This window comes from Novosphingobium sp. BL-A-41-Hi4B-X5A (assembly GCF_055521705.1).
Genome location: NZ_CM145500.1, coordinates 57,672 through 113,088 on the forward strand (window position 1 = coordinate 57,672; position 55,417 = coordinate 113,088).

At 64.6% G+C, this 55,417-nt stretch carries 52 protein-coding genes and 2 tRNA genes (2 of these 54 only partly in view); 39 read left to right on the plus strand and 15 right to left on the minus strand.

What is annotated here, in order from left to right; all coding sequences use genetic code 11:
• The 5 genes from ACZ1JY_RS00275 to ACZ1JY_RS00295 form a co-directional block, all read left to right on the plus strand.
• On the plus strand, nucleotides 1-1,407 hold the 3' portion of the coding sequence (locus ACZ1JY_RS00275) for a tryptophan halogenase family protein (protein WP_465129970.1). The gene continues 96 nt to the left of window position 1, outside the view; 1,407 of the gene's 1,503 nt are visible here — the last part of the coding sequence; its start codon lies beyond the left edge, outside the window; its stop codon occupies nucleotides 1,405-1,407.
• Nucleotides 1,404-2,309, plus strand: coding sequence for a glycoside hydrolase family 16 protein (locus ACZ1JY_RS00280; RefSeq protein WP_465129971.1), 906 nt, complete (start codon nucleotides 1,404-1,406; stop codon nucleotides 2,307-2,309). Before ACZ1JY_RS00275 ends, ACZ1JY_RS00280 begins: the two co-directional genes overlap by 4 nt.
• Nucleotides 2,310-2,315: 6 nt before the next feature.
• On the plus strand, nucleotides 2,316-3,386 hold the full coding sequence (locus ACZ1JY_RS00285; protein WP_118072094.1) for a LacI family DNA-binding transcriptional regulator: 1,071 nt from the start codon (nucleotides 2,316-2,318) through the stop codon (nucleotides 3,384-3,386).
• Entirely contained in the window at nucleotides 3,383-4,564 is a 1,182-nt protein-coding gene (locus ACZ1JY_RS00290) for an MFS transporter (RefSeq protein ID WP_465129972.1), read from the plus strand. The genes ACZ1JY_RS00285 and ACZ1JY_RS00290 overlap by 4 nt, the downstream gene beginning before the upstream one ends.
• 83 nt (nucleotides 4,565-4,647) lie before the next feature.
• A complete protein-coding gene (locus ACZ1JY_RS00295; protein ID WP_465129973.1) occupies nucleotides 4,648-7,062 on the plus strand; it encodes a glycoside hydrolase family 3 protein in 2,415 nt (804 codons plus the stop codon).
• Nucleotides 7,063-7,078: 16 nt separating this feature from the next.
• Here the strand turns inward: ACZ1JY_RS00295 and ACZ1JY_RS00300 are convergent, their stop codons facing one another.
• Complete coding sequence (locus tag ACZ1JY_RS00300; protein WP_240344738.1) at nucleotides 7,079-7,681, minus strand: LysE family translocator; 603 nt, start codon at nucleotides 7,679-7,681, stop codon at nucleotides 7,079-7,081.
• Between the two features lie 46 nt (nucleotides 7,682-7,727).
• On the opposite strand from ACZ1JY_RS00300, the gene ACZ1JY_RS00305 reads away from it, so the two are divergent.
• From ACZ1JY_RS00305 to glpK, 7 genes are all read left to right on the plus strand, one after another.
• Entirely contained in the window at nucleotides 7,728-7,901 is a 174-nt protein-coding gene (locus ACZ1JY_RS00305; RefSeq protein ID WP_162895844.1) for a hypothetical protein, read from the plus strand.
• 657 nt (nucleotides 7,902-8,558) lie between these two features.
• Nucleotides 8,559-10,742 carry a TonB-dependent receptor gene (locus tag ACZ1JY_RS00310; protein WP_118072092.1) on the plus strand — a complete coding sequence of 728 codons (2,184 nt, stop codon included), beginning with the start codon at nucleotides 8,559-8,561 and terminating at the stop codon, nucleotides 10,740-10,742.
• A gap of 2 nt (nucleotides 10,743-10,744) precedes the next feature.
• Entirely contained in the window at nucleotides 10,745-12,451 is a 1,707-nt protein-coding gene (locus ACZ1JY_RS00315) for an alpha/beta hydrolase family protein (RefSeq protein ID WP_465129974.1), read from the plus strand.
• A 2-nt stretch (nucleotides 12,452-12,453) separates the two neighbouring features.
• Nucleotides 12,454-12,963, plus strand: coding sequence for a DUF3237 domain-containing protein (locus tag ACZ1JY_RS00320; protein ID WP_240946510.1), 510 nt, complete (start codon nucleotides 12,454-12,456; stop codon nucleotides 12,961-12,963).
• Nucleotides 12,964-13,055: 92 nt separating this feature from the next.
• Nucleotides 13,056-13,829 carry a DeoR/GlpR family DNA-binding transcription regulator gene (locus ACZ1JY_RS00325; protein WP_465129975.1) on the plus strand — a complete coding sequence of 258 codons (774 nt, stop codon included), beginning with the start codon at nucleotides 13,056-13,058 and terminating at the stop codon, nucleotides 13,827-13,829.
• A 93-nt stretch (nucleotides 13,830-13,922) separates the two neighbouring features.
• Nucleotides 13,923-15,479, plus strand: a complete 1,557-nt coding sequence (locus ACZ1JY_RS00330) for a glycerol-3-phosphate dehydrogenase (RefSeq protein ID WP_465129976.1) — start codon at nucleotides 13,923-13,925, stop codon at nucleotides 15,477-15,479.
• A complete protein-coding gene (glpK, locus tag ACZ1JY_RS00335; protein WP_465129977.1) occupies nucleotides 15,476-16,963 on the plus strand; it encodes a glycerol kinase GlpK in 1,488 nt (495 codons plus the stop codon). The genes ACZ1JY_RS00330 and glpK overlap by 4 nt, the downstream gene beginning before the upstream one ends.
• On the opposite strand, the gene ACZ1JY_RS00340 is transcribed toward glpK, so the two are convergent.
• Nucleotides 16,954-18,123 (minus strand): FadR/GntR family transcriptional regulator, encoded by a 1,170-nt coding sequence (locus ACZ1JY_RS00340; protein WP_465129978.1) that lies wholly within the window; start codon nucleotides 18,121-18,123, stop codon nucleotides 16,954-16,956. The genes glpK and ACZ1JY_RS00340 overlap by 10 nt on opposite strands.
• Before the next feature lie 220 nt (nucleotides 18,124-18,343).
• Nucleotides 18,344-18,796 (minus strand): hypothetical protein, encoded by a 453-nt coding sequence (locus ACZ1JY_RS00345; protein ID WP_465129979.1) that lies wholly within the window; start codon nucleotides 18,794-18,796, stop codon nucleotides 18,344-18,346.
• A 486-nt stretch (nucleotides 18,797-19,282) separates the two neighbouring features.
• Between ACZ1JY_RS00345 and ACZ1JY_RS00350 the strand changes: the two genes are divergently transcribed.
• Together ACZ1JY_RS00350 and ACZ1JY_RS00355 are read left to right on the plus strand one after the other, a co-directional pair.
• A complete protein-coding gene (locus ACZ1JY_RS00350) occupies nucleotides 19,283-21,499 on the plus strand; it encodes a hypothetical protein (protein WP_465129980.1) in 2,217 nt (738 codons plus the stop codon).
• A gap of 103 nt (nucleotides 21,500-21,602) precedes the next feature.
• A complete protein-coding gene (locus tag ACZ1JY_RS00355) occupies nucleotides 21,603-22,214 on the plus strand; it encodes a Crp/Fnr family transcriptional regulator (RefSeq protein WP_465129981.1) in 612 nt (203 codons plus the stop codon).
• A gap of 26 nt (nucleotides 22,215-22,240) precedes the next feature.
• Here the strand turns inward: ACZ1JY_RS00355 and ACZ1JY_RS00360 are convergent, their stop codons facing one another.
• Together ACZ1JY_RS00360 and ACZ1JY_RS00365 are read right to left on the minus strand one after the other, a co-directional pair.
• On the minus strand, nucleotides 22,241-22,858 hold the full coding sequence (locus ACZ1JY_RS00360) for a DUF4142 domain-containing protein (RefSeq protein ID WP_465129982.1): 618 nt from the start codon (nucleotides 22,856-22,858) through the stop codon (nucleotides 22,241-22,243).
• 124 nt (nucleotides 22,859-22,982) lie between these two features.
• A complete protein-coding gene (locus ACZ1JY_RS00365; RefSeq protein WP_465129983.1) occupies nucleotides 22,983-24,659 on the minus strand; it encodes a hemerythrin domain-containing protein in 1,677 nt (558 codons plus the stop codon).
• Between the two features lie 257 nt (nucleotides 24,660-24,916).
• Here ACZ1JY_RS00365 and ACZ1JY_RS00370 point away from each other — a divergent pair, with 257 nt between their 5' ends.
• The 3 genes from ACZ1JY_RS00370 to ACZ1JY_RS00380 are packed head-to-tail and all read left to right on the plus strand — an operon-like array spanning nucleotide 24,917 to nucleotide 27,410.
• Nucleotides 24,917-25,546: a Crp/Fnr family transcriptional regulator gene (locus ACZ1JY_RS00370; protein WP_465129984.1), complete on the plus strand. Its 630-nt coding sequence runs from the start codon at nucleotides 24,917-24,919 to the stop codon at nucleotides 25,544-25,546.
• Nucleotides 25,543-26,241 (plus strand): SRPBCC family protein, encoded by a 699-nt coding sequence (locus tag ACZ1JY_RS00375; protein ID WP_465129985.1) that lies wholly within the window; start codon nucleotides 25,543-25,545, stop codon nucleotides 26,239-26,241. Before ACZ1JY_RS00370 ends, ACZ1JY_RS00375 begins: the two co-directional genes overlap by 4 nt.
• A complete protein-coding gene (locus tag ACZ1JY_RS00380; protein WP_465129986.1) occupies nucleotides 26,241-27,410 on the plus strand; it encodes a zinc-dependent alcohol dehydrogenase in 1,170 nt (389 codons plus the stop codon). Before ACZ1JY_RS00375 ends, ACZ1JY_RS00380 begins: the two co-directional genes overlap by 1 nt.
• A gap of 3 nt (nucleotides 27,411-27,413) precedes the next feature.
• Here the strand turns inward: ACZ1JY_RS00380 and ACZ1JY_RS00385 are convergent, their stop codons facing one another.
• Nucleotides 27,414-27,869 (minus strand): DUF6766 family protein, encoded by a 456-nt coding sequence (locus ACZ1JY_RS00385; protein WP_465129987.1) that lies wholly within the window; start codon nucleotides 27,867-27,869, stop codon nucleotides 27,414-27,416.
• Between the two features lie 329 nt (nucleotides 27,870-28,198).
• Nucleotides 28,199-28,275, minus strand: a tRNA-Arg gene (locus ACZ1JY_RS00390).
• Nucleotides 28,276-28,335: 60 nt separating this feature from the next.
• Between ACZ1JY_RS00390 and ACZ1JY_RS00395 the strand changes: the two genes are divergently transcribed.
• Nucleotides 28,336-29,061 (plus strand): queuosine precursor transporter, encoded by a 726-nt coding sequence (locus ACZ1JY_RS00395; RefSeq protein WP_465129988.1) that lies wholly within the window; start codon nucleotides 28,336-28,338, stop codon nucleotides 29,059-29,061.
• A gap of 97 nt (nucleotides 29,062-29,158) precedes the next feature.
• Here the strand turns inward: ACZ1JY_RS00395 and ACZ1JY_RS00400 are convergent, their stop codons facing one another.
• Together ACZ1JY_RS00400 and ACZ1JY_RS00405 are read right to left on the minus strand one after the other, a co-directional pair.
• Nucleotides 29,159-29,383 carry a PspC domain-containing protein gene (locus ACZ1JY_RS00400; RefSeq protein ID WP_465129989.1) on the minus strand — a complete coding sequence of 75 codons (225 nt, stop codon included), beginning with the start codon at nucleotides 29,381-29,383 and terminating at the stop codon, nucleotides 29,159-29,161.
• On the minus strand, nucleotides 29,383-29,514 hold the full coding sequence (locus ACZ1JY_RS00405) for a hypothetical protein (RefSeq protein WP_255418790.1): 132 nt from the start codon (nucleotides 29,512-29,514) through the stop codon (nucleotides 29,383-29,385). The genes ACZ1JY_RS00400 and ACZ1JY_RS00405 overlap by 1 nt, the downstream gene beginning before the upstream one ends.
• A 341-nt stretch (nucleotides 29,515-29,855) precedes the next feature.
• Here ACZ1JY_RS00405 and rimP point away from each other — a divergent pair, with 341 nt between their 5' ends.
• The 6 genes from rimP to rbfA all read left to right on the plus strand — a co-directional run bounded on the left by rimP (nucleotide 29,856) and on the right by rbfA (nucleotide 36,749).
• A complete protein-coding gene (rimP, locus tag ACZ1JY_RS00410) occupies nucleotides 29,856-30,416 on the plus strand; it encodes a ribosome maturation protein RimP (protein ID WP_168902649.1) in 561 nt (186 codons plus the stop codon).
• 3 nt (nucleotides 30,417-30,419) lie between these two features.
• Nucleotides 30,420-32,072 (plus strand): transcription termination factor NusA, encoded by a 1,653-nt coding sequence (nusA, locus tag ACZ1JY_RS00415; protein WP_465129990.1) that lies wholly within the window; start codon nucleotides 30,420-30,422, stop codon nucleotides 32,070-32,072.
• Entirely contained in the window at nucleotides 32,053-32,787 is a 735-nt protein-coding gene (locus tag ACZ1JY_RS00420; RefSeq protein WP_465129991.1) for a DUF448 domain-containing protein, read from the plus strand. Before nusA ends, ACZ1JY_RS00420 begins: the two co-directional genes overlap by 20 nt.
• A 5-nt stretch (nucleotides 32,788-32,792) precedes the next feature.
• Nucleotides 32,793-35,387, plus strand: coding sequence for a translation initiation factor IF-2 (gene infB / locus ACZ1JY_RS00425; RefSeq protein ID WP_465129992.1), 2,595 nt, complete (start codon nucleotides 32,793-32,795; stop codon nucleotides 35,385-35,387).
• Between the two features lie 430 nt (nucleotides 35,388-35,817).
• Complete coding sequence (locus ACZ1JY_RS00430) at nucleotides 35,818-36,354, plus strand: DUF1697 domain-containing protein (RefSeq protein WP_465129993.1); 537 nt, start codon at nucleotides 35,818-35,820, stop codon at nucleotides 36,352-36,354.
• Between the two features lie 2 nt (nucleotides 36,355-36,356).
• Entirely contained in the window at nucleotides 36,357-36,749 is a 393-nt protein-coding gene (gene rbfA, locus ACZ1JY_RS00435) for a 30S ribosome-binding factor RbfA (RefSeq protein WP_465129994.1), read from the plus strand.
• Nucleotides 36,750-36,759: 10 nt separating this feature from the next.
• On the opposite strand, the gene ACZ1JY_RS00440 is transcribed toward rbfA, so the two are convergent.
• Entirely contained in the window at nucleotides 36,760-37,350 is a 591-nt protein-coding gene (locus tag ACZ1JY_RS00440) for a YceI family protein (protein WP_465129995.1), read from the minus strand.
• Nucleotides 37,351-37,402: 52 nt separating this feature from the next.
• Here ACZ1JY_RS00440 and ACZ1JY_RS00445 point away from each other — a divergent pair, with 52 nt between their 5' ends.
• The 7 genes from ACZ1JY_RS00445 (at nucleotide 37,403) to ACZ1JY_RS00475 (ending at nucleotide 43,554) form a co-directional block, all read left to right on the plus strand.
• Entirely contained in the window at nucleotides 37,403-37,981 is a 579-nt protein-coding gene (locus tag ACZ1JY_RS00445; protein ID WP_465129996.1) for a thymidine kinase, read from the plus strand.
• On the plus strand, nucleotides 37,978-38,529 hold the full coding sequence (locus ACZ1JY_RS00450) for a GNAT family N-acetyltransferase (protein WP_465129997.1): 552 nt from the start codon (nucleotides 37,978-37,980) through the stop codon (nucleotides 38,527-38,529). Before ACZ1JY_RS00445 ends, ACZ1JY_RS00450 begins: the two co-directional genes overlap by 4 nt.
• Entirely contained in the window at nucleotides 38,526-39,233 is a 708-nt protein-coding gene (locus tag ACZ1JY_RS00455) for a site-2 protease family protein (protein ID WP_465129998.1), read from the plus strand. Before ACZ1JY_RS00450 ends, ACZ1JY_RS00455 begins: the two co-directional genes overlap by 4 nt.
• A gap of 2 nt (nucleotides 39,234-39,235) precedes the next feature.
• Entirely contained in the window at nucleotides 39,236-40,147 is a 912-nt protein-coding gene (gene truB / locus ACZ1JY_RS00460) for a tRNA pseudouridine(55) synthase TruB (protein WP_465129999.1), read from the plus strand.
• 5 nt (nucleotides 40,148-40,152) lie between these two features.
• Nucleotides 40,153-40,422, plus strand: coding sequence for a 30S ribosomal protein S15 (gene rpsO / locus ACZ1JY_RS00465; protein WP_039337765.1), 270 nt, complete (start codon nucleotides 40,153-40,155; stop codon nucleotides 40,420-40,422).
• Nucleotides 40,423-40,643: 221 nt separating this feature from the next.
• The gene (pnp, locus tag ACZ1JY_RS00470; RefSeq protein WP_465130000.1) at nucleotides 40,644-42,947 is read left to right on the plus strand and encodes a polyribonucleotide nucleotidyltransferase; all 2,304 of its coding nucleotides are present in this window, start codon (nucleotides 40,644-40,646) and stop codon (nucleotides 42,945-42,947) included.
• A 376-nt stretch (nucleotides 42,948-43,323) separates the two neighbouring features.
• Complete coding sequence (locus tag ACZ1JY_RS00475; RefSeq protein ID WP_118072071.1) at nucleotides 43,324-43,554, plus strand: hypothetical protein; 231 nt, start codon at nucleotides 43,324-43,326, stop codon at nucleotides 43,552-43,554.
• Between the two features lie 37 nt (nucleotides 43,555-43,591).
• On the opposite strand, the gene ACZ1JY_RS00480 is transcribed toward ACZ1JY_RS00475, so the two are convergent.
• Both ACZ1JY_RS00480 and ACZ1JY_RS00485 read right to left on the minus strand, forming a co-directional pair.
• Nucleotides 43,592-44,755, minus strand: a complete 1,164-nt coding sequence (locus ACZ1JY_RS00480; protein WP_465130001.1) for a GGDEF domain-containing protein — start codon at nucleotides 44,753-44,755, stop codon at nucleotides 43,592-43,594.
• 84 nt (nucleotides 44,756-44,839) lie between these two features.
• Nucleotides 44,840-45,538, minus strand: coding sequence for a GcrA family cell cycle regulator (locus ACZ1JY_RS00485; protein ID WP_118072070.1), 699 nt, complete (start codon nucleotides 45,536-45,538; stop codon nucleotides 44,840-44,842).
• A gap of 110 nt (nucleotides 45,539-45,648) precedes the next feature.
• On the opposite strand from ACZ1JY_RS00485, the gene ACZ1JY_RS00490 reads away from it, so the two are divergent.
• On the plus strand, nucleotides 45,649-46,527 hold the full coding sequence (locus ACZ1JY_RS00490) for an ABC transporter permease (RefSeq protein ID WP_465130002.1): 879 nt from the start codon (nucleotides 45,649-45,651) through the stop codon (nucleotides 46,525-46,527).
• Between the two features lie 58 nt (nucleotides 46,528-46,585).
• On the opposite strand, the gene hspQ is transcribed toward ACZ1JY_RS00490, so the two are convergent.
• Nucleotides 46,586-46,966, minus strand: coding sequence for a heat shock protein HspQ (gene hspQ / locus ACZ1JY_RS00495; protein WP_168902636.1), 381 nt, complete (start codon nucleotides 46,964-46,966; stop codon nucleotides 46,586-46,588).
• A 177-nt stretch (nucleotides 46,967-47,143) separates the two neighbouring features.
• On the opposite strand from hspQ, the gene ACZ1JY_RS00500 reads away from it, so the two are divergent.
• The 6 genes from ACZ1JY_RS00500 to ACZ1JY_RS00525 all read left to right on the plus strand — a co-directional run bounded on the left by ACZ1JY_RS00500 (nucleotide 47,144) and on the right by ACZ1JY_RS00525 (nucleotide 52,614).
• Nucleotides 47,144-47,233, plus strand: a tRNA-Ser gene (locus ACZ1JY_RS00500).
• A gap of 194 nt (nucleotides 47,234-47,427) precedes the next feature.
• Nucleotides 47,428-48,441 carry a hypothetical protein gene (locus ACZ1JY_RS00505; RefSeq protein WP_465130003.1) on the plus strand — a complete coding sequence of 338 codons (1,014 nt, stop codon included), beginning with the start codon at nucleotides 47,428-47,430 and terminating at the stop codon, nucleotides 48,439-48,441.
• A 110-nt stretch (nucleotides 48,442-48,551) separates the two neighbouring features.
• Complete coding sequence (locus tag ACZ1JY_RS00510; RefSeq protein ID WP_465130004.1) at nucleotides 48,552-49,676, plus strand: P-loop NTPase family protein; 1,125 nt, start codon at nucleotides 48,552-48,554, stop codon at nucleotides 49,674-49,676.
• Nucleotides 49,664-50,635 carry an ABC transporter transmembrane domain-containing protein gene (locus tag ACZ1JY_RS00515; protein ID WP_465130005.1) on the plus strand — a complete coding sequence of 324 codons (972 nt, stop codon included), beginning with the start codon at nucleotides 49,664-49,666 and terminating at the stop codon, nucleotides 50,633-50,635. The genes ACZ1JY_RS00510 and ACZ1JY_RS00515 overlap by 13 nt, the downstream gene beginning before the upstream one ends.
• Entirely contained in the window at nucleotides 50,632-51,438 is an 807-nt protein-coding gene (locus ACZ1JY_RS00520; protein WP_118074268.1) for an alpha/beta hydrolase family protein, read from the plus strand. The genes ACZ1JY_RS00515 and ACZ1JY_RS00520 overlap by 4 nt, the downstream gene beginning before the upstream one ends.
• A gap of 18 nt (nucleotides 51,439-51,456) precedes the next feature.
• Entirely contained in the window at nucleotides 51,457-52,614 is a 1,158-nt protein-coding gene (locus tag ACZ1JY_RS00525; protein WP_465130006.1) for an OprO/OprP family phosphate-selective porin, read from the plus strand.
• 35 nt (nucleotides 52,615-52,649) lie between these two features.
• On the opposite strand, the gene ACZ1JY_RS00530 is transcribed toward ACZ1JY_RS00525, so the two are convergent.
• Together ACZ1JY_RS00530 and ACZ1JY_RS00535 are read right to left on the minus strand one after the other, a co-directional pair.
• Nucleotides 52,650-53,381, minus strand: a complete 732-nt coding sequence (locus ACZ1JY_RS00530; RefSeq protein ID WP_465130007.1) for an anti-sigma factor family protein — start codon at nucleotides 53,379-53,381, stop codon at nucleotides 52,650-52,652.
• Nucleotides 53,378-53,884, minus strand: coding sequence for an RNA polymerase sigma factor (locus tag ACZ1JY_RS00535; RefSeq protein ID WP_205525311.1), 507 nt, complete (start codon nucleotides 53,882-53,884; stop codon nucleotides 53,378-53,380). Before ACZ1JY_RS00535 ends, ACZ1JY_RS00530 begins: the two co-directional genes overlap by 4 nt.
• Nucleotides 53,885-54,046: 162 nt before the next feature.
• Between ACZ1JY_RS00535 and ACZ1JY_RS00540 the strand changes: the two genes are divergently transcribed.
• Nucleotides 54,047-55,417, plus strand: partial view of a S8 family serine peptidase gene (locus ACZ1JY_RS00540; RefSeq protein WP_465130008.1) — the 5' portion only. 87 nt of this gene lie beyond the right edge of the window; 1,371 of the gene's 1,458 nt are visible here — the first part of the coding sequence; the start codon lies at nucleotides 54,047-54,049; its stop codon lies off the right edge, out of view.

The following is a 55,417-nucleotide window of genomic DNA, read 5'->3' on the forward strand; positions in this document are numbered from 1 at the left end:
GTCGCGCAGGTCACGCTGGTCGAGAGCGAGCAGATCGGCACGATCGGCGTCGGCGAAAGCACGATCCCGCCGCTCGTCACCTACAACCGCCTGCTCGGCATCAACGAGGCCGAGTTCATGCGCGCCACGCAGGCGACGTTCAAGCTGGGCATCAATTTCGAGAACTGGCGGGTCGAGGGCGAGAACTACTTCCACTCTTTCGGCGGCACCGGCAAGGATCACTGGTCGGCAGGCTTCCAGCACTTCTGGCTCCACGGTCTGGAGCGCGGCCACACCGAGCCCTACGGCGAATACTGCCTTGAACTGAAGGCAGCGGAAGCAGGCAAGTTCGCGCACTTGCCGGACGACCGGATGAACTACGCCTACCAGCTCGATTCCGGCCTCTATGCCAAGTTCCTGCGCACCATGGCCGAGGCCGATGGCACCATGCGGATCGAGGGCAAGATTGCCCGCGTCGAACTCGATGGCGAGAGCGGCGATATAGCGGCGCTGGTCCTGGAGGGCGACCGCCGCATCGAGGGTGACCTGTTCATCGACTGCACCGGCTTTCGCGCGCTGCTGATCGAAGGCGCCTTGCGCGCAGGCTACGACGACTGGACCCACTGGCTGCCCTGCGACAGCGCCATCGCCATCCAGACATCGAGCGTGCGCCCGCCCGTGCCTTATACCCGCGCCATCGCGCACGAGGCGGGCTGGCAGTGGCGCATTCCGCTGCAGCACCGCCAGGGCAATGGCGTGGTCTATTGCAGCGACTACCTTTCCCACGAAGCCGCACTCGAAAAGCTGCTCTCTACGGTCGAGGGCGAGAAGCTGGTCAAGCCCAACCACATCCGCTTCCGTACCGGGGCGCGGCGCAAGCAATGGCACCGCAACTGCGTGGCGGTGGGGCTTTCGGGCGGGTTCATGGAGCCGCTCGAGTCGACCTCGATCCACCTGATCCAGCGGGCCATCCTGCGCATCGTGCGGATGTTGCCGGCAGGCGTCATCAGCCAGCGCGACATCGACGAGTTCAACGACCAGCAGTTCACCGACATGGAGCAGATCCGCGACTTCCTGGTCCTGCACTACAAGGCGACCGACCGCCGCGACACGCCGTTCTGGCGGCATTGCGCCAGCATGGAAGTGCCCGCCAGCCTCGAGCACAAGATGGAACTGTTCGGCGAAACCGGCCGCGTGTTCCGCAAGAACGAGGAGCTTTTCGCGGAGAACTCGTGGGTGCAGGTGATGATGGGGCAGGGGATCAACCCGCAAAGCCACCACCCCGTCGCCGCCAAGCTGCGCGACGAGGAACTGAAGCATCTGCTTGGCAGTTTGCGCGAACAGGTCAGCCGCACGGTTGCCGCGCTGCCATCACATGGCGATTACGTGGCGCGCTATTGCGGCGCGCAGGTTCCGGCCGCAGCATGAACCTTCTGCTTCTGGCCGCAGCGGCGGTCCAACCCGATTGGCAACTCGTGTGGGCCGACGAGTTTGACGGCACCACGCTTGATCGCAATCATTGGGTCCTTGCCGAGGATTGTTGGGGCGGCGGCAACGAGGAGCGCCAGTGCTACACTGCGCGCAAGGCCAACCATCGCGTGAGCGGCGGAGTGCTGGAGATCATCGCCCAGCGCGAGGACTTCACCGGCCCGGCATACCCTCGCGACCAGCGCGACAGCATGGAGAAGTCCGAGGCGAAGCGGTCGAAGCCGTTCACTTCCGCCCGTCTTTCAACCGCCGGAAAGGCGGCGTGGCTCTATGGCAAGGTACAGGTGCGCGCGCGACTGCCGCAGGGGCAAGGCACCTGGCCGGCAATCTGGATGCTGCCGGAGGACTGGGCCTATGGCGGGTGGGCACGTTCTGGCGAAATCGACATCATGGAGGCGGTCAACCTCGGCGAGCCTTGCGAGACTTGCGAGGGCGGCCGCGAGAACCATGTGCTTGGCACGATCCACTTCGGCGGGCAGCCGCCGCGCAACCGCTATATCTCGGAGCAAACGCAACTCCCCGATCCGACCGCCTTTCACACTTACGAGGTGGAGTGGGACAAGGACGGCATGGTCTGGCGCGTCGACGGCAAGGACTATGCCCGCCGCATGCCCCATGAATGGCACACGCTGGGGTCTGACAAGCCGGGCGCGCCGTTCGACAAGCCCTTCCACCTGATCCTCAACCTCGCCATCGGCGGGCACTTGCCAGAGGGGCGCAACACCAAGGGCGTGGACGCTTCCGGCTTTCCCAAGGCAATGGCGGTTGACTGGGTCCGCGTATGGCAAAAGCCCGGCGAAGCCGCTAACGCGGGCGTGGGAACGAAGAGCGGGGGTAACTGAGCTACCATGGCGCGAAGGCGGCAGGCGGTAACCATCAAGCACGTGGCGGCCGATGCGGGCGTCTCGCTGCAGACGGTCAGCCGCGTGATCAACAACGAGGCCAATGTCCGGCCCGAGATGCGCGAGAAGGTCCAGGCCTCGATCGACAAGCTGGGCTACGTGCCCTCGATCGCGGCGCAGCGGATGAGCGGATCGCGCTCCTACCTGATCCTCGCCCTCAATGACCGCGAGCGCACGATTGCCGACTGGCGGGCGCGGCAGGGCACCGACTGGGTCGACCAGATGCTGCTGGGCGGCATGCTCGAATGCGCCGAACATGGCTATCGCCTGATCTTCGAACTGGTCGACACGCACAACGACCACGTCGAGCGTGAGCTTGGCGCGGCCATCGCGGCGCTACAGCCCGATGGCGCGATCCTCACCCCGCCGCACTCTGACAATCCGCAGATCCTCGAGACGCTGACCCGCCACCACGTGCCGTTCGCGCGGATCGGTGCGCAAGTGCACGAGGAAGGGCTGCCCGATGGCATCATGGTTTCAATGGACGACGAAGGCGGCGCACGCACGGCGACGCGGCATCTGATCGAGCTTGGCCACAAGCGCATCGGCTTCATTTCGGGGCCATCGGAGTATCGCCTCTCGGCCAAGCGCATCGATGGCTGGAAGGCCGAGATGGAGGCAGCGGGGCTCGCCACCGCGGGCCTGCTCGAGGCTGGGGACTTCACCTATGCCTCTGGCGTGCGGGCCGCTCGCGCCTTGCTCGCCAGCCTCGATCGGCCGAGCGCGATCATTGCCAGCAACGACCAGATGGCGCTGGCCACGGTCGAGATTGCCGACGAACTGGGCCTTGCCATTCCGGCGGACCTGTCGCTGGTCAGCTTCGACAACACCCCACTGGTGCGCTTCACCCGGCCCGCGCTGACCGCCGTCGATCAGCCGATTGCCGAGACGACGGCCACGGCGGTGCGCAGCCTGATTGCGGTACAGAAGGGCGAAGAGGTTGCAGGCGCGGTGATCCTCCCGATGGGCTTCGAGGTCCGTGGCTCCACCGGCCCGGCAGCGGCCTGCGGGGCGTGATCGCCGGACAGGCCCGAGAACACCGCTTTCTTGCGCTCTATGCATTGGCGTGGGCTGGATCGACGATTGCCTACGTCCCGTTCCTGACCCTGCTGCTGCCGATGCACGTGGGCGATCTGGCGGGAAGCGAGGCCGTGCGCTGGCTGGCTGCGACGACGTTTCTGGGCGCGATTGCCGCCAGCTTGTGCAACATCGCCTTTGGCTGGGCGAGCGACCTTGTCGGCAGGCGCCGCCCCTTCGTGCTGGCGGGTCTGCTGCTCTCCAGCGTCATGCTCCAGATTGCGCCGCGCACCGGGACCTTGCTTTCGCTGACCGCGGTGATCGCGCTGTGGCAGGTCGGGCTGAACATGATGCTCGGGCCGCTGTCTGCCTGGGCCGGGGATCAGGTGCCGGACGGGCGCAAGGGGCTGCTTGGTGGTCTGCTCGCTTTCGCCCCGGCTTCGGGCGCGCTTGCCGGGGCCTTGGCGACCTTGGGCGACGCCTTCTCGCTGGAAACGCGCTTTGCCGTCGTGGGCGTGATCGTGGGGCTCTGTGTCCTCCCGCTCGTGCTGCTGGGTGAGGACGGTTTTGCGCAAGGCGTGGCAAAGCCGGCCGAGGGAAGCGCTGTTGCGCGCAAGGTTCTCAAGGGCATGGCGACGCGCATGTGGCTGGCCCGCCTGCTGGTGCAGATCTCCGAAGCCTCGCTGTTTGCCTTCTTCTACCTGTGGCTGCGCTCGGTCGATCCGGGCCTTGCCGACGGCGCGATTGCCCGCGTCCTGCTGACGGCGATGGTCATCGGCGCGCTGGTCGCGCTTGTGGCCGGCGGCCGGGCGGATCGCACCGGGCAGCCGGTTTCACCGCTGGTGCTCTCGTCAATCGGGGCTGCGCTGGGACTGATCATCATGGCGTTTGCCGCAGGGCGCGACGGAGCAATTGCGGGGTACATCCTGTTCGGTCTTTCGACTTCGGCGTTCCTGGCGCTGCATAGCGCCCACACCCTGCGGGTCCTGCCCGACAGCGCGCGGCGCGGGCGCGATCTCGGGCTGTTCAACCTGACCAACACGATCCCGTCGCTGGCGATGCCGGCGCTGACCTTGGCGCTTGTGCCAAGCCTCGGCTTCAGCGCGCTTTTCGTGGTTCTGGCGTTGCTCGCGCTTTGCGCAGCCGTGCTTCTCATCGGATTGCGACGGGCTGCCTGACAGCCGTTTCGTCAAGGGTTGATTTCCGCTCGCAAACATGTGAGACGTTCGATTGAGAACGTTCACAGAATTTGGGGAAGTCGATGTCGAAGGGAAGCCTGCGTCCTGCCATGGCAAGTGTGGTGGCGCTATCATTCCTGCTGGCCGCTGCGCCGGTAACAGCGCAGGAAAGCGCGGTGGCCAATCCGGCGAACTGGCCGGTTGCTCACAGTCCGTCGACCATCACCGACGCCAGGACCGAGCGGGCCATCACCAGGCTGCTGCGCAAGCTGACGGTCGAACAGAAGGTCGGCCAAGTGATCCAGGGCGATATCAGCTCGATCAAGCCTGAAGACCTTGCCCGCTATCCGCTCGGGTCGATCCTCGCCGGTGGCAACAGCGGCCCCTATGGCGACGAGCGTGCCGATGCCGCCAAGTGGCTCAAGCTGGTAAACGAGTTCCGCGCCGCTTCGCGCAAGGCGGGGGCGGGCGTGCCGATCCTGTTCGGGGTCGACGCGGTCCACGGTCATTCGAACCTGCCGGGAGCCACGATCTTTCCGCACAACGTCGGGCTTGGTGCGGCGCATGACGCCGATCTGATCAAGCGCATCGGTGTGGCGACGGCGGCCGAGGTCGCGGGCTCTGGCATCGAATGGACTTTCGCCCCGACGCTCGCCGCTCCGCAGGACCTGCGCTGGGGCCGCGCCTATGAGGGTTATTCGAGCGATCCGGCGGTGATCGCCAGCTATTCGAAGGCGATGGTCGAGGGGCTGCAGGGCCCGTTGCTCGCCGGAAAGCCGCTGACGGCCGAGAAGGTAGCCGCCAGCGCCAAGCACTTCCTTGCCGATGGCGGAACCCAACATGGCAAGGACCAGGGTGATGCCAAACTGGCCGAACCCGAACTCGTCCGCCTGCACGCACAGGGCTATCCCGTTGCCATCGACGCCGGGGCACTGACTGTCATGGCCAGCTTCTCGAGCTGGAACGGCGCAAAGAACCACGGCAACCGCTCGCTCCTGACCGACGTGCTCAAGAAGCGGATGGGCTTCGAGGGGCTGGTCGTCGGCGACTGGAACGGGCATGGTCAGGTTGAGGGCTGCACGCCGACCGACTGCGCCGCCTCGATCAACGCCGGGCTCGATCTCTACATGGCGCCCGACAGCTGGAAGGGCTTGTACGACAACACCTTGCGCCAGGTGCGCGAGGGCACGATCTCGATGGCGCGGCTGGATGACGCAGTGCGGCGCATCCTGCGGGTGAAGTACAAGCTTGGGCTGATGGGGCCTAAGCTGGTCGAGCGTGGCGATCCCGCAGCGGTGGGGGCGCAGGCGCATCTCGACGTGGCACGCGAGGCCGTCGCCAAGTCGCTCGTTCTGCTCAAGAACGAAGGGTCGGTCCTGCCGATCAAGCCGGGTGCCAAGGTGCTGGTGACGGGGCCGGGCGCCGACAGCATGGCGATGCAGGCCGGTGGCTGGACGATCACCTGGCAGGGCACCGACACGACGGGCGCCGATTTCCCCAAGGGCCGCACCATCGGTCGCGCGATCGTCGAGGCCGTCGCCGAAGCGGGCGGTTCCGCCGAGATTGCCAAGGGGCAGGGCGCGGTCAAGCCTGATGTCGCCATCGTGGTGTTCGGCGAACAGCCCTATGCCGAGTTTCAGGGCGATGTGCCGAACCTGCTGTTCCAGTCGCGCGAGGGCGAACTGGAGCTGATGAAGCAGCTCAAGGCCCAAGGCGTGCCGGTGGTGGCGCTGTTTTTGTCGGGCCGTCCGATGTTCGTGGGACCTGAGATGAACGTGGCCGATGCCTTCGTCGCGGCGTGGCAACCGGGCTCGCAGGGGCAGGGCGTGGCCGATGTGCTGGTCGCGCGCAAGGACGGCAAGCCGCCGCGCGATTTTACCGGGACGCTCCCGTTTGATTGGCCGCGCGATGCCCGTTCGCCGATGGTGGAGCCGCTGTGGCGCGTCGGCCATGGTCTCAGTTACGCAAAGCCCGCGAGCGTCGGCAAGGTCAACGAGGACCCTCGCGTCGAGGTGGGCAGCCTGCTGAGTGAAACGACCTTCATCCGTGCCGGCAAGGTGATCGAACCGTGGCGGCTGGGGCTGGACAGCGTGGTCACCATGCGCGCGGTCGATGTGGCGGCGCAGGAAGACGCGCGGCAGTTTACCTGGGGCGGCAAGGGCGACATCGCGCTCGACGGGCCGGTGGTGGATATGCAGCGCCACCTCAATGGCGGCTTTGCGTTGCGGCTCGACTGGCGGCTCGATGCGCGCGGGTCGGGGCCGGTGATGGTTGCCTTTGCGGGCGTGAAGCTGGACGTCAGCCAGAGCCTTGGGACTGCGGGCAAGCCAGCGACCCTGCGCATCCCGCTGACCTGCTTTGCCGAGCATGGCGCGAAACTGAATGCAGTCGGTTCGCCCCTGCGCCTGAGCGCGGACAAGGGCTTCACGGTGAGTGTGCGCAACGCCCGCATCGAGGGCGTGGGCGAGACGATTCCGTGCCCGCCCTTCGTCCAATAAGGCCTTAGGGAGTGCCCTAGCGGATCGGCGTGAGCAGGAAGGACGCTGCCACGCCGAGAATGATCAGCGCGAAAATCCGGCGGACCGTGCGCGTCCGCCGGGGATCCGACAGCCAGCCTTGGGCACGGGCTCCGGCAAGCACGATCGCGCAGTGGATCAGCGTGGCGATGGCCGTGCTGACGAAGCTGAGCAGGAGGGCGTTGCCAAGGCCAAGGGTTTCCCCACCAAGGAATTGCGGGGCGACGACCACGAAGAACAGGTAGGCCTTCGGATTGAGCAGGTTGATCAGCGCGCCGGTGGCAAAGGCGCGCCCGGTGGTGCCGTTGGCAGCAGGCGTTTCCTTGCCGGCGCCGCGCCAGGCTTCGACCGCGAGCCAGACCATCATCAGCGCGCCCGCGATGCGCAGGCCGTTCCACAAGGCGGGGAAGCTCTCGAGCAGGGCGGCGAGGCCGAGGGCCGCAAGCGCGCCGTTGGCGAGGAGACCGAGCGCGACGCCGGCCACCGCAGCCATGCCGTTTCGCCTGCCTTCAGTCGCAGCGAGGCCTGCCAGCCATGCCATGTTCGGGCCGGGCGTCAATTCGATCAGCAATACGGCAAGGGCGAAACCGACGATGTCCAAGCCTTGGGTCCTTGTGGGTGAAGGACTTGCAGTGGACGCGGCCACAATGGAACGCAAGCATATGAAGGATCATCCGCTGGCGAGTGCGGACGGTAACGCCGGTGGGAAGCTGACAGATCGCGCGACCGGTGCGGTGCCGTTGTGGCACGCAAGGGATGGGGCGCGGGACCGGGTGCGAGTGGCCGGGGGCGGTTCCGGGCCCCTGATCGGCTCAGCCTGATGGTCGGACATAGGTGAGAGGACGAAGCTTTGGCAGCGGCTCGCGGGCTGCCTTGGCTTCTGGCAAGCGGCTGCGTGAAAAGAACCTGTCGTTTGTGCTGACAAGTCGCACAATCATGGCGGGTTCCGCATCCGCAGCGTCGCTCAGGGTTCGGCGCCGTGCTATCAGCCCTGGGGTGTCCTGTCTGTCCTTGGGTAACGGCAGGTCTTGCCCGGTGGGTCTTGGGCTTTACGCCCCTTGTTGAACCCGCGCGCACCTGCCGCACCGATCGCGCCGGAAGCATCGGCACACAGCGTCAGCTTCCGAAGGAGAGGAGCGGGTTGGCCTTGTGCCCTCTCCTGACCTGTGGGCGGGGCGTATAACCTATATGGTTCGTTTTGTCAAGGTCTATCAGCGTGACCCCCGTCGTCATCCCGGGCTTGACCCGGGATCCCGCTTCTTTGTTGCGAGACCGTGCAGGAAGAAAAGCGGGGCCCCGGGTCAAGCCCGGGGCGACGGTTGTGTTTGGGGTGTGTGGGGTGTGAGGCGGCGTGGGGCACTGCGACCGGATTCAAATAGGCCGCTATTTTCGGAAACGAAAAGCAGCGAAAAATCCCGAAGACAAACCCGGCCATCGCCAAGCCAATTGGACGAGGCCGCCTTCGGGAGGATAACACCATGCGCACCAGCCGCCTTTGCCTGCTCGTTTCGGCCAGTATCATTGCAACGTTTGCGGCGCGATCTGCGGCTGCACAGGAACAGTCGGCCGCCGATACGGCCGCGAGCGATCCCAACGAAATCATCGTGACCGCACAGAAGCGCGCGCAGAGCGTGCAGGACGTGCCGATCGCGATTACGGCGGTGGCTGGATCATCGCTCGGCACCTTGCAGATGCGCAGCGGGACCGAACTGGCGCGCCAGACGCCGAACCTTTCGGTGAGCGTGCTGGGCAACGAGGATCAGCCAAAGTTTTCTGTGCGCGGCATCGCGCAATCGGCCTTCGATCTCAACGCCTCGTCGCCCACCGGCATCTTCTACGATGAAGTTTTCGTGCGGGCCTCGTTCCTCGGCGGTGCGCAGCTGTTCGACATGGACCGCGTCGAAGTGCTGCGCGGCCCACAAGGCACGCTGTTCGGCAAGGAAACGGTGGGCGGTGCCGTCAGCTATGTCACGCGGGCGCCGCAGTTCGACAACTCGGGCTTCATTTCGGGCGAGCTTGGCAACTACAGCTATGTCGGCCTGCAAGGCGCGGCGAACACGCAGCTGGTCGAGGACCGGCTGGCCCTGCGCGTTTCGTTCAATACCAGCGACAGCGACGGCTTCGTCAAGAACCTGCTGCCCGGCGGGCGGGACAAGTCGAACTTCAACAAGGTCGCGATCCGCACCGCGCTGAAGTACAAGGACGACGCCGGCTTCGATGCCACGCTGCGCTACAGCTACACGCGCAGCTCGCCCGAGGCGGTTGGTACCAATGTGACCGGCTATTTGCCCGGCAACACCAACGCTTTCGGTTTCGACCCCCGCCGCGATCCGGTGACCGGCAAGCTGCTGGATGCGCGCGAGGGGTATTATGACCGCGATGGCCGCATTCGCGTGCGTGGGGACGGCGTCAGCCTTACGCTGAACAAGGATCTCGGCAATGTCACGCTGACCTCGATCTCGTCATACCTCAAGGGCTACTTCCTCAACGAGGTGGATGGCGATGGCAGCGCGGCAAACCTCCTGGCGCTCGATTTCGAGGCGCGGACCAAGGAGTACATGCAGGACCTGCGCCTGACGACGAAGTTCGATGGACCGTTCAATGTCATCGCCGGCCTGTTCTACTTCCGCGATACGCTCGACAACCTGTTCCACGTCTCGCAGTTCAACGGTGCGTTCGATGGGCGTCAGACCTATCGCCAGACGCGCACCTCCTATGCCGCCTACATGGACGGCACTTACGACTTCTCGCCTTCCTTCAGCCTGTACGGCGGGATCCGCGTGACGCATGACAAGGCGACGATGCGCAACTTCCGTTCGGTGGTGAACATCCCGGGCCTTGGCATTCCCAACACCAATGTCGACTACACCGAGACCCAGCCGAGCGGTCGCCTTGGCCTGCGTTACAAGCCGTCGTCCGATTTCATGGCCTTTGCGCAATATGCCAGAGGCTACCGCAGCGGCGGCTTCAACGGTGGCGCGCTGGTGTTTCCGGGCGACCTGAACACGGCCAAGCCCGAATTCCTCGATGCCTACGAAGTGGGGATCAAGAGCCGGCTGCTCGACCGCAAGGTCACGCTGAACCTTTCGGCCTTCCATTACCAGTTCAAGGACCAGCAGTTCATCAATTCGATCTCGGTGATCAACCAGGCGCTGGTCAACGCGGGCCGTTCGCGCATCAACGGCGTGGAAGCCGAAATCAATGCCAGCATAACGCCACAGTTCCGCCTTTCGGCAGGGATGGGTTATCTCGACGCCAAGTATACGCGGCTGGTGCTGAACGGTGCCAACCTTGCGGGCAATCGCATGATCGAAGCGCCAAAGTTCTCGTTCAGCGGTGCGGCCGATTATACTGTCCCGCTTGACGGCTCGACCGAACTGACGCTCCATGGCGACATGGTGCACAAGAGTTCGCAGTTCTTCACCGCCTATAACGCCGATGTCTTCCCGTTCAGCCTTGGCCGCACGCCGGGGTTCGAGGAATACAACGCGCGCATTGGCCTGTCGCTGAACGAGGGCAAGTACGAGCTTGGCCTTTGGGGCAAGAACCTGAGCGACAACAAGACGCTGGTTGGCGTCGGCATCGAAACGAACACCAACTTGCGCTTTGGCACGGTGCCCTATCCGCGCCGCTATGGCGTCGACTTCCAGGCAAAGTTCTGATCGTGGGCGTTCGCAGCACCAGACAGGCAAGGGCAGGAGCGCTCGTCGCTCTTGCCGCCATGCTCCTGGCCATCGCTGGACTGCTTCTGGCAAGCAGGGTGCAATCGGCCCACGGCGTCAGTGTCAGTGAAGTGCATTTCCGGGGGAGCAGTGGTGCGCAGATGCGCGCGCTGCTGTTTCGCCCCGCAGGCGCGACCGAGGCCAGCAAGGCTCCGGCGATCCTGGCGGTGCATGGCTATCTCAACAGCGCGGAAATGCAGGGCAACTTTGCGACGGAATATGCGCGGCGCGGCTATGTCGTGCTGGCGCCCGACCAGCGCGGGCACGGAGCCAGCGATCCAGTGGCCTTTGCCGATGGCTTCGGTGGCCCCGATGCGCTTGCCTACTTGCGCAGACTGCCGTTCGTGGACCGCGACAACATCGGCCTTGAAGGCCACAGCATGGGCGGCTGGACGGTGCTGCGCGCTGCCGAGGCCCAACCTGATGGCTATCGTTCGCTGATACTGGAAGGTTCGAGCGTGGGTGCGCCGTTTGCGCCCGAAGGCACCACGGCATTCCCGCGCAACCTGCTGGTGGTCTATGGCACGCGCGACGAGTTCGGCGGGTTCATGTGGGGGCCTCAGGCACCGCTTGCCACCGGCTCTGTCCAGAAGCTGCGGGATCTGTTCGGCAGCCGCGATCCTGTCGAGCCTGGCCGGCTCTATGGCCGTGTGGAGGACGGGTCGGCGCGGATGTTGCTGACGCCGGACGTGACCCATGCCTGGCTGCACCAGTCGCGGACAGGTATCTCGCCGGCGATCGAGTGGTTCGGCCGCACGCTCCAAGGCGCGCGCCCGCTTCCGGCCAGCGACCAGATCTGGCCATGGCGCGAGGCAGGGGACTTTCTGGCGCTGCTGGCCATCCCGGCGCTGATCGCGGGCGCGTTGGCTGCATTCGGCGGCCGGGCCTTTGCCATTGCGGCGCAGGCGGATGCGCCCACACCGCACGCGGCAGCGACACGGAGCCCTCTGGCGTTGGCGGCTGTTGCCATCGTGCCGGCGCTGCTGTTCATCCCGGCTTGCATGCTGACCGAGGTCGCGCTCGGGCAGAACGGGCTGTTCCGGCAGACCTTCACCAACCAGTTCGCAGGCTGGGCACTGCTCAGCACGATCCTTGCGGTCATTGCGTTGCGGCGGCAGGGTAGTGCCTTGCCACTGGCGCAGGTTCCCCGCGCTCTGCCCCTTGCGCTGCTGGCGCTCATCCCCGCCTATGTCCTGGTTCTGGCGGCGGACCGACTGTTGCACGTCAATCCTTCATGGTGGTTCATCACGGTCCGTCCGGTCACGCTCGAACGCACGCGCGACTTCCTGCTTTACGCACCGTTCTTCACCGTGAACTGCCTTGCCTCGCTGTGCCTGATCCAGGCAGTGTCACCATTGGAGAATGGCGGGCCGTGGGGAGCGACGATGCGGGCGGTGGCGGCAACGTCGGGAGGTTTCGTGCTGTTCCTGCTGGTGCAGTACGGCGTGCTGGCGGTGACGGGACATCTGCTGTTGCCGGGTGAAGGCCTGCGGGTAATCTCCGCGATCGGTTTTGCGGTGTTTCTTGCCTTCGTGGGCATCTTCGGGACAGTTTCCCGGCGTGCGCTCGGCTCGGTCGTACCGGGGGCGGTCGTGTCGGGTCTGTTCGTGACCTGGGTGCTTGTTGCCACGCAACCGATTGGAGCCTGAGAATGACGACGATTGCCAGAATGCTGATTGCGGCCATGCTCGCGGGCGCGTCGCCGGTCAGTGCTGCCGAGCCGGGAGCCCCGACGCTGCGTTTCGTGTTCGAGGAGCGCGTGGATCTGGAACCGGCCGAGGCTGCAGGTGCCAACCCGCGCGGGGCAGGGAACCGCATCGGCATAACCGGAGGCACGATCAGCGGCCCCATGCTGCAGGGCACGGTCCTGCCCGGAGGCGCCGATTGGCAGTTGATCCGCAGCGATGGCTGTTCCGAAATCGTGGCGGACTACTTCATCCGTGCGGAGGACAAGTCGCTGATCCATGTGCGCAACGTCGGCCTTGCCTGCGGGGCGGGTGCGGAGCGGGGCGCCTATGCCAGGGCGACGCCGGTGTTCACGGCGCCTGTCGGCAAGCACGACTGGCTGAACAAGTCGGTGTTCACCTCGACGATCGAGCCTGTGATTGACGGGGAGGGCAGGCTGCGGCAGGTGGTCCTGCGCTTCTATGAAGTGCGATGACGCCGGCTCCACAGCTTGCCAGGCGGGCGTCGGGACAGGCCAACGCTTTGCAGGGTTCCTGCACCCTGCGGGAAGATGGGCGGATACAGAACGTGCGCGATCTGGCTGCGGTACGCCAACTGAGGCTTGTCGAACATCTCGATGCGGTGGGGCACGGCAAGGTCGAAGATCTTGCCAGATCGCTGGGCGTGACGCCGCAAACCATTCGCGGAGATTTGCGCCAGTTGGACGAACAGGGCGTCGTGTCGCGGGTTCGGGGCGGCGCCATGTTGCGATCCCGGCTGGACAATCTGGGCTACCATTCGCGTCAGGCGCTTGCGGCGAATGCCAAGTCGCGCATTGGCGAGGCCGCGGCGGCGCTGATCCCCGACGGGGTGTCGTTGTTCATCAATATCGGCACGACCGTGGAGGCGGCCGCGTCGCGCCTTCGGCAACGTCAGCGACTGATGGTGGTGACCAACAACCTCAACGTCGCCGAAATCCTGGCAGACGCCCGCGGGATCGAGGTGATCGTGGCGGGTGGCCGCCTGCGGGCGGAGGATCGCGCGGTCGTCGGTCCCCTTGCAGTGGATTTTCTGAGCGCATTCAAGGTCGATTATGCCGTGATCGGTGCGAGCGCGCTGGACGCCGACGGGAGCCTGCTCGATTTCGACATCGACGAGATCAAGGTTTCGCAGTCGATCGTGGCGCATGCGCGGCATGTGATCCTGGTGGCCGATGCGTCCAAGGCCTCACGCCACGCCCCGGTGCGCTTTGCCACCATGCGCGATGTCGACACTTTCGTGACGGACAGAGTCACCGATCCCGGCCTTGCCCGCAGCTGCGCAGAAGCCGGTGTACGGGTGATTGAAACCGACCCCAGCTGATCGAGCTGCCTTTCGAGATTCCGGTTGAGCCGCGCAGGCCAGACTGCCGCGGAGCGACCTTTCCTGCCTGCAACGCTTCAGACCGAGCCAACCATGACCAAAGCTGTGAGACCTGTGTCGACAAACGCGGAGCCGACCTACGACGTGGCTGTCATAGGCGCCGGCATCAATGGTGCCGGGATCGCGCGGGATGCTGCCGGACGAGGCGCCAGCGTCGTGGTGCTCGAAGCGGGAGACATCGCCCGCGGCACGTCCTCGGCTTCAACCAAGCTGATCCACGGCGGCCTGCGCTATCTCGAGCACCGCGAGTTCGCCCTTGTGCGCGAGTCCCTGGCCGAGCGTGAACGGCTATGGAAGATTGCGCCCCATGTCGTCTGGCCCTTGCGCTTTGTCCTGCCCCACCGGCCGGGCCTGCGCCCCCGCTGGCTGCTGCGGCTGGGCCTGTTCCTTTATGACCACATCGGCGGACGGCGCGCCCTGCCGCCGACGCGCACGATCGACCTGCGCACGCATCCGGCGGGGGCGCCGCTAAAGCCAGGGTTCGCGACAGGCTTTGCCTATTCCGACTGCTGGGTCGACGATGCGCGCATGGTCGTGCTCAACCTTCGCGATGCGGCCGACCGAGGGGCGACGGTGCTGACCCGGACGCAGGTTACGAGCCTGACGCGTGACGGCGATCTCTGGCGGATCGGGACGCATGGAGGCGGGCAGTTCACCGCGCGTGCGGTGGTCAATGCCGCCGGGCCGGCAGTGCTTGATGTTCTTGGCCTTGATGTTCGTGGCCTTGATTTCCTGGGCCTTTCGGCAGATCGGGCCGGCCGGAAGATGCGGCTGGTGCGCGGATCGCACATCGTGGTGCAGCGATTGTTCGAACACGATCATGCCTATTTCTTCCAGCTGCCCGATGGCCGCATCTTCTTTGCCATCCCTTATGAGCAGGACTTCACGCTGGTCGGCACGACGGATGTCGATCACACGGGCCCACTCGATGACCTGAAGCCGGATGACGCCGAGATTGCCTACTTGTGCGAGGGGGCAAGCGCCTATTTCCGCAAGAGTATCACTCCGGCCGACGTGGTATGGAGCTTTGCTGGCGTCCGCCCGCTTGTCGACGACGGATCGGGCCGCCCCGAAGCCGCAACGCGCGGCTACCGGCTTGATCTCTCCGACGCGGCGATGGGACCGCCGCTGCTCAGCGTTTTCGGTGGCAAATTGACCACGTATCGCCATCTGGCGCAGTCAGCCACCGATCTGCTCGCCACGCGTCTGACCGGTTTGCGGGGGAAGGGCTGGACTGCGACCGCGCCACTGCCTGGAGGCGATTTCGCCATGACCGGTGCCGCGGCGCTGACCCGGGACCTGATGGCACAATATCCGTTCCTGCAGCGCGACTGGGCGCATCGCCTGATCACTTCGTATGGCACGCTGGCACGGCAGATACTGGGCAGTGCGCAATCGCTGGCAGATTGCGGCGCTCACTTCGGTCACGGTTTGACGGCTTGCGAAGTGGATTACCTGATTGACCGGGAATGGGCGCGGGAGACCGACGACATCCTGTGGCGGCGCAGCAAGCTGGGCCTTCGCCTGTCGCCCGACGAGGTGGCGGCGCTTGACGGCTATCTCCGGACCGGAACCGGAGGGGCGCGATGAAATCTATCCTGGCGATCGATCAGGGCACCACATCGACCCGGTCCCTCGTGATCGACGTGCAGGGCCGGGTTGCGGCCCGCGCGCAAGTTGAACTGCCACAGTCCTATCCCCGGCCTGGCTGGGTGGAACATGATCCGGAGGCGATCTGGCGCGATGTCGTGGCGACGGCGCGCCAGGCACTGGCCGAGGCAGAAGCTGGCGGCCATGAAATTGCGGCGATCGGCATTGCCAACCAGCGGGAAACCTTCGTGGTATGGGACCGGTTTACTGGCAAGGCCGTGCATCCGGCAATCGTCTGGCAGGACCGCCGCGGGGCGGAACTGTGCGACAGGCTTGCGAAGGAGGGCGCTGAAGAAGGTGTTTCGGAAATCAGCGGCCTCGTGCTCGATTCCTACTTTTCGGCAAGCAAGCTCGCCTGGTTGCTCGATGCGGTGCCGGGTCTCCGGCAAAGGGCGGAAGAGGGTTCGGTAGCCTTCGGGACGATCGACTGCTTCCTGTTGTGGAAGCTGACGGAAGGGCAGGTTCATGCCACCGATCCCACCAATGCCGCCCGCACGCTGCTGTTCGACATCGCGCGCATGGACTGGTCCGAAGACCTGTGCCGCCTGTTCGGCGTGCCCCGGGCCATGCTGCCGGAGGTGCGCGATAACGATGCGCTGTTCGGCGTGGCATCGGCAGCGGTTCTGGGCAGGGCGATCCCTGTACGAGGCATGGCGGGCGATCAGCAGGCTGCGCTGATCGGTCAGCATTGCCTGTCACCGGGCTGCATCAAGATCACCTACGGCACCGGCGCCTTTGGCCTGATGCATACCGGGGAGACGATCAGTCGATCACGGCACCGCTTGCTCAGCACCGTGGCCTATCGCGCTGCGGCACGCACCTGCTACGCCCTTGAAGGTTCGATCTTCGTGGCAGGCGCGGGCGTGCAGTGGCTGCGCGACCGGCTTGGCATCATCGGCACGGCTCAGGAGACCGAAGCCCTCGCGCGCAGCCTTCCCGACAACGGCGGCGTCTATCTGGTACCGGCCTTTTCCGGGCTTGGCACGCCGCACTGGGACTCCAACGCCCGCGCCTTGCTCTGCGGCATGACCCTGGGCACGAGTGCCGCACATGTCGCGCGTGCGCTGCTCGAGGCGGTCGCCTACCAGAGCGACGAACTGGTTGGCACGATGCACGCGGACAGCGGCATCGGCGCCGCTCTGCTCAGGGTCGACGGCGGGATGGCGCAGAACGATTGGCTTTGCCAGTTTCTGGCCGACATTCTGGCAACCCCGGTTTCGCGACCGGCGAATGTTGAAGCGACGGCCTTGGGCGCGGCTTTCCTTGCCGGTACATCCGCGGGCATCTGGCAGTCGTTGGCGCATACGCCCACGTCCGCGCATGGTGCCGATTTCGAGCCGGTGCTGGAGCCTTGCGAACGGGAACGTTTGCTCGGCGGGTGGCGGGATGCGGTATCCCGCGCGCGACAGGGGGCCTACCAGTAGTTCTCGAGCGCCTTCTGGCAGCGCGATTGCGCCGCCACCACGGGGGCCGCTTTTGTATCATCGAGATGCTTGAGGATCTGCGAGCTTGCCGCAAGCAATTCGCGTGCGGCCGCGTCGGGCAATTCGGCACTGCGGGTGCGGCGCATGAGAATGGAAGACGCCATCGAGCGCGCCAGAAAATGCATGACGGGGTTTGACGCCATATCGGCAATGTCGCGAATGAAGCCGTACCAGGCTTGGCCAAGATTGGTGCCGTCGGGTGCATTCTGCATCAGGCTGAACGAATGCCTGATCCGGTCGAGCCCCTCGGCGGTACGTCGCTGCCGCGCGATCTCGATCATTCCGGTGTTGATCCGGTCGAGCACTTCGCGACAGTCGTCGGTGGAGACGCTGCTGGCCGAAAGATAGGCATTGGTAATGTGCAATCCCCGGCCGGGTCCCGTGTTCGAAGCATAGACGCCGCCCGCTCTGCCGCGGCGAACCTCGACCTTCTGGGCATCCGACAGGATTCGCGTCGCTTCGACAGCCACTTCCAGGCTGACCCCGTAATCGCTGGCGATGTCGGCCAGGGGGCCGAGCGCACCATTGCCGTCGTGCGAGAGCGCAAGTTCGTCCAGCAACCGGCCTGCCAGCCAATCTGCGAGGTTCTGCGGCCGGTGGCCCTGCCCATGTTGGAGGCGTGGCGTGTCCGGTGCGGTCAGGAGCAGCCGGATGAATTCCGCCAGTGGATCATGTCGATCATCGAGGCTTGGCAGCAGCCATTGTGCTGCCTCATCGAAGGCCTGCCGGCCCGCGCCTGATCCCAGATCAAGTTCGGCATGGATGCATGACACGGTCCCGGAGATATCCGGCGGCAGCGTCCACAGTCCGCCCAGGCCGTTGCCGCCACGGCGTGGCATCAATATGCCGCGCTGGCGCAGTATGCGGCTGGTCTGGCGCACGATCCTTCGCCCGACGCCAAACTGCGAAGCGATCATGGCTTCCGTGATGGGACGCGCGAGGGGGCCGGAATTGCATATCCGCTGCTCAACCCTGTCCGCGATCATCGACGATGTCGACGACAGATCGCCGTGCTCGTTGATCACGCGCCTGAACAGCTCGCGCGCCCGGGCGAGCTGCGGGTTGTCCAATGCCAATGCTGGAAGAATTGCCACTTCCATGAACGTACAGCATCCCTCCTGGCCTCCGTCTTTGCGGAGGCTGCCAAGGCGTGCAGTTATTCATGAACCCGAGGCGCTTTTCCAGTCGCATCAAAGGGCAATCCCTTGCGGCGGGGTTCCGGCGTGTTCGGGCGTCTCAGCAATGGACTGCGTTCAATTGCAGGTCGGGGGGGATGTTGCAGAAAGGAATGGCCGATGGCTGACAGGTCAGGCTAGGATGTCAAACGGGCCGCGATGCGAAAAGGCGCTTGAGCGTCAGGTGGGTAACGGCAAAGCCCAGCAGTCCGCCGAACGCGAGCTTGATGGCCAAGGCGGCCGTCCAGCTCAGGCTGGCGACCGGGCCCAGCAGGCACAGTGCAGCCAACAGCCCTGCGATCACCAGCCCGCCTAGCAGCATTTGCCCGGCTTGCCCGATAATCGCGGCGGTCGTCGGCAGGCTCTGCGCGCCGCCTTTGCGCAAGACCTTGCGCAGCAGCAGTGCTGGCACAAGCGCGGCCATGACAGAGATGGCCGCAGCCTGCGCCAGGAAATCAAGCGCGAAGTTGTCGGGCGCGGCCATGCTAAATTCGCGGCTGCGGGTGCCGAAGACCAGCAGGAAGAATGCGGCGCTCAGCACGACATTGATCGCAGTGCTGACCCGTCTCTCGCGCTTGAGAATGGGGAGAAAGTCCATGGCCTGCACCTCTGGCGCGCTGCTCAAGCTTCGTCAATCACGGGGTTGGTGAGTTTGCCGACTTTGACACGCGCGGCAAGCGGACGGTTCGTGCGCGTCTGCTGGACCAATGCTGGTCGCGCAGACGCAACGAATTCGGGGAATTTCCCGCGAAAAGTCTGGCCCGTTGCCGGATTTGCTGAACAGTTGAAAGCGAGCCGCCTCATCGCGCGGCCGCATCCGGTCGAGGGCGCCTCGCGCTGACGCCGGAATAGCAACGAATTTTGTCTCTACTCCGTCGTGCCAGTCTTTTTGCGCCATCTTGTGCAATGGTTGCGCTCGCAGAGCGGCGTCACGCCCCGCCCTTGTCCGCGCCTTCACGCGAGATCAACTTGATTTTCGGTTCATCGCTTTTGCAAATCGTTCCAATGGGTTGACCTGCCCAAAAGGGAAACCTTGCCTTGTTCGGGGCGTTCATCCGGCTGAACCAGCAACGGAACGATCACGATGGCACGAGATGACGGCGCCTCCCTTTTGACCACGGAGCTGGCGGCGGCGCAGAGCGTGCTGGCCCCAGGCGAGGGACGCTTGCTGGCGCACGCCGAGCACGGAGGCCTTTCGGTCGAAGTCAAGTTCACGCCCGAAGCGCTATGGGTAATGCTGCGGCGCGAAGGCAGTGGTGGCCTGGCACTGCGCTTTCCCGTGTTCGCCAGTGATGCAGTGGCGCGGGTTCTTCCAGCCGATGGCGCGATAGCGTCGGTCGAATGGCGCGGTCCTGCCGGGCAAGCCACCTTGCGCGTGACAGCGAATTCCTTCGGTCTCGAACAGTTTCGCGCACAGTATTGCTACACGCCGGCGGTTCCGTTCCGCGTCGGCAAATTGCCGCGCGACATCGTGCCGTTTGATGCGGCGGGCCTTCCTGACCCCGCAGGTGTCACGGTCGAGGCGCAGCAGCGCAAGCTCAACACTGCCCTGCTCTATTTCACGCTTGGCAATGCAGACTTCGGCAAGGTCCTGTATGTGCAGAACCTCACCGCGCTCAATCCCTACTTCAACGCGACCGGATCGAAGCCGGAAAATGCCGTGCAGGCCGATCTGCCCGAACTCGGGTATTCCCCGCCGCTCAATCCGGAAACGGGGCACGCCGACCTCCCTGCGGGCAAGCCGATCATGCTTTACGACACGGTCCTTGCCGTTCGCGCCTATCCGCAGGCGGAGGAGGGGGATTCTGCCTGGCAGTTTCTCGACATGATCGGCGGCATCTACCCTTTGCTTTCACCGCCCGAGGCCGATTTCCGGCACTGGCCACTGCGCGCCGAAGCCACCGTGCAGGACCTCATGCACGCCCCGGAAGCGCGGATCGAGCACTTCGGCCATGTCTACTTCCACCCCTACACCGCCAGCGAATACCCGGACGTGATGGTCCAGCTGGCGATTGCCTCGTCGCTGGACGACTGGGGGCGGTGGAAAGGCGTGAAGCACCCGCTGGTGCGCGAGATCATGGCCGGGATCGAGGGCTTCCACGACAAGGACCTCAAGACCCTGCGGCGCTACCTGCCCAACGTCGGCAAGGACAAGGACGCCAACGCGGTCGACAGCTGGTATCTCTATCACCCCATGCTCAACCTCGCCAACCTTGCCATCGCCGGCAACGAGCAGGCGCGCGAGCTTTTCCTCGCCACGATCGACTACGGCATCAAGGCTGCGCACCACTTCAAGTACAAGTGGCCGATCCTTTACGACATGCGCGATTTCTCGGTGATCCAGGACGTGGCCGAGGCTGACCAGCGCGGCCAGACCGACGTGGGCGGCATCTATGCCTGGGTCATGCTGCAGGCTTTCGAGCTGACGCTCGAGCGTCGGTTTCTTGACGAGGCCATCGCTGCGATCGAAGCGGCCAAGGGCATGCGCTTCGATCTAAACTACCAGGCCAATCTCACGGCGTGGGGTGCAGCGGCTTGCGTGCGGCTGTGGCGCATTACAGACCGAAAGGACTTCCTCAAGCAGAGCTACGTCTATCTCGCCAGCTTCTTCCACAATGCGCAGATCTGGAACAGCGACATCGGCATGGCGCGGCACTGGCGCAATTTCCTGGGCGTGACGTGCCTGCAGGATGCGCCCTACATGGCCGCCTACGAATGCTTCGACAGCTACTCCGCCTTCGAGCGCTATCTCGATTACGGCGGGCCGGACCTGATTCCATCTGTGCGTCTGTTGCTGTCGGAATATTGCCGCCACGCGCTCGACCGGGCGTGGTTCTACTATCCCGATGCCTTGCCGGAACAGGGCGTGGCCAAGGAAGACATCCGCAACGGCTATATCCTGTGCCGGCTGAACTTCCCGCTGGAGGACCTCTATCCCGACGGCCAGCCGGCCGGGCAGGTCGGCCAGGAGATTTACGGCAGTGGTGCGGCGCTGATCTACACCACGCGCAGCTTTCGCCGGATCGACGGCGTTCCCTTCCTGATCTGGTGCGACGTGTTCGTCCGTGCCGTTCACAAGATCGACGCGACCACCATCAGCATGCGCATCGATGGCCCGGCCGGGACCGAAGCGCGGCTGGCGCTGGTGATGGAGGATGGAAGGCCGCTCAATAGCATCGAACCGCGCCTGACCACGTCCGATTGCCAGACCCTGCCGTTCGAACTGCAGGACGGTCGCCTTGAAGCGCGCTTGCCCGCCGATGCCTCACTCCTCCTGGCATGGAACGAGAATGGACGATGACGAAGGCTGCGCGCAACGCCGGAGCAGGTGCCTTCCCGCCGATTCCGCAGCCCCGGGGAACTTGACAGGCATGGCACAGACAAGGCAGCCCGCGGGGCCTCGCATGTTCAACAGGGGCTCTCATCTTGCCAGAGTGGGAGATCAGCGCGCGGAGATCTATCGCATCAAGGACGGTTGGGCCTGTCGCTATGACGTTCTTGCAGATGGACGGCGGCAGATCACCGACCTGTATCTGCCGGGAGACTATTGTGAGCCGCAATGGCTGATCACGAGAGAGGCCAGCGCGCCGATCATGGCCCTGACGCGCCTGGCGGCTGAACCGATCTCGATCGACCTGCTCTACCGGCAGGACCAGGAAGGGGTGAAGCAGGTTCTCTCGGGGATCGTTCGCAACCTGGAAAGACAGACCCAATGGCTTGTCCGCCTCGGGCGGAAGAATGCGACCGAACGCATGCTCGAGCTGCTGGCCGATCTCCATGAGCGGCTTGGTTCGAGGGGCGTGCCGACGCTCATCTCTCTAAACCAGATCGAGATTGCCGACGTGGTTGGCCTGACGCCGGTCCACGTCAACCGGATCCTTCACCGCCTGGCCGATAAAGGCTTTGTCGTTCAGCAAGGCAGAAGCCTGTTCGTCACGCCGCTCATTGCAAGTGCGGCGGACGCTGAGGCCGCACAGCGCCCGACCAGGGCACCCGATCCAGTATCAATCCAGTAGCGGAAAAGAGCGACTCCTGGCCATCCTCAGGGCTGCATTTTCCGGACATCGCCCAAGTGCTTCTGGACGACCGGTGCGGTCTTGGCGGCGAAGTCCATCAACGGTTTGGAGTCCCCGCTGCTGGCATATCTCGTCAGCATGGCATAGGCCTTCTCGTGCGCTTCCAGTTGCTGCCGGATGTAAAGAGCGGGAGCTGAATCGCCGGTGGCAGCCTTGAGCTGGTCGAGCTGGCTCTGCTGCGCTGCGGTGAGAAGGGGGGCCTCCCGTAGCTGAACGCCCTGAACCTTGCTTGCCGCTGCCTGGAGCGCGTTCGATGAAGCAGTGTGGTCGCGGATCATCATCTGCGCAAAGTCGCGCAGATCGCCGGTGATCCCCTTGGACTGGACGATGCGGGCGCTCTCCAGTTCGAACTGGTCGCTGGCCGAGGCCGCATCGACAAAGGCCTGACCGGTGAGGGGGAGGGCCTCTCCGGCAGCAGCGCCGGTGCCGGCTGTCGCCGTGGCTGCAGCACTGTCGTCGGCGGCGTCGGTTGCCGGACCGGTAGCAGCGCCATCATCGCCATCGGGCGCGTTGCACGCACCAAGGGCGGCGGCGAGCGCGAGGCCGATTGCGATGCGGCTTGTACCTTTGGGAAATCGGGGCATGGCATGGTTCTCCTGTTCCTGCAGGTCCCGGGGCCTGTCGTTCGTTGTTAGTGAGCGCGGGCAGAGTGGTAGGGGCCGGGCTTGTGCGCCCGGCCCCCCGACATTGTTCGTTCAAGCTCAGAGGTCAGTTCCGGTTGTCCCAACCCCGGCGAGCGGCTTCGGAATGCCCACGGGAATCCCCGAACCAGCCGCCGTGGCCGCCGCTCCTGCCGCGACCGCGATCATCGTCGTCATCGTCCCGCCCGCGATAGGAACGGGAAGAGCCGCGGTCATCGTCGTCACGGCCTCGCGACGAGCGCCCCGATCCGCGATCTTCCCAACCCCTGCGCGAAGCTTCGGAGTGTCCTTCGGAATCGCCGAACCAGCCGCTGCGACCATGATCGGGATTGTCCCAGCCGCGGCGTGCCGCTTCGGAATGGCCGCGCGAATCCCCGTACCAGCCGCTGTCGCCGTGATCGGGGTTGTCCCAGCCTCGGCGCGCGGCTTCGGAATGACCGCGGGAATCGCCATACCAGCCGCGCCCGTCGTTGCCGCCACCATTTCCACGGCCATTGCCGCCCTGGCGCCGTCCGCCGCGATCGTCGTCATCGTCACGGCTGGTGCCGCGCGAGGAATAACCGCGACGGTCATCGTCGTCATCGCGCGACGAGCGCGAGGAACCGCGATCCTCCCAGCCACGGCGGGCTGCTTCGGAGTGGCCACGGGAATCCCCGTACCAGCCGCGCCCGTCGTCATCACCGCGTCCGCCACCGTTACGTCCGCTACCGTTGCGTCCGTCGCCGCGCCCATAGTCGCGGTCGTCATCGTTGCGGCCCCGGTCCGATCCGCCGCCGTTGCGCGAGCTGGTAAAGCGTCCATCCTCGTCGCGTTCGCGGCCCGAGCCGCCGTCGCGGCGAGAACCGCGGTCATCGTCGGAACCGTTCCGGCCGTCGCGACCTCCTGAACCGCCTCTGGCAAAGCGACCCTGATCATCGCGTTCCTGCCCGCGCTGTTGATAACTGGCCATTTCGTATTCCTCTCTTTGGTTTTCCATTGATTGAAGGTTGATCGCGACCGGCTCTCCACCGGGGAGACGATCGCGCTGTTCGAGCTCGGCACGGCGTCGCTTCAGCCGTTCCGCCAGTTCAGGTGTGTCCACCCCTTGCGCCTGGGCCTTGGCAAAGATGCTGTCCTTGCCGCTCTCTTCCTCCCCGACGTGGTGCTTGACCTGTTCGGCCAGCACCTTGACCTTGGCATCCCGGAAGGGATCGTCCTCACGCAGGTTCATGAGATCGGCGATGAGCAGCTTGGCGCTGTCATGTTCGACCTGCGCCTCGTTCAGCGGATCGTCCTCTTCGAGACTGTCCCGACACGCCGGGTAGAAGATTTCCTCTTCCAGCATCGTGTGCAGGGTCAGCGCCTTGCAGACCTCCTCGATGAGTGTCTGCTTTTCCTCGTCGCCAGCCTTCTCGAAGCGGGCGAAGAGCTGTTCAGCCTTGCGATGGTCCGCCTTGAGGCTTGCAATCGCGCTTCGATCCGGGTCGTTTGCCTTTCCTGCCCCAGTCTTTTGCGCCCCAGCCTTGGCTGCGCCTTGCTTGCCGGGCGCCTTGCGGGCCTGCCGCTCCGTAGCCTTGCCAGCATTTGGGCCAGCATTTGGGCCAGCATTGGGGCCGACATTGGCGTCGGCAGCGGTGTTGGTTGATCTTTGGGCATTGGTGTCACCGCGCGCCTCTTCGTCGTGCATGGGTGAACTGCCCGATCTGGTAGTCGCCGTCTGTCCTGCGGCCTCTTCGTTTGGCTTGGCGCCAGCCTGTGATGCCATGGGATGGCCTCCTCTCTCTATGCCCGGCTGCAGCGCCGGATCGCTTCGGGAAAAGGCCTTACCCAACCCGATCGATCCTCGGCGCTAACCTGGTTGATTCAAAGGCTGCCGCATGGGCCACACTTGCGGCGAGCAGATCGGCGCGCGCTGTCCACGGTACGCCTCAAACGCGGAAAACCTTTCTAACTGAATGGGTTAGTCCTGCATCAGTCGTTCATGACGTTGTGAGCGGGTGCAGCACGATCGGATGCCAGCCCATGCACAGGCGAATATCGGAAGCGCCTTGGAGACAGTTCAGGCGATACGAACATCTTGCCCGGGGCGGGGACCGATCTGACTGCATATACTGCATCAAGGATGGGTGGGCGTGCCGCTACGTGTTGCTGCGCGACGGTCGGCGCCAGATCACGGCGCTCTACCTACCAGGGGACTATTGCGAGCCGCACTGGCTCCTGTCTGGTCAAGCCCGGTTGCCGGTAATGGCCCTGACCCGTCTGACGGCGCGGCCGATACCACTTGGCGAGATCGACGGCCCTGGCGAGGGCGGTGTCAGGAGTGTCCTTCGCGAAATGGTCCAGACGATGGACCGGCAGGCGCAATGGATTACCCGCCTTGGCCGCAAGAATGCCACCGAACGCATCGTTGAGCTTCTGGCCGACCTGCGCGACAGGCTGGGCAGTGATGAGGACAAGGTCGTGATCCCGCTGACCCAGCGCGAGATTGCCGACATCGTCGGGCTGACGCCCGTCCACGTGAACCGCGTGTTGCACCGGCTGGCTGAACAGGGGTGCGTTTATCTGCGCGGCAGAAGCCTGCTGGCATCCACGTACATGGGTCGCCTCAACCAGCACGATACATCGGCCGAAAAGCAAGGAGAACAAGGATGAACAGGCACGAACCACCCTCGGGCCGCCAGGCATTGGCGGCTGTGGCCATGACGACGGCGATCGCTGCAGGCATCGGGCTGGTGCTCGGGGCAAGACGTCGTCCTCGTGACGTGAGCGGAGACTCTGCGCCGGGATATGCCGCGCGGCGTTCCTTCGGCAGCTATGCGGTGAGCGGCCGCAGCGTGACCATTGACCGTCCGCGCGAGGAATTGTTCGCGTTCTGGCGCGACTTTGCAAATCTCGCCCGGTTCATGGAGAACGTCGAGGATGTGCGTCCGGTCGGCGAGGACGGGCACAATGTCTGGACGATCCGCGCGCCCGCAGGACGGAGCGTCGCGATCGAAACGGTGATCGCGCGCGAGGAACCGGGCGAACTGATCGCGTGGCGCTCGGTTGAGGGGTCGGAAATCGATACCGAAGGGCGCGTCACGTTCGAGGATGCGCCGGGCGAGCGGGGAACGCGGGTCAGTGTGCGCATCGCCTACAAACCACCCGCCGGTGAACTGGGGCGACTGTTCGCCAAGATGCAGGGACGGGAGCCTGAAATTCAGGCGCGCCGCGACCTGCGCCGGTTCAAGATGCTGATGGAAGCAGGAGAGATAGCGACATCGGCGAGACGCAAGGACCAGACCCGCGCTGCCAGGCAGGCGCGCGAGGAACAGCACGAAGCTTCCACTCCAGCGGAGAACGCATGATGCGCGCATTGACCTTTCACGGCACGCAGGACGTCCGTGTTGACACCGTCGACGATCCCGAGATCATCAATCCGCGCGACGCGATCATCCGTGTCACCTCTACGGCGATATGCGGTTCCGATCTCCATCTGTATGACGGCGTCATCCCGGGGGTGATGCCCGGCGACATTCTGGGCCACGAGTTCATGGGCGAAGTGGTGGAAACAGGGCCGCTCAGCACGCTGACCAAAGGCCAGCGCGTGGTGGTGCCCTTCACCATCAGCTGCGGCCGCTGTTTCCATTGCAATCGTGCGGAATTTTCGGCCTGTGACAATTCGAACCCGGCCGAAAAACAGGATCTGGCGGAAAAGGCCTATGGCCACGCGACGTCAGGCATCTTCGGCTATTCGCACATGACCGGCGGCTATTCAGGCGGCCAGGCGGAGTATGTCCGCGTGCCCTTTTCCGATGTCGGCCCGATCGTCGTGCCCGACCATCTGGAGGACGAGCAGGTCCTGTTCCTGTCGGACATCCTGCCGACGGGATGGATGGCGGCGGAGAACGCCCAGATCGAACCCGACGATACCGTCGCCATCTGGGGATGTGGTCCGGTTGGCCTGTTTGCGGTGCAATCCGCGCTGGCCATGGGCGCGGCCCGGGTCATTGCAATAGACCATTATCCCCACCGGCTGGAACTGGCCCGCAGCCTTGGTGCCGATATCATCAACTTCCGCGAGACCAACGTGCTCGAGGCACTGATGGACATGTCAGGCGGCCTCGGTGTCGATGCCGTGATCGATGCGGTGGGTATGGAAGCGCACGGTTTTGCGATCGACAACATCTTCGATATCGCCAAGCAGAAGATCGGTATCGGCGCCGACCGGGCCGCTGCGCTGCGTCAGGCGCTGCTGGCCGTCCGCAAGGGCGGGCGCGTATCCGTGCCGGGGGTCTATGGCGGCCTGGCCGACAAGTTTCCGCTCGGCGCGCTTATGGAAAAGGGGCTGCAGCTGCGCACCGGGCAGACCCACGTGCAGCGTTACATGAAGGATCTGCTGGCGCGGATCGAGGAGGGCACGCTCGACACCACGTTCCTGATAAGCCACCGCCTGCCGCTGGAGGAAGCGGCCTCGGGCTATCGGAACTTCAAGTCCCAACAGGATAGCTGGACCAAGGTCGTGCTGAAACCCTGACGGTCAGGGTTGGCCCGGGCGCTCCTGCTCGTGTGCGTGGGGGCGGGAGTGCCCGTGGTGACGCAGATACCTGTCGTCGATTCCCTGGAGCAAGGCATCGGCGTGTTCGCCCGCCTGCAACCGTATCAGGGCATCGATCTTCGCTTCCATGCGATCATCGTTTTCCTTCGATGTGGGCGAGCCGACATACAGAAAGTAGGCCAGCCCGATGACCTGCCACATCAATTGCAGGAACTCAGACTGCCAATTCTCGAAAGTATCGCGTAGCATCTCGTCGAGATAGGCGCTCCACTCCGGTACCTGTCCGTGCGTCTGCGTCTCGTCGACATAGGCCCGCCAGCCGAACCACCAGTGGAGCGCTAGCGAACCCAGGAAGAATGCCAGTGTAATCCAGCCGTAAGCGTACTTGCCCCATATCCCGTGTCGGGACGCCTGATCCTCTTTGCGGCTTTGCGGCATCGCTGCGCTCCGTTGCTAAAGCGGTGGTACTCTGCCGGACGAAACCGGTGACTCGTCATACCGGTTCCAAGCATCTGAAAATGCGATAAAAAAGCGGAACCTAACAGCCAGCCTTCCATGAAAAGGTCAGAAGGCAGGGCATGTTGCTGATCAAGCAAGTGCACCGGGGAGAGCCTGAGCTGCGCCAGGCGTAAGCAAGGCTCTTGCTCGACGAAGTCGACGTGAACGGCGGCCGTATCGTGATTTGCGGCTCAAAGTCCGTGCTGGCGAGAACGGCTAGCGCCGCATCCGACGATTCAGCGGAAGGCGTTCTCTCTTTTGTTCGGAAGTGGCGCGCCCGGCAGGACTCGAACCTGCTGCCTCAAGATTAGAAGTCTCGCGCTCTATCCAGATGAGCTACGGGCGCGCGCCGGGGTTCCTTAAGCATGCTTTGCGGATCGTGCAAACCGCGTTAGCAGGTGCGTCCATGAGCGATCCCCAGATTTCGAGAATCGACGGCACCACCAGCGCGCGCCGCCATTTCCGCTATTTCGACTATGTCATGGCCTCGTTCGTGGCGATCCTGCTGCTGTCGAACCTGATCGGGGCAGCGAAGCTGGCGCAGGTCGGCGGGTTCACGTTCGGCGCGGGCATCCTGTTCTTCCCGGTGTCCTACGTGATCGGCGACGTGCTGACCGAGGTCTATGGCTATGCCAACGCGCGGCGCTGCGTGTGGATGGGGTTCTTCGCGTTGGTGTTCATGGCGTTCATGAGCTTCGTGGTGGTGGCGATGCCGCCCGCGCCAGGCTGGGACGGGCAGGCCGCCTATGAAAGCGTGTTCGGATCGACCTGGCGGATCGTGCTCGCGTCGGTAACGGCGTTCTGGGCGGGCGAGTTCGTCAATTCGTTCGTGCTGGCGCGGATGAAGGTGCTGACCGGCGGCAAGATGCTGTGGACGCGCACGATCGGTTCGACCGTGTTCGGGCAGGCGGTGGACAGCCTGCTGTTCTATCCGATCGCGTTCCTTGGCATCTGGACGACGAGCCAGGTGCTGACGGTGATGGTCACCAACTGGCTGATGAAGGTGGTGTGGGAAGCGGTGCTGACGCCGGTGACTTATGCCGTGGTAGGCTGGCTGAAGCGGCGCGAAGGGGCGGATGTCTATGATACGGACACCGACTTCTCGCCATTTGCCAAGGCTCCGCAGGTTTAGGCCAGCTCAGGCGCAAAAGGCCCCACCTCTCCGGGGGCGGGAGAGGCGGGGCGGCTTGCGGGGGCAGGGACTGGAAGGTTGGCCCGCAAGAAGGTGCTTAATCGGCAATCAGGCCAATCAGCAGGTAGACCAGCACTGCCGAGCCGAAGCCGAGCAGGGTGCCGAGCGCGAAGGCGACGCGGACCAGCGTGACGTCGACCTTGAAGTAGTTGGCGATCCCCGAGCAGACGCCCATGATCTTGCCGTGGACCTTGTCGAGGCGGAAGCCGCGCGAGGGCTCGATCGGGCGGGGGGCCGAGTCGTCGAAGCGAAGCTGGCTCATCAGATCATCTCCTGCATGGCGGCGGGTGCCGAAGTGGTGTTGACGGGGGTGTGCACAGTGCCGGCGATCAGCGCGAGGCTGAGCGCGAAAGCGGTGGCGGCTGCGGCGATGCGGTTGGTCAGGGCGGTCATGATCTTGTCCTCATGGTAACTGGTGAAGCCGTTGTGGCTTATGCAAACAGCACTGCATGGGGCGTGCCAAACTGCAGGAATGGCGAATTTCTGCGGTTTCAGGGCTCGGGTCGTAGTTTTGGCGTCTTTCCCGCTGCTAAACAGTGGTGAAATTCCCCATTAATTGGCGAGCGTGAGATTGGTCTGGTCCTGGCCTCTTCGGCTGACGTGCTTTGCAGCTTGCTTTTTCGCGCAACCGGGCCTATCTGCGCCTCATCCCGACATTGTGAAAGCAAGGTCAGGCTGGTGCCACCGGGCACCGGCACGATCCCGCTTTCGCTGTTCGGCTCATTGGAGATTGCATGGCGGATATCGCACGGATTGCGGAAGTTATCGAACCGGAGGCCAAGGCCCTGGGCTTCGATCTCGTGCGCGTGCGCTATTTCAAGGGCGGCGAGATCGGTGACGAGGAGCATACGCTCCAGGTCATGGCCGAGCGTCCAGAGACCGGCCAGCTGGTGATCGAGGACTGTGCGGCGCTTTCGAATCGCATCTCTGACCGGTTCGACGAACTGGAAGAGGCGGGCGAAGTGCTGCTGGAAGATGCCTACCGGCTCGAGGTTTCCTCGCCGGGGATCGACCGTCCGTTGACCCGGCCCAAGGACTTTGCCGCGTGGGTCGGGCAGGAGGCTCGCATCGAGCTTTCCGAGTTGCTGGGGGAGCGCAAGCGTTTCCGCGGCGATCTCACGGGCTTCGATGCTGAAACTCAGACCATCTCGATCGAGGACGATGGCGTGGTGTTCGAGGTGCCGTTTGCTCTCGTCGCCAATGCCAAGCTGATCCTGACGGACAAACTTATCGCCGCTTCCCGGCCGCTGGATACCAGCGGTGCGGACGAAATTCTCGAAGAACAGGAAGACTGACCCATGGCCAGTGCGATTTCCGCCAACCGCGCCGAACTGCTTGCGATCGCCAACGCGGTCGCCACCGAGAAGATGATCGACAAGTCGGTCGTCATCGAGGCGATGGAAGAGGCAATCCAGAAGTCCGCGCGCAACCGTTATGGCGCCGAGAACGACATTCGCGCCAAGCTCGATCCGCGCACCGGCGACCTGCGCCTGTGGCGCGTGGTGGAAGTGGTCGAGGTGGTCGAGGACTACTTCAAGCAGGTTGACCTGAAGGCTGCCGAGAAGCTGCAGCCGGGCGCGGCCATCGGCGATTTCATCGTCGATCCGCTGCCGCCGGTGGACCTCGGCCGCATCGACGCGCAGTCGGCCAAGCAGGTGATCTTCCAGAAGGTCCGCGATGCCGAGCGTGACCGCCAGTACGACGAGTTCAAGGACCGCGCCGGCGAAGTTATCACCGGCGTGATCAAGTCGGTCGAATTCGGCCACGTCATCGTCAACCTCGGCCGCGCCGAGGGCGTGATCCGCCGCGACCAGCAGATCCCGCGCGAAGTGCCGCGCGTGGGCGAGCGTGTCCGTGCGCTGATCATGAAGGTCGAGCGCCAGAACCGCGGGCCGCAGATCTTCCTCAGCCGCGCGCACCCAGAGTTCATGAAGAAGCTCTTCGCGCAGGAAGTGCCCGAGATCTACGACGGCATCATCGAGATCAAGGCCGCTGCCCGCGATCCGGGCTCGCGCGCCAAGATCGGCGTGATCAGCCGCGACTCGAGCATTGACCCGGTCGGCGCCTGCGTCGGCATGAAGGGCAGCCGCGTCCAGGCCGTCGTGCAGGAACTGCAGGGCGAAAAGATCGACATCATTCCGTGGAGCGAGGACACCGCGACCTTCGTGGTCAACGCGCTGCAGCCCGCTACGGTCAGCCGCGTGGTGATCGACGAGGAAGAGAGCCGCATCGAAGTCGTCGTGCCCGATGACCAGCTGTCGCTCGCTATCGGCCGTCGCGGTCAGAACGTGCGCCTGGCCTCGTCGCTGACCGGTTCGGCGATCGACATCATGACCGAGGCGGAAGCTTCGGAGAAGCGCCAGAAGGAATTCGCCGAGCGTTCGAAGATGTTCGAGGAAGAACTCGACGTCGACGAGACGCTGTCGCAGCTGCTGGTGGCCGAAGGCTTCACCGAGCTGGAAGAAGTCGCCTACATCGAGACCAGCGAACTGGCGACGATCGAAGGCTTCGACGAAGAGCTGGCGGAAGAACTCCAGAGCCGCGCTGCCGAGGCGATCGAGCGCCGCGAGGAAGCCCTGCGCGAACAGCGCCGTGGCCTTGGCGTCGAAGATGCGCTGGCCGAATTGCCGCACCTGACCGAAGCGATGCTCGTCACGCTCGGCAAGGCCGGCATCAAGACCCTCGACGATCTGGCCGACCTTGCCACCGACGAGCTCATTGCCAAGAAGCGCGCCGAGCAGCGCCGTCGCAACGACAAGGGTCCGCGCGAGAAGAGCGATCGCCCCGAGCGCGTCGAGGACAAGGGTGGCGTGCTGGGCGAGTATGGCCTGAGCGAAGAACAGGGCAACGAGATCATCATGGCCGCGCGTGCGCATTGGTTTGAAGACGAGCCGGGGTTCGACGACAAACCAGTAGCTGAGGAGGCCGCCGATGCGGATTCCTCACAATGAGCCGCTAAGCTCCGACATCTCCGGCACTGCACCGGCGGGGAAGGCCTCGCCGGAGCGCAAGTGCGTGCTGACCGGGCGCCATGATGCGCGGCATGAATTGACGCGTCTTGCCATCTCGCCCGACGGCGACGTGCTGCCCGACGTGATGGCGCGTGCCCCCGGGCGCGGCGCCTGGATCGGCGTGGACCGGCAAGCCCTTGAAAAAGCTGTTGCCAATGGCAAACTTAAGGGAGCGCTGGCGCGTGCCTTCAAAGGTGCACCGCTGTCCATCCCGGCCGATCTGCCATCCCGCATCGAACAGGCGCTGCGTCGTCTGGTGACCGACCGGCTCGGCATCGAGCTGCGGGCGGGCAATGTGCTGCTGGGCACGGAGAAGATTGCGCAAGGCTGCAGGGCAGGGGCGGTGACGTTCCTCGGCCATGCCTCGGACGCCGGCACCGATGGTCCCAACAAGCTGGCGCAAGCCTGGCGGGTGGGCGAAGGCGCCGAGGGTTCGGGGATGAAAGGTGTGATCTTGCCGCTGGACCGAGCGGCGCTGTCTGTGGCATTGGGCCGCGACAACGTCGTTCACGTCGCGCTGACCGACCCCGCTGCCGCCGCAAGGCTGCAAGCGCCGCTGCAGCGCCTGATACATTTTCTCGGAAACGAGACTGAAGCCACCGAATCCGGGACGGGTGCGGTGGCGAACGACGATATTGATACGAAGGGCGAATGAGTTCGATGAGCGATAGCGACAAGAAGCCGACACTGGGCCGTAGGCCGCTGGGTCTGAAGACCTCGGTGGAGGCGGGAGAGGTCAAGCAGACCTTCAGCCATGGTCGCACCAACAAGGTGGTGGTCGAAGTGAAGCGGCGCAAGCTGATGGGCCGGCCCGGCGAGGCCGCTCCTGTTGCTGCGCCTGCTGCACCGGCACCTGCTGCTGCGCCGGTAGCGCCGCCGCCACCACCGCCGCCGCCGCCTCCGCCGCCCTCGGCCAGCCGCGAAACCCGCCAGGAAATGCAGGCCCGCCTGCTGCGCGAAGCCGAGGAAGCCCGCCTCGCCGCGCTCGAAGCTGCGAACCGCCGCGAGCAGGAAGAGAAGCTGAAGGCGATCGAGGAAGAGCGTCGCCGCGCCGAGGAAAAGGCCAAGGCCGAAGCCGCGCCCGCGCCCGAACCTGTGGCAGAGCCGACCCCTGAACCCGAAACTGCGCCTGCACCCGCGCCTGCGCCAGTCGCGACGCCTGAAGTGGCCAAGCAGCCGGAAGCCGCGCCCGCTCCGGTCGAAGCCAAGGCTGCTGAGCCGAAGGCGGAGGAAGCCGCACCGGTAATCCCGGCACCGCGCCGGTTCACGCCGGTTGCTTCGCCGGTTCCGGTCAAGCGGCCCGAGCCTGCTGCGAAGAAGCCCGCCGCCAACCCGCGCGATCGCAAGACTGAAGACCGCCGTGGCGGCAAGCTGACTGTCACGCGCGCACTGAACGAGGACGAAGGCGCACGCGCCCGTTCGCTCGCCGCGCTCAAGCGTGCGCGTGAAAAGGAACGTCGTGCGCACTTCGCCGGCCAGTCACAGCCGCGCGAGAAGCAGGTTCGCGATGTGGTCGTGCCTGATGCGATCACGGTGCAGGAGCTGGCAAACCGCATGGCCGAGAAGGCTGCGGACCTGGTCAAGGCACTGTTCAAGATGGGCATGATGGTCACCATCAACCAGACCATCGACCAGGACACCGCCGAACTGCTGGTCACCGAATTCGGTCACAACATCCAGCGCGTGAGCGACAGCGATGCCGACATCGATACCGCGGCTGACGTCGACGCCGAGGACACGTTGCAGCCGCGTCCTCCGGTGGTGACGATCATGGGCCACGTCGACCACGGCAAGACCTCGTTGCTTGATGCGCTGCGCGGGACCGACGTGGTGCGCGGCGAGGCCGGCGGCATCACGCAGCACATCGGCGCCTACCAGATCAAGACCAAGGGCGGTGAGTTCATCACCTTCCTCGACACCCCGGGCCACGAAGCCTTCACCGAAATGCGCATGCGCGGTGCGAACGTCACCGACATCGTCATTCTGGTTGTTGCCGGTGACGACGGGCTGATGCCGCAGACGATCGAGGCGATCAACCACACCAAGGCGGCCGGCGTGCCGATGATCGTGGCGATCACCAAGTCCGACAAACCCGAGTTCAACCCGCAGAAGATCCGCGAGCGCCTGCTCGAGCACGAGATCATCGTCGAGGCGATGTCGGGCGACGTGCAGGACGTGGAAGTTTCGGCCAAGTCCGGTGCGGGCCTGGATGACCTGATCGAGAAGATCCTGCTGCAGGCCGAACTGCTCGAACTCAAGGCCAACCCCGATCGTGCGGCAGAAGCCACCGTGATCGAGGCCAAGCTCGACAAGGGCAAGGGTCCGCTGGCGACCGTGCTGGTCAACCGCGGCACGCTCAAGGTCGGCGACATCCTCGTGGTCGGCACCCAGTCGGGCCGCGTCCGCGCGATGCTCGACGACAAGGGCCGTCAGGTGAAGGCGGCGGGTCCGTCGCTGCCGGTCGAAGTGCTCGGCATCGGCGGCGTGCCGATGGCCGGCGACACGCTGACCGTGGTGGAAAGCGAGGCCCGGGCCCGCGAAGTGGCCGCGTACCGTCAGGAACGTGCGACCGCCAAGCGTACCGTGCAGGCGCCTGCCAGCCTCGAGAACATGTTCTCCGCGCTCGCCGCGAAGAACACGGTCATCGAGTACCCGCTGGTGGTCCGTGCCGACGTGCAAGGGTCGGTCGAAGCGATCGTCAATGCGCTCAACAAGATCTCGACCGACGAGATCAAGGTGCGCATCCTGCAATCCGGCGTTGGTGCGATCACCGAAGGCGACGTCAACCTGGCGCAGGCCAGCGGTGCGCCGATCGTGGGCTTCAACGTCCGTCCCAACGCCAAGGCGCGCGAGCTGATCGAGCGCAACAAGGTGCGGATGAAGTACTTCGACGTGATCTATCAGCTGACCGACGACATCCGTTCGGAAATGGCGGGCGAGCTGGGTCCGGAGGCGATCGAAACGGTCGTGGGCCGTGCCGAGGTCAAGGAAGTCTTCCCGGCGGGCAAGAAGGACAAGGCAGCCGGTCTGCTCGTGGTCGAGGGCGTCATCCGCAAGGGGCTGCATGCGCGCCTCACGCGCAACGACGTCATCGTCAGCCGCACGACCATCGCCTCGCTCCGCCGCTTCAAGGACGACGTTGCCGAAGTCCGCGCAGGCCTGGAATGCGGCGTGCTGCTGCAGGACACGAACGACATCAAGGCTGGCGATCAGCTGGAAGTCTTCGAAGTCGAGATGCGCGACCGCACGCTTTGATGATGTAAGGGGATGCTCCCTCCGCCTTCAGGGGCGGCGGGGCGTCCTGCCATTTCGGCGGCAGTCTCGCTGGTCAACAGCTTTGCCGCAGAGGACTAGAGTCACACTGGACTTGTCCCAAGAACGTCTTTCCGAGGTCGCTACTGGCGACAGAAGGGAAGGTGATGTTTTTGAAGATAGATACAGTCGTGATTCTGGTTCTTGGCGTGGCCACGTTGATCGTGGGGCTCGTCGGACTGGTGATCAAGCTCATCGAGCTTGGCCGCAAGTAAAGCCAGTGAGGGGGTGCTGTAGCAGCAGCACCCCTGATACGAAAAGAGCCCGAACGTAGCAGCGTCCGGGCTCCGGGATGGTGAAACTGAAGATTTCAACCGTCGTGATCTTCCTTGCATAACACATCTGCCCAGAATTGCAAGAACGGCCCCCTGCCATGACCCGCTATGTTGCCCTGTTCGGATCGATCAACGTCGGCGGCAATCGCGTGACGATGGCGGATCTGCGCTGGGCGTTCGAGCGGGAAGGGCTGACCGGGCTGGAGACGGTGGTCGCCAGCGGCAACCTGCTGTTCGATTATGACGAGCGTCCGCTTGATGGTCTGGAGGACTTGTTCGCGCACGTCATGCTCGAGCGGTTCGACATCAAGAGCTTTGTTGCGGTGCGCGATCGGGCGGCGATTGCACAAGCCGTGGAGGAAAATCCGTTCACCGGGATCGGCAAGGACAATCTGGTCCACACCCTGTTCCTCGAACGCCAGCCCGATCAAGCCGCGTTCGACAAGCTGGCAGCGGACCAGGCCATGCGCGGGCTTGAGAAACTGGCAATTGGCGAGCGCAGCATCTATATCGATTTTGTAAGCAGCGTTGCCGAAAGCAAGCTGACGAGCGCCTTTATCGAGCGCCGTCTCGGTTGCCGGGGCACCGCCCGCAACGTGCGCTCGATCGCGCGCATCCTTTCGAAGATGAGTTAGAATTGGCCAAGTTTCAGACCACCCCCGAAACCCGTTCCGTCCGCTTGCTCAAGGTGGGGGAGCAGGTGCGCCATATCCTGTCGGAGCTGCTGACGCGGCAGGAAGTGCATGACGACGTGCTTTCCGCGCACTCCGTTTCGGTTACGGAAGTGCGCATGTCGCCCGATCTGCGTCACGCCACGGTGTTTGTGAAGGCCTTGCTGGGCAAGGACGAGGAGGTCGTGCTCAAGGCGCTGCGGACCAATACGGCGTATTTCCAGCGCGAAGTGGCGCAGCGGTTGCGGCTGAAGTACGCCGCCAAGCTCAAGTTTCTGCCGGACGAGAGCTTTGACGAGGCAAGCCGGATCGAGCAGTTGCTGTCCGATCCCAAGGTGCTGCGCGACCTCGAGGATTGAGCCGGGAGGACTAAGCCGGCACCATCTGCGTATCGATGCTGATGGTCACGTTCTTGGCGACGATCAGGCGATAAGCGGTCATCCCGAATTCGGTGCGGTTGATCCTGGCGCGGCCTGACAGGCGGATCGCCTCGCGGCCGCTGGCTTTGGCGGGCGGCGCGGTGAAGCTGACAGCGAGAGTTGTGGGGCGGGTGACGCCCTTGGCGGTAAGATCGCCGCTGACCACGGCGGTAACAGGCCCGGTCATCGTCATCGAACGGCCGACGAAGCGCACCTGCGGGTGATGCTCTACATCGAAAAAGTCCGGGCCCTTGAGGCGCTTGAGCGTGACGGAATCCCCGGCTTCGAGCGCGGTTGCATCAAGCGTGACATCGAGCTTCACGCTTTCCAGATGCGCGGGGTCGAGTTCGATGCCGCCGCTGATGGCCGGAAAGCGGGCGGTCTTGCTGGCGATGCCGAAAAAGCCGACACGGGCGTGGACGTCGCTGTGCTGGGCGTCGATGCGATAGCGCAACTTCTGCGGCGGTGTATTGCCGCCCAGCGCAAGGATCGAGGCGGCGAGGGCCAGGGCGCCGATTGTCTGTCGAGTTTTCCTGCGCATTGGTCGGCGATCCCTCTGGCAATCCGGAACGTCCGGCTTATGGCTGTGCGCAATGGCCAAGCTCTATTTTTACTACGCCAGCATGAACGCCGGCAAATCGACCAACCTTCTGCAAGCGGACTTCAACTACCGCGAGCGGGGGATGGCGACGATGCTGTGGACGGCTGCGATCGATGACCGAGGTGGCGCTCGAGATATCGAGAGCCGCATCGGCCTTCATGCCGAAGCCCACCGCTTCGATCCTGCTACAGACCTGTGGGCGGCGGTGAAAGCTGCCCATGTTGTACAGCCGCTGTCGTGCGTGCTGGTGGACGAGGCGCAGTTCCTGACGCGAGATCAGGTGTGGCAACTGGCGCGCATTGCCGACGAGACGGGCATTCCGGTGCTGTGTTATGGCCTGCGGACCGATTTTCAGGGCGAGTTGTTCGAAGGCGCGGCGGCCCTGCTTGGCATTGCGGATTCTCTGGTGGAACTGAAGGCTGTCTGCCACTGCGGGCGCAAGGCGACGATGAACCTGCGCGTGGATGAAAGCGGCGCGGCGGTGCGGGCGGGGCAGCAGACCGAGATCGGCGGCAACGACCGCTATGTCGCGCTTTGCCGCAGGCACTTTTCGGAGGCGATGAATGCATGAGCGGAGATGGACTGTACGTGCCGCTTGCCGAGGGCGACTTGCGGCTCGAGCCGCTGCGCGAGGATCATCGCGCGGGCCTGCGCCATGCGTGCGCGCAGGACGACGAGATCTGGGACGTCTATCCCTTCAGCTACCGGGGCGAGGCGTTCGATCCGCAATTCGACAGCCTGCTGAACTCTGCGCCGCAGCGGCGACCCTATGCCGTCTTTTCGGGCGAGGTGCTGGTCGGCATGACGGCGTGGATCGAGCATGGCGCGCCGGGTTGGTCGATCGAGATCGGCAACAGCTATATCGTACCGTCGGTTCGGGGCACCGGCCTCAACGGGCGGCTGAAGCGGCTGATGATCGACCACGCCTTTGCTTGTGGGCTGAAACGCGTGGCGTTCAAGGTGGATACGATGAACCTGCGCAGTCAGGCTGCGGTCAGGAAGGTTGGCGGAGTGCAGGAAGGCGTGATGCGGCATGAGCGTCGGACGTGGACGGGCCGTGTGCGCGATACCGTGCTGTTTTCGATCCTGCGTGACGACTGGATGAGCAAGACGAAATGAACCCCGAAGGTCTGGTCTGGCAGATTGCCACGATCGCAATTCCGATGATCCTGGCGATCGTGTTCCACGAGGTGGCGCACGGCTGGGTGGCGCGGGCCTTGGGCGATCCTACGGCGGCCGAGCAGAAGCGGCTGAGCCTCAACCCGCTGCGCCATGTCGATCCTTTCGGCACGATCATCCTGCCGGGGCTGCTGAAGCTGAGCGGTGCGCCCGTGTTCGGCTGGGCCAAGCCCGTGCCGGTGGACTTCCGCCGTTTGCGCAACCCGCGCGTTGGCATGATGCTGGTGGCCGCAGCAGGGCCGATGACGAATTTCATTCTCGCAGCCATCGCCGCCATCGGCCTCGGCGTGCTGGTGCGGGCAACCGACAGCATGGGTGAGCCGGGTCTGGGCGCCTTGTTCCTTTCGGACAACTTGCGCAATTTCCTGCTGGTGAACCTGTTCCTTGGCGCCTTCAACCTGCTGCCGATCCCGCCGTTCGACGGTTCACGGATCGTCATGGGCGCGCTGCCGGCACCGCTGGCGCGGGGCTATGCGCGGCTTGAACCGTTCGGGCTGCTCGTGGTGTTCGGTCTTCTGGTGATCCTGCCTTATTTTGCGCCAGACCTACATCTGGTCCAGCGGCTGATCGGGCCGCCGGTGGAGTGGATGGGCCAGCAGCTTGCCAATCTTGCCATGCTGGTGGCCGGGCCTGAGCCAATCTGATCATGGTCGATGGCTGGATCATACTCGACAAGCCGCTTGAGCTTGGCTCGACGCAGGGCGTGGCGGCGGTGAAGCGCAACTTGCGGGCTGCAGGCTTCGGCAAGTGCAAGGTCGGACACGGCGGCACGCTCGATCCGCTGGCGACAGGTGTGTTGCCGATTGCCATTGGCGAGGCGACCAAGCTGTGCGGGCGGATGCTCGATGCCAGCAAGATATATGCTTTCACGGTCCGTTTCGGGGAGGAGACTGACACACTCGATCTTGAGGGGAAGGTCGTGGCGACAAGCGATGTCCGGCCCTCATGGGCAGAGATCGAGGCAGTCCTGCCGCGCTTTACCGGGCCTATCGCGCAAGTGCCGCCAGCCTATTCGGCGCTGATGGTTGATGGTGAACGGGCCTATGACCTTGCGCGCAAGGGTGAGGCATTTGAACTCAGATCGCGCGATGTGACGATCTTCTCGCTACAGGCAGATCCTGTTGCGGGCGCTGGCCGGGTTGAAGAACTGACCCTCACAGCCCATGTATCCAAAGGAACGTACATCCGCAGCCTGGCCCGCGACATCGCTCGCGCGCTTGGCACCGTGGGGCATGTCACCATGTTGCGCCGCCTGAAGGCCGGGCCGTTCGAGATGCACCAAGCGATTTCGCTGGACAAATTGAACGATGTGGGTAAAGGCGCGCCCCTTGAACACATACTCTTGCCGCTGGAGGCAGGGCTGGTCGACATCCCGGCTCTCTCCCTCGATCCCGAGCAGGCAAGGGCGGTCCGTCAGGGCCGCGTTCTGGCGGGATTGCCCTTCGAGGACGGGCTTTACTGGGCGAGGGCCGGAGCTGTTCCGGTCGCGCTGGTGGAGCTTTCGGGCGGAAGCCTGAAGGTTTCGAGGGGGTTCAACATACAGGATGTCGCGGAGTAGAATACATGTCGATTACCGCAGAAAAGAAGCAGGAAGTCATTGCAGCTCACGCTCGCGCCGAGGGTGACACCGGTTCGCCGGAAGTCCAGGTCGCGATCCTGACCAGCCGCATCCAGACGCTGACCGAGCACTTCAAGTCCAACCACAAGGACAACCACTCGCGTCGCGGCCTGCTGATGATGGTCAACAAGCGTCGCTCGCTTCTCGACTACCTGAAGAAGAAGGACGTGGGTCGCTACAACGACCTGATCCAGAAGCTCGGTCTTCGCAAGTAACCAGCGGAGCGGCCCCAAGCGGGCCGCTTTTGCTTTCTGGGAGTATCGCGCGAAAAGTGGGAACCGGTTTTCGCTTTTCGCGATGTGACCAAACAACAGGCGTCCTCGCAATTCGGCGAGGTGCCTCTGGGGCAAGACAAACGGCCCCACACCGGACCGGGACGGCATTCCCCGGCAGCAAACCCCGCTCGCAATAGGGCGCGCGGGCTGAAGGATGTAAAATGTTCGACGTCAAGACAGTATCGCTGGAGTGGGGCGGAAAGACCCTCACCCTCGAAACCGGCCGCATTGCCCGTCAGGCTGACGGCGCGGTCCTCGCCACCTATGGCGAAACTGTGGTGCTTTGCGCGGTCACCGCGGCAAAGTCGGTCAAGGAAGGCCAGGACTTCTTCCCGCTGACCGTCCACTACCAGGAAAAGTATTCGGCTGCGGGGCGCATTCCCGGCGGCTTCTTCAAGCGCGAGCGCGGCGCGACGGAAAAGGAAACGCTTGTTTCCCGCCTGATCGACCGTCCGGTCCGTCCGCTGTTCCCCGAAGGTTTCTACAACGAAATCAACGTCATCGCCCAGGTCCTGAGCTATGACGGTGAGACCGAACCCGATATCGTCGCGATGATTGCCGCATCGGCTGCGCTGACCATTTCGGGCGTGCCATTCATGGGCCCGATCGGCGCTGCCCGCGTCGGCTTCGTCGATGGCGAATACGTGCTGAACCCGAAGCAGGACGTGGCGCTGACCGACGGCCGCCTCGACCTCGTGGTTGCCGCGACCGACACCGCCGTGATGATGGTGGAATCGGAAGCCAAGGAACTGAGCGAAGACGAAATGCTCGGCGCCGTGCTGTTCGCGCATGACGAGATCAAGAAGGTCGTCGGTGCGATCATCCAGCTGGCCGAGAAGGCTGCCAAGGACCCTTGGGACATCGACCTGTCGGACAACACTGCCGACATCAAGAAGAAGCTCAAGGACCTGGTCGGCAAGGACGTTGCCGCCGCCTACAAGCTGACCGACAAGTCGGCCCGCTCGAACGCCCTGAACGAAGCCCGCGCCAAGGCGAAGGCTGCGTTCGCGGAAGAAGGCGCGCAGACCCAGATGGTCGCGATGAAGACGATGAAGAAGGTGGAAGCCGACATCGTCCGTGGCGCGATCCTCAAGGATGGCCAGCGCATCGATGGCCGCACCACCACGCAGGTCCGTCCGATCGAGGCGATGGTCGGCTTCTTGCCGCGCACGCATGGTTCGGCACTGTTCACCCGCGGTGAGACGCAGGCGATCTGCACGACCACGCTGGGCACCAAGGACGCCGAGCAGATGATCGACGGCCTCGAAGGCCTGCGCTATGAAAACTTCATGCTCCACTACAACTTCCCGCCGTACTCGGTTGGCGAAGTTGGCCGTTTCGGCGCTCCGGGCCGTCGTGAAGTGGGCCATGGCAAGCTGGCATGGCGCGCGCTGCACCCGGTGCTGCCGACCAAGGAAGAGTTCCCCTACACGATCCGCATCCTCTCGGACATCACCGAGTCGAACGGTTCGTCCTCGATGGCAACTGTCTGCGGCGGCTGCCTTTCGATGATGGACGCGGGCGTTCCGGTGAAGCGTCCGGTTTCGGGCATCGCCATGGGCCTCATCCTTGAAGGCGACAAGTTCGCCGTTTTGTCCGACATCCTTGGCGACGAGGACCACCTCGGCGACATGGACTTCAAGGTGGCCGGCACGTCTGAAGGCATCACCACGATGCAGATGGACATCAAGGTTGCGGGCATCACGCGCGAGATCTTCGAAGTCGCGCTGCGTCAGGCTTCGGAAGGCCGCGCGCACATCCTCGGCGAAATGACCAAGGCCCTGGGCGAGGCACGTACCGAGCTTTCGGCCCACGCTCCGCGCATCGAGACGCTGCAGATCGACAAGTCGAAGATCCGTGATGTCATCGGCACCGGCGGCAAGGTGATCCGCGAAATCGTCGCCACCACCGGCGCGAAGGTCGACATCGACGACGAAGGCCTGATCAAGATCTCGTCCTCGGACCTGACCCAGATCGAAGCTGCGAAGAACTGGATCCTCGGCATCGTCGAGGAAGCGGAAGTCGGCAAGATCTACAAGGGCAAGGTCGTCAACATCGTCGACTTCGGCGCTTTCGTGAACTTCATGGGTGGCAAGGACGGCCTCGTCCACGTCTCGGAAATGAAGAACGAGCGCGTGGAAAAGCCGACCGACGTCGTGAAGGAAGGCCAGGACGTCTACGTCAAGGTCCTCGAGATCGACCAGCGCGGCAAGGTTCGCCTGTCGATGCGCGTCGTCGATCAGGAGACCGGTGGCGAGCTGGAAGACACCCGTCCGCCCCGCGAACCGCGTGAACCGCGCGGTGATCGCGGAGATCGCGGCGACCGTCGTGGTCCGCGCGGCAACGACCGTGGTGGCCGCGGTGACCGTGGCCCGCGTCGCGAAGGCGGCGATCGTCCTCGTCGTGACCGTGAAGACGGTCCGGCTCCGGACCACATGCCGGCGTTCCTCAAGTCCGACGACTGAGGAACGGCCTGCAGGCCACACAGAAAGGGGCTCCACCGCAAGGTGGGGCCTTTTTCGTTTGCAGGAACGTGCTCAATCGCGACTCATGCCGTCCGGAGCGACCAAGGGTAGTTTGCGTTTGCTATTGTCCCGGCATGGGTCCACTGCAAGGTATCGGTGAGATGACCATTGTAGGCATCACCGGCTGAGAGACCTGTGCGCTCCCGCTTACGCAGTGGGACCAGGCCGTCGAAATCACCAGAAAACTTGCAAGCCCCGGAGCCGGTCATGCCGGTTGCAGCGTGAGCTGCATAAAAAACCGGGCTGCTGCCGACGCCTGGACACCATCAAGCACACAAGACGCGCCATTCAGCGTGTTCGCAACGGAGTAACCCGCATGAGCCGAGCCATGAACACCACGCTGAACGAAGCCCGCGTCCGCGCACTTTGTGAAAAGTCCGGCGTCGCAATCAGTGCGCTTGAAGTCCTGCCTTCGGGCGGCACGCGACTGGTCTGTACGCGCGAGGAAGGCGCAGACGAAATGCGGATCGCGCTGAAGGGGAACATGATTGAAGGCCGCGTTCCGCGGTTCGCATTCCAGCGCAGCCAGAATTCACAATATGGCTGATCCAAAGACCAGCAAGTCCCGCAGTTCAGGGTAAGGGCTAGGCCGCATCGCGCAGTGGCGGTGGGGTCTCGCCGGCCATCAGGATGCAGTTCCGGCCCGATTGCTTTGCCGCATAGAGGGCTTCATCGGCTGCTCGCAGGGCATCGCTTCGCGTCTTGTAGGCAAACACGTCGGCGACGCCTCCAGAGAAGGTCACCCTGCCGAACGGCATGTCGGTCGCCCGGTTGACGAGGCGTCTTTCGGAGATTGTCTCGCGGGCGTGGTCGAGCCGATCCCAGGCCTTCTGCGGCGTCAGCGCGCGGAACAGGACGGCAAATTCCTCGCCGCCATGGCGAGCGACATGACAGCGCGCGTCCGAGATCTGGCTGAGGGTTTCTGCCACGATCTTGAGCACGCGGTCACCGGCAGCATGGCCGTGGCTGTCATTGATGCGCTTGAAGTGGTCGATGTCGCAGAAGGCGACGCAGAGCGGTTCGCCTGCTTCCTTGGCCGCGGCGTATTCCTTTTCGAACAGCACTTCGAAGGCGCGGCGGTTGGGCAGGCCGGTGAGGTGGTCTTCGTCGGCCACCCGGCGCGCCTCGTCCAGGCTGGTCTGCAGCTCTATCGCGCGTCGTTCGGATTCGCTGAGGTTATGCTCGATCTCGCGCGTGCGCTGCATCATCGCCTTGGCAAGTGCCGCGAGTTCGGTGATCACCGCGCCGGCGCGACCGACCTGTTCGAGATCATCGACGTGCTGCTGCAAGGCAACGCCATACTCGGTGGTCGCGGATCTGGCATGTGTCGTGGCGCTGGTGAACTCCTCAAGCGTGCCTTCGAGGCGCGCCATGAGGGCCGCAAGCAGTTCGGACGAGCTCTCGCCTTCTTCTTCGCGCAGCACCTGTTCGAGCCACACGATGGAGATGGCCTGCCCAGCCTCGGTGCGTTCGAGGATCATCTGGGCGAGTTTGGGCTTGGCCCCGGTAACGCAGTCGTAGGCGATTTCCAGCGTCCACGGCATGACTTCGAGATCGTGATCGATCAGAAAGTCAGCCACTTTGGCCAGGAGCCGGCGCTTGGCCGGGAGCCAGATTTCCCTGGCCGTCACGTCGCGCACGAAACTCGTAACGTCCGGCGAATCCTCCTGAAACTCCGTATCGCCGGCAAGGCCGAGCCATCTGAGCAGGCGCGACCGGGACCCGCGCGAGGAAGGATCATTTGTCATGTTTCCCAGAACGGCCAACGCCGCGTGGGATTAACCACGCGGCGCCGCAGAATTCCGGGAATACGTGTTCGTCCTGAGGCCGATTCAGCGCACGCGAGGACCGCCGAAAGGCATCGGCGGGGGAGGCCGGCGATGGCCGCGCGGAAGCTGCGCCTGATAGGCGCGGCCGCAATGCTCGACGCAATAGGGGAAACCGGGATTCACCTTGTCGCCACAGAAGTGGAAGTCCGGCTCACCGGGGTGGCCCATCGGCCAGCGGCAGATGCGATCGTTGAGATCGAGCAGGCTGGTCTTGTCCGCGATTTCCGGGCTGGGTCGTGCCGGAACCAGGCGACGCGGCGGAGCGGGCGGAATGGGCGCCTGCTGATCGCCGGGACCCTGACGCAGGAAGCCGCCGGGGCCAACCGAGACGATTCGCGGTTGAGGAGCGGCAGGTGCGGCATCGCTGGCAGGCTTTGCTTCAGGAGCCGGTGCGGGAGCGGCGCGCGGTGCCGGTGCCGGCGCTGGCGGTGCCGCTGCCACGACCGGGCGCGGCGCGGCGACCTTGGGTTCCGGAGCCGGAGCAGCGGGCTTGGCCACCTTGGGCGCCGCCGGAGACGCCGACGCATCGGTCTTGTCGTTGGCCTTGACCGGGGAGGGGCGCGCCTTGAGCCCGAGGCGATGCGCCTTGCCGATCACCGCATTGCGGCTGACGCCACCGAGTTCATCGGCGATCTGGCTGGCGGTTGACCCGCCCTCCCACATCTTGGTCAGCTTCTCGATCCGCTCTTCGGTCCAGCTCATGCCTTCACGTTTCCTTCCGTGCCGGAATGCTCCGGCCGTTAAAATCTGCCCGGTCGGCAAGTTCCGACACGTGCTTGCCATCGGCGTGCCAGCGCGATACCGCGATGGCCATGGCCAATCAACCGCTACCCCGTGAAGGGGCGACAACCCGCAACGCCGGAACCTTTGCCCCGCCCGGACAACCGGTGTTCCGCGGCTTCAACAGGCTGGGGCTGTGGACTCTCTATATGAAGGAGGTCCGCCGTTTCTTCAAGGTCCAGACCCAGACGATCTGGGCTCCGGCGGTCACCACGCTGCTTTATCTGATGATATTCACGCTGGCGCTCGGCGGCGGGGCCAATGGCGGGCGCATGGTCCTTGGCGTGAACTTTGCGAGCTTCGTCGCGCCGGGCCTGATCGCGATGGGCATGATCAACAATGCCTTTGCCAACTCCAGCTTCAGCCTTCTGGGCGGCAAGATCCAGGGCACCATCGTTGACTACCTGATGCCGCCGATCTCTACCGGCGAGCTGATGGCGGCGCTGGTCGGCGCTGCGGTAACGCGCGCGGTTCTGGTCGGCCTTGCGGTGGCCGGGGCAATGCTGCTCTGGCCGGGCGTGTCGCTCAAGATCGCGCATCTCTGGGCGGTCGTCTGGTTCGGATTGATGGGTTCGATCCTGCTTGCCATCGTCGGCGTGCTGACGTCGATCTGGGCCGAGAAGTTCGATCATAACGCAGCCGTCACCAACTTCGTCATCACGCCACTGTCGATGCTGTCAGGCACATTCTACGTGATCGACAACCTTGCCCCGGCGTTTCAGGCCGTGAGCCGGATGAACCCGATCTTCTACGTGATCTCGGGCTTCCGCTTCGGCTTTCTCGGGCAGAGCGACATCGGCGATACGAACATGGCGGTGCTGCACGGCGCAATCGGCCTTGGCGTGGTGAATGTCGCGCTGGCCGCGTTGCTCTACGGGCTGCTCAAGTCCGGCTGGAAGCTCAAGAACTGACGAGCGCGCTCTCGCCACAAGGGAGAGCGGGGTCTCCCCTGTGCGTCAGTCTTGCGCGTCAGTGCGACAGGCTGCGCCTCAACCGATAGCGGCCATTGCGGAAACCTTCGAACATCTCGTCCAGCGAAGGGTGGTCGATCGGCCCGGCCTCAGCGTCAGACTGCAGGTTCTGCTGGCTGACATAGGCGACATAGCTGTTCTCGTCGTTCTCGGCGAGAAGGTGATAGAACGGCTGGTCACGCGGGGGACGGATGTCTTCGGGGATCGACTGGTACCATTCCTCGCTGTTGGCAAAGACCGGGTCGATATCGAAGACGACGCCGCGGAAGCCGAACATGCGATGGCGCACGACATCGCCGATCGAAAAGCGCGCCGATGAGACGGGGGGAGCCGAAATATCGCGTCCGGCTTGTGGCGAAAAGAAACTCGCACGATCCATGCCTCGGGATATAGGGTTTCGCCGCGGTGCAAACAAGCCGCTTGCCAATAAAGGTTCGTCGCGAGGGCCTCCTGTGGAAAAAGCTTTCCGCTTTCCACTTGGCAAGCCGGTTTGCATGCGCTAACGGCGCGCTTCCTCGACCGGGAACGCCCCTTGCGGCACCCAGATTGGCACCATGGAGAGGTGGCAGAGTGGTCGAATGCGCCGCACTCGAAATGCGGTGTACGGGCAACCGTACCGTGGGTTCGAATCCCACCCTCTCCGCCAGCCACCTGTATCCGCCCGAAATGGGCGTGACCCTGCTTCTACATCGTTGATCTGTTCCGCAATCCCCCGCGAGGGCTGTGCTTGGTTGCTCCAGTCGGGTGCAGAAAATGCTTTTCGCGCCGGAATAAAGCTGCAACCCGTGTCGTTATGGGGGGCTGTGAGGGATCACCACACGGCCAGACGAGGGGGTTACGATGAAGAATGCATTGGCTGCAGGCTCTATCCTGCTGGCAGGCCTGCTGTCCGCGAGTGCGGCAACTGCGCAGGAGGCTCCGGCCCAGGCGCAGAAGGATGACGAGCCCGCGGTCTGGCGAGCAAGCGCGGGCGCAAATTACTCCGAAGGCAAGTATGGTGACACAGCGACGACCAAGGTCGTCTCTGCGCCTGTCGCCATCAAGTACCGCAAGGGCGGCTTTTCGGTCCGCCTTTCGGTGCCTTGGGTCCATGTCAATGGTCCGGGCAGCATTCTTGACACGCCGCAGGGGCGCGATGCCGGTTTCGGAGATCTCAGCTCGGGCGACGATAACGGCAGCGGTGGCTCCGGAAGCGATGACTCATCGGGTTCGGGCTCGGGGGGGGGCGGCTCGGGAGGTTCGGGTTCGGGGTCTGACGATTCCGGCTCCGGCGGTTCGGGCAGTGGCGGTTCGGGCTCATCGGGCGGCGATGATGATAGCGGCAGCGGTGGCATCATCACGCCGCCAGTGCCCGGTGCGCCACTCTCCAACAGCCGAGGCGGACTGGGCGATGTCTCGGTCGCACTCGGCTATTCGCTGGAACTTGGCCGGTCGACCTGGCTCGATCTCGGCACGCGCGTGAAGCTGCCCACTGCGTCCAGGGCGAAACGCCTTGGCACCGGCAAGGCCGACGTTACCCTAAGCGGCGATCTCGTGCAGGATATCGGCAGCTTCAGCCTGTTTGCCGGTGCCCGCTATCGCTTTCTCGGCAAGCCGGCGGGATCGACGTTGCAGGACACCTGGGGGGCAAGCGGCGGAGTGAGCTACCGGCTGCCCGGCGGCACGATAGTCGGTGCCGACTACGATTGGCAGGAATCGGCCACGCCCGGTCGCATTGCCAGCAGTGAAGCGACTGGCTGGATCAACTTCGGGCTGTCACGGAAGCTGCGCATGCAGGTCTTTGCCAGCACCGGCTTCAACGCGCGCAGCACCGATTTCGCCGGTGGCCTGTCGCTCAGCTGGCGCCTGAACTGAGGCCTGAACCGAGGCCACAACCGGGGGGATTGAAGAAAATTCTGCAGCCGATGGAATAAGCGCAAATTGCTGTCGTTGTCGCCCCGATTGGAAAGAAGGGGTGAACGGACATGCTGCAGGACTTGCAAGCCCAAGGAGGCCTGATTGCACCAGGCCAGGACCTGGCCGGGACGATCGCGCGCAAGGGGCGTCCCTTGCGCGAAGATCGCCGCTCGGCTGCAAAGCACGCCTTCACCACGCGCCGCGTCGACCTTGATCTGGCGACGCGGTTGCGCAGCGATCTAAGGCCGCGCGCGGGAGATCTGGTGCTGGCCCGGGTGGCGCAGCTTGGCCAGCACCAGAAGCTTGAATCCCCCCACGGCCGCCGCGCCCAGCTTTATGTCGGCGACGAGATCATCGTCGCCTATGGCGAGCGCTACGCACCCGACCAGTTCGAGGCCATTGTGCCGCAGGACCTTTCGCCCTGTGATCTGGTTGCCGGCGGCGGCGTCGCCGGACTTGTCCTCAGTCGCCATGCGAAAATGCGGACGGCGACGCGGATCGAGCCGGTTGGCCTGCTCGCCGATGACGATGGCAAGGTCCTCAACCTCGGTTGGTTCGGGCTGCCACGCCTGACCTTGCCGCCTGTCCTGCCCCCCGTCGTTGCGGTGGTCGGTACGTCGATGAACGCCGGCAAGACGACCGCTGCGGCCGGACTGATCCATGGCCTGTCGCGGGCGGGGCTCCACGTCGCTGCGACAAAGGTCACCGGGACCGGCTCGGGCGGCGATCTTTGGACCATGCTAGACGCCGGCGCGCGCTCGGTTCTGGATTTTACCGATCATGGCCACACTTCGACAGCTGGCCTGACGCTTGATCGCATCGAAAGCGTCGCGCTTTCGCTCATCGCCCACAGCACGACCTCGAATCCCGACCTCATCGTCGTCGAAGTTGCGGATGGCTTGCTGCAGCGCGAAACCGGCGCTCTCCTGCAGTGCAAGCGTCTGCGTGAGGCGCTGCATGGCGTGCTGTTCGCCGCTGGCGATGCGATGGGCGCGGTTGCTGGCCATGACTGGCTGGTGAAGGCCGGGCACCGGGTGCTCGGCGTGTCGGGTCTGCTCAGTGCGTCACCGCTTGCCGTGCGCGAAGCCGAGGCAGCGCTCGGTTGGCCGGTCCTGTCGCTGGCCGATCTGCGCGATCCCCTGACCGCGCCGAAGATCTGCTTCGCTGGCGATGCGAAGTCATGCCTCGCCTGACATCCCATTCCATCGCGCGGCGCATGGTCGGTCCGGTTGCGGTGGCTGTTGCGCAAGGCTGTGCAACGCTGATCGGCGCCGCGCTGGTGCACCGCGCCGCGCAGCAGCCTGCCACCGCGCCGATGGCCGCGCTTGCCGTGTTTGCGCTCGTCTGCGCTTTCGGGCTGGAAGTGGCGCGCCGCAGACTGTGCGAGGCGATTGGCTGGCACGAGGTAGCGCAAGTGCGTGCCGCGCTGTTCCGGCGCATCTTGCGGGCCGACCGGTCACAAATTGCCCGCCAGCGCCATGGCGCCCTGCTGCAGGTCTTCGTTGGTGACCTGTCGGCCCGGCGCCAGTGGTTGAGCGACGGACTGCCCCGTGCCGTGACAGCACCCATCCTCGTCGCCGCTCTTCTGGCTTGGGCCGCGATGCAATCCCCGTGGCTCTGCGCAAGGATTGCGATCCTTCTCCTGCTTGGCATGGGGGTGGGAGCCGGGCTGCTGCGCCCGATGTCGCGCGCGGTTCGCGAGGTAAGGCGTACCCGCGGGCGCCTGTCCGCCTTCGCTTCCGACACCATTGCGGAAATCGCCGAAGGTTCGGTTCCGCCAAGGCAGCGCGCCCGGATGCGGCGCCTTCGCCGGCGCAGCGATGACCTGAACCGTGCCGCATTGCGGCGTGCCTGGTGGACCGGAACCCTGCGCGGCCTGCCGCACCTGCTGACCAGCCTGATTGTGCTCGTCGTGCTGCTCGAACGTGGCGCCATCTCGGGAACGGTCGTGGTGATCGGCACCGCCGGCCTTGCCCTGAACGACCTGGCCCGCGCAGCGGAGCTTTGGATCCCGGCGCGGATTTCGGCGCTGCGCATCCAGCGCCTGATGCGCCTGCCCAAGGCGCCTCCGCAACCTGGAACCCTGGCGCTGGTCGAGCTTGCCGAGCCCGGACCCCGCCTTCGCCCCGCAAACAGACAGGACTGCGCATGACCGCTCTGTTCCCGATCCCGCAAACGGCTGCAATCACCATGCCCCTGCCGCAGTTCTTCACCGTGCCGGCAACGCCCGCCCGCCGCTACTACGCGGTGATCCCCGAGAACTGCGCAATCGACGCAGTCCCGCTCGTGGTGGTCCACGGGATTTCGCGAAACGCCGCTGAACTGGCGCTGCGCTTTGGCGAACTTGCGGCGTTGCACGGCATCCCGGTGATCGCTCCTCTGTTCGAGCGAGGGAGCTTCGGCAGGTACCAGCACGTGCGCGATCCTGAAGGCGCACCGCATTGCGACGATGCCCTCTTCGACATTCTTGCAGATGCGGCGGTCCGGTTCGGCGTGAATGATCGGCACTGCGACCTGTTCGGCTTTTCCGGTGGGGCACAGTTCGCCCACCGTCTGGCGATGCTCCATCCCCACCGGGTGCGACATTGCATCGCTGCGGCAGCGGGATGGTACACCATGCCCGATGCTTCGCTACCTTGGCCGCTTGGCCTTCAGGACGCACCTGTCGCGATCGATCAGGCCGCGCTCGCCAATGTCCGCTTCGACGTGCTGGTCGGCTCGCTTGACCGGCAGCAGGACAAGGCCTTGCGACGATCCGAGGCCATTGACGCCGTGCAGGGCCTCCACCGCCTGCAGCGTGCCCGGCGCTGGAACCGGGCCATGCGCAAGGCAGGCTTTTCAGGCGGCCTGACCATCATCCCCAGCCTCAGCCACGCTTTCAGCGATGCCGTCCAGCTCGGCCTCGTCCCACTTGTCCTGGATCTGCTCGGCACGCGCCGCGCCACAGTGCTCTAAACCCGAGGAACCCGAACCATGAAGACTCTCGCAAGGGCCATCGTGCCCGCCATCGCCCTGTGTGCCTTGCCTGCCCATGCGCAAGAGGTCAAAGCCGACGAGAAAGGCCTGACGCTTGATGCCGGCCCGCTGCAACTGAACCTTGGCGGACGCCTGCATCTGGATGTCAGCGTTTTCGACGACCCCGCCTTGCAACGGACAGACGTGACCAGCGCCGACGTCCGCCGCGCCCGCATCGAGCTGTCCGGCAAGGTTGGCGAGATCCTGCGCTTTCGCGTTGACCGTGAATTCGCCGGGGCCAGAGGCTGGCGCAATCTCTGGGCCTCTATCGAGCCGGTGAAAAACCTCGAGATCAAGGGCGGCAACATGATCGTGCCGTTCTCGATGGAGGATCTGCAAAGTTCGAATGCCACGCCATTTGCCGAACGCTCGATGGCCTCTGCGCTGACCGGCGGCTTCGGCCTCGGTGGCGCGATCTCCTCCGGCGGCCGGAACTGGAGCGCCAGCGTGGGTTACTTCACCGATGCCCTGGCCAACGATGAAGGCCGCACCACCGAGCGCGGAAAAGGCGTCGTGGGCAGGATCACGTTCGCGCCGGTCCGCTCACGCAAGGCGATCGTGCATCTGGGTCTCGGCGGAGAACGAAGGACATTCTCGGCGATTGAGCGCGTGCGATTTACGGCTGATCCGGGTTCTGTCTTCGCGCCCAATATCATGTCCAGCGGCTCGCTCGGATCGCTCGAGACGCTTAACGCGTTGAATGTCGAAGCGGCGGTTTCGCTTGGCCCCGTGCTGGTTCAGGCACAGTCCCTTTCGCTGAAGCTCAATCGCACCTTGCGGGACAATCGCAGCTTCAACGGCCAGACCGTCCAGGTCGGCTGGATCGTGACCGGGCAGCGCCATGCCTACAGTGCATCGAGCGGGATCTTCGGCGGTCCGGAACGTCGCAAGGGCGGCGGCGCGCTAGAATTGGCCGCGCGCTACAGCCGCCTTGATCTGGTCGATGGCACTTTCGACAGGGGCATTGGCCGCGCGCTCAGTGCCAGCGCAATCTGGACGATCAGCACCAATCTGCGGCTGCTGGCCACATACACCGACAACCGCGTCCGCTTCCCGAGCGGGGGGGCGCCGGCGACGAACCACGTGGGCGTCCTGCGCGCTCAACTGAGTTTCTAAAGCGGAGCCTTTCGGGTTGGCTTCCGCCGGGGCGGTCACCTGCTGGGGTGGCCGCCCCATTCCTTTGCGATCAGCGCCTGCTCGGCAGCCGCATCGAGCGGATCGGCCAGGTTCAGGCGGCGATGGGCAGCGTCCAGCACGGCATCATCGGTTCCGGCTGCGACCGCATATTCGCCGGTGCCTGCGGAAGTGCCACCTGCGCCCTGCGCTTCGATCGTCCAGAAGCCTTTCGTGTCGCGGCAGGCCAGGGCCACCTTGCCACCTTCGCCAAATTCGCGGCACCAGCGCCCATCGGCAGCGCGCGCGGTAAGCGCTGGCGTGATCTTGCGGCCATCGGGCAGCTCTGCCGAAGCCAGCGAAGGTGTCCGGTCAAGCGCGAGAGAAAGAGGATCGCGGTCAGGCGATCCGCCGCGAGGAGCCAGCACCAGCGCCGCTACAAGGCTTGCCGCGATTGCGCCACCCAACGGCAGGGCATGGCGTTTCCACCATGGCGCATTGTCATTGGCCGCCAAGGACGGGGGCGGAGGCGGAACCACAATGGGAGCCGGTTCGACAAGGCCGAGCCGTTCGAGCATTGCCGCATCGATCGGCGCCTCTGCCACCGGCGCAAATGCCCCGGCAATCAGGGCGTCGTTTGCGCCCCATTCGTCGGCGAGCTTCTTGAGTTCGGGGTCGGCGGCAAGTTCCGCCTCGAACGCTTCAAGCTCAGTGCCGTGAAGCTCGCCATCGAGCCAGGCGGCAAGCCGTTCTTCGCGCGAAAGGGTCATGGTTGGGCATCCTTTTGCGCAAGTTGCGTTTCGCCAAGGCACGAGGCGATCCTGGCCCGGGCACGGGCCAGACGGCTCATGACCGTGCCCACCGGCACCTCAAGCGCTTCGGCAGTATCGCGATAACTGCGGCCTTCGATGACCACGAGGGCAAAGACAGCGCGCTGATCGTCGGGTAGTGCCTGCAGCGCGCGCTGTGCAGCGGACAGTTGCGAGCGGTTCTCGACCGTTTCGCGCCCATCGCTGCCGGCAATGCCGTGAAGGGCATCGACGTCGATTGCCGTGCCGCGCCGCCGGGCAGCGCGCGTGCCGTCGATGTGAATGTTCTGCGCGATGCGATACATCCAGCTGTCCAGCCGCGTGCCCGGTTCGAACTGGTCGGCACGCCGGAGCGCCCTTTCAACCGTGGCCTGCATCAGATCGTCTCCATCGGTGGCGTTGCCTGCCATCGCCTGGCAGAACCGTCGCAGGCGCGGCAATGCGGCGACGATCGACGCCCGCATGCCTCCTGCATCGTGATCTGCCCGCTCCATCCATGCCCCCACAACGTCTTGCGCGTCCGGCTATTCCAACCCGCCCCCTGTCGCGCTACAAAAAAGTTGCCGACCATCGGAATAGCAACCACTTGCAGTCGTTGTCGGCGCGTATCAAGCAGGATTTGATCCATGAACATGCGCGCCATCCTGTCCGGAATTGTCATCGGGTTGCTTGCAGCGCCCGCGTTCCCGCACGACCGTGACCCGCCCGAGCCACAGAGCGCGCAAGAACGCGCGCAGGAACGGCTGGAGCGCGAGCAGGAGCGTGCGGCCCAGCGTGCGGAAGAGCGTGCCGCCCGCTTCGAGCGCGATCGCAGCCGCATCGAAGAACGGGAATTGCGCGAACCGGCCAAGGCCGCCGAGGACCTTGCGAAGTTGGAAGCCGATCGCGCCGACAATGAAGCCAAGGCTGCCGAGGATGCCGAAAAGGCCGAGGCAGACTACGAAAAGGACCTGGCCGAAGCGGCCGAGGATGAGCTCGAGGATGCCGCCGAGCTTGCCGAGCAATCCGACGACGACCGCGTGGAACGGGGCAGCAGCGCCGAAATCCGCGACATCGCCGATGGCGAACGCGCCGAGCATGACGAGCGCGGATATCCGGTTCGGCGCGGCGAGGTCTTTGCCCTGGATATGCCTGAAGGCGTGCTCGCCCAGATCCAGCGTTCCGGTTACCGGATCATCGAGCGGACCCGCCTCGAAGCGCTCGACCGGGACCTGCTGCGCCTTGCGGCCCCCGGCGGCACCAGCGCAACCCTCGCCCGGGACCGCTTGCGTGAACTTGCCCCCGGCGCCACGGTGGATGTCGTCCATTACTACGGCATGGAACTGACAGCCGGCAGCAAACCGCACAAGGCACGTGAGAAAGTCATGCCAACCCGCGCCAACGAAAGCTTTTCCATCGGCGTGATCGACACCGCAATCGCCTCGCATCAGGCGCTCGCCAAGGCCAGGATCATTGCGTGGAGCGAAGGGGCAACGCCGCAGGCGCAGGCCCGGCATGGCACGGCAGTGGCCTCGCTACTGGCCAGCGCCGGTCGTCCGACGATTTACAGCGCCAACATCTTCAGGGGGCCCGTGGATCGCCCATATACCTCTGCCGAAGTCATCGCCGCGGCGCTGGAATGGACTTTGCTTCAGGGCGCCCCGGTCATCAACATGAGCCTGGCCGGTCCGCGCAACGCCATTCTCGATCGCCTCATCCGTGATGCGGTGAAGACGGGCAGGGTGGTGGTCGCCGCGGCTGGAAACGGTGGCCCCACAGCGCCGCCGTCCTACCCGGCAGCCGTTCCGGGCGTCGTCGCGGTGACAGCGGTCGATCACGATCGCCGGGTCTATCGACTGGCCCAGCGCGGCAAGCATATTGCCGTTGCCGGCTATGGGGTCGATGTTCTGGCGGCAGAGGCCGGGGGCAATCTCGCGCGGTTTACGGGCACATCGTTTGCCACGCCGGTCGTCTCAGCCTGGCTCGGGCGCTGCCGCGCGACCGGGGCGGATGCCTCT

Excerpts from the sequence above, each read along its gene's own strand:
- ACZ1JY_RS00280 (WP_465129971.1), top strand. The coding sequence starts at position 1,404 with ATGAACCTTCTGCTTCTGGCCGCAGCGGCGGTCCAACCCGATTGGCAA.
- ACZ1JY_RS00285 (WP_118072094.1), top strand. The coding sequence starts at position 2,316 with ATGGCGCGAAGGCGGCAGGCGGTAACCATCAAGCACGTGGCGGCCGAT.
- ACZ1JY_RS00295 (WP_465129973.1), top strand. The coding sequence starts at position 4,648 with ATGTCGAAGGGAAGCCTGCGTCCTGCCATGGCAAGTGTGGTGGCGCTA.
- ACZ1JY_RS00305 (WP_162895844.1), top strand. The coding sequence starts at position 7,728 with ATGGAACGCAAGCATATGAAGGATCATCCGCTGGCGAGTGCGGACGGT.
- ACZ1JY_RS00310 (WP_118072092.1), top strand. The coding sequence starts at position 8,559 with ATGCGCACCAGCCGCCTTTGCCTGCTCGTTTCGGCCAGTATCATTGCA.
- ACZ1JY_RS00320 (WP_240946510.1), top strand. The coding sequence starts at position 12,454 with ATGACGACGATTGCCAGAATGCTGATTGCGGCCATGCTCGCGGGCGCG.
- ACZ1JY_RS00330 (WP_465129976.1), top strand. The coding sequence starts at position 13,923 with ATGACCAAAGCTGTGAGACCTGTGTCGACAAACGCGGAGCCGACCTAC.
- glpK (WP_465129977.1), top strand. The coding sequence starts at position 15,476 with ATGAAATCTATCCTGGCGATCGATCAGGGCACCACATCGACCCGGTCC.
- ACZ1JY_RS00340 (WP_465129978.1), bottom strand. The coding sequence starts at position 18,123 with ATGGAAGTGGCAATTCTTCCAGCATTGGCATTGGACAACCCGCAGCTC.
- ACZ1JY_RS00345 (WP_465129979.1), bottom strand. The coding sequence starts at position 18,796 with ATGGACTTTCTCCCCATTCTCAAGCGCGAGAGACGGGTCAGCACTGCG.
- ACZ1JY_RS00350 (WP_465129980.1), top strand. The coding sequence starts at position 19,283 with ATGGCACGAGATGACGGCGCCTCCCTTTTGACCACGGAGCTGGCGGCG.
- ACZ1JY_RS00355 (WP_465129981.1), top strand. The coding sequence starts at position 21,603 with ATGTTCAACAGGGGCTCTCATCTTGCCAGAGTGGGAGATCAGCGCGCG.
- ACZ1JY_RS00360 (WP_465129982.1), bottom strand. The coding sequence starts at position 22,858 with ATGCCCCGATTTCCCAAAGGTACAAGCCGCATCGCAATCGGCCTCGCG.
- ACZ1JY_RS00365 (WP_465129983.1), bottom strand. The coding sequence starts at position 24,659 with ATGGCATCACAGGCTGGCGCCAAGCCAAACGAAGAGGCCGCAGGACAG.
- ACZ1JY_RS00370 (WP_465129984.1), top strand. The coding sequence starts at position 24,917 with ATGCACAGGCGAATATCGGAAGCGCCTTGGAGACAGTTCAGGCGATAC.
- ACZ1JY_RS00375 (WP_465129985.1), top strand. The coding sequence starts at position 25,543 with ATGAACAGGCACGAACCACCCTCGGGCCGCCAGGCATTGGCGGCTGTG.
- ACZ1JY_RS00380 (WP_465129986.1), top strand. The coding sequence starts at position 26,241 with ATGCGCGCATTGACCTTTCACGGCACGCAGGACGTCCGTGTTGACACC.
- ACZ1JY_RS00385 (WP_465129987.1), bottom strand. The coding sequence starts at position 27,869 with ATGCCGCAAAGCCGCAAAGAGGATCAGGCGTCCCGACACGGGATATGG.
- ACZ1JY_RS00395 (WP_465129988.1), top strand. The coding sequence starts at position 28,336 with ATGAGCGATCCCCAGATTTCGAGAATCGACGGCACCACCAGCGCGCGC.
- ACZ1JY_RS00400 (WP_465129989.1), bottom strand. The coding sequence starts at position 29,383 with ATGAGCCAGCTTCGCTTCGACGACTCGGCCCCCCGCCCGATCGAGCCC.
- ACZ1JY_RS00405 (WP_255418790.1), bottom strand. The coding sequence starts at position 29,514 with ATGACCGCCCTGACCAACCGCATCGCCGCAGCCGCCACCGCTTTCGCG.
- rimP (WP_168902649.1), top strand. The coding sequence starts at position 29,856 with ATGGCGGATATCGCACGGATTGCGGAAGTTATCGAACCGGAGGCCAAG.
- nusA (WP_465129990.1), top strand. The coding sequence starts at position 30,420 with ATGGCCAGTGCGATTTCCGCCAACCGCGCCGAACTGCTTGCGATCGCC.
- ACZ1JY_RS00420 (WP_465129991.1), top strand. The coding sequence starts at position 32,053 with ATGCGGATTCCTCACAATGAGCCGCTAAGCTCCGACATCTCCGGCACT.
- infB (WP_465129992.1), top strand. The coding sequence starts at position 32,793 with ATGAGCGATAGCGACAAGAAGCCGACACTGGGCCGTAGGCCGCTGGGT.
- ACZ1JY_RS00430 (WP_465129993.1), top strand. The coding sequence starts at position 35,818 with ATGACCCGCTATGTTGCCCTGTTCGGATCGATCAACGTCGGCGGCAAT.
- ACZ1JY_RS00440 (WP_465129995.1), bottom strand. The coding sequence starts at position 37,350 with ATGCGCAGGAAAACTCGACAGACAATCGGCGCCCTGGCCCTCGCCGCC.
- ACZ1JY_RS00445 (WP_465129996.1), top strand. The coding sequence starts at position 37,403 with ATGGCCAAGCTCTATTTTTACTACGCCAGCATGAACGCCGGCAAATCG.
- ACZ1JY_RS00450 (WP_465129997.1), top strand. The coding sequence starts at position 37,978 with ATGAGCGGAGATGGACTGTACGTGCCGCTTGCCGAGGGCGACTTGCGG.
- ACZ1JY_RS00455 (WP_465129998.1), top strand. The coding sequence starts at position 38,526 with ATGAACCCCGAAGGTCTGGTCTGGCAGATTGCCACGATCGCAATTCCG.
- truB (WP_465129999.1), top strand. The coding sequence starts at position 39,236 with ATGGTCGATGGCTGGATCATACTCGACAAGCCGCTTGAGCTTGGCTCG.
- rpsO (WP_039337765.1), top strand. The coding sequence starts at position 40,153 with ATGTCGATTACCGCAGAAAAGAAGCAGGAAGTCATTGCAGCTCACGCT.
- pnp (WP_465130000.1), top strand. The coding sequence starts at position 40,644 with ATGTTCGACGTCAAGACAGTATCGCTGGAGTGGGGCGGAAAGACCCTC.
- ACZ1JY_RS00475 (WP_118072071.1), top strand. The coding sequence starts at position 43,324 with ATGAGCCGAGCCATGAACACCACGCTGAACGAAGCCCGCGTCCGCGCA.
- ACZ1JY_RS00480 (WP_465130001.1), bottom strand. The coding sequence starts at position 44,755 with ATGACAAATGATCCTTCCTCGCGCGGGTCCCGGTCGCGCCTGCTCAGA.
- ACZ1JY_RS00485 (WP_118072070.1), bottom strand. The coding sequence starts at position 45,538 with ATGAGCTGGACCGAAGAGCGGATCGAGAAGCTGACCAAGATGTGGGAG.
- ACZ1JY_RS00490 (WP_465130002.1), top strand. The coding sequence starts at position 45,649 with ATGGCCAATCAACCGCTACCCCGTGAAGGGGCGACAACCCGCAACGCC.
- hspQ (WP_168902636.1), bottom strand. The coding sequence starts at position 46,966 with ATGGATCGTGCGAGTTTCTTTTCGCCACAAGCCGGACGCGATATTTCG.
- ACZ1JY_RS00505 (WP_465130003.1), top strand. The coding sequence starts at position 47,428 with ATGAAGAATGCATTGGCTGCAGGCTCTATCCTGCTGGCAGGCCTGCTG.
- ACZ1JY_RS00510 (WP_465130004.1), top strand. The coding sequence starts at position 48,552 with ATGCTGCAGGACTTGCAAGCCCAAGGAGGCCTGATTGCACCAGGCCAG.
- ACZ1JY_RS00515 (WP_465130005.1), top strand. The coding sequence starts at position 49,664 with ATGCCTCGCCTGACATCCCATTCCATCGCGCGGCGCATGGTCGGTCCG.
- ACZ1JY_RS00520 (WP_118074268.1), top strand. The coding sequence starts at position 50,632 with ATGACCGCTCTGTTCCCGATCCCGCAAACGGCTGCAATCACCATGCCC.
- ACZ1JY_RS00525 (WP_465130006.1), top strand. The coding sequence starts at position 51,457 with ATGAAGACTCTCGCAAGGGCCATCGTGCCCGCCATCGCCCTGTGTGCC.
- ACZ1JY_RS00530 (WP_465130007.1), bottom strand. The coding sequence starts at position 53,381 with ATGACCCTTTCGCGCGAAGAACGGCTTGCCGCCTGGCTCGATGGCGAG.
- ACZ1JY_RS00535 (WP_205525311.1), bottom strand. The coding sequence starts at position 53,884 with ATGCGGGCGTCGATCGTCGCCGCATTGCCGCGCCTGCGACGGTTCTGC.